This window comes from Streptomyces sp. NPDC046308, from assembly GCF_055588065.1.
This window is the reverse complement of the sequence record NZ_JBVJFB010000003.1, coordinates 1-57,671: the sequence shown is the minus strand read 5'-3', so window position 1 is coordinate 57,671 and position 57,671 is coordinate 1. Positions and strand designations below refer to the sequence as shown.

Annotated in this window: 44 protein-coding genes (1 of these 44 running past the window's edge); 30 read left to right on the top strand and 14 right to left on the bottom strand. The window is 72.2% G+C overall.

The genetic code is table 11. The features are described 5' to 3' along the window. The 3 genes from ACZ6JT_RS14095 to ACZ6JT_RS14085 form a co-directional block, all read right to left on the bottom strand. On the bottom strand, positions 1–2,204 hold the 5' portion of the coding sequence (locus ACZ6JT_RS14095; protein WP_469209747.1) for a Swt1 family HEPN domain-containing protein. It extends 1,207 nt beyond the left edge of the window; only the first 2,204 of its 3,411 coding nucleotides appear in the window; it begins with the start codon at positions 2,202–2,204; its stop codon lies beyond the left edge, outside the window. After that, positions 2,195–5,065 carry a DUF1156 domain-containing protein gene (locus ACZ6JT_RS14090; protein ID WP_469209745.1) on the bottom strand — a complete coding sequence of 957 codons (2,871 nt, stop codon included), beginning with the start codon at positions 5,063–5,065 and terminating at the stop codon, positions 2,195–2,197. The genes ACZ6JT_RS14095 and ACZ6JT_RS14090 overlap by 10 nt, the downstream gene beginning before the upstream one ends. A gap of 80 nt (positions 5,066–5,145) precedes the next feature. Continuing rightward, complete coding sequence (locus ACZ6JT_RS14085) at positions 5,146–5,301, bottom strand: hypothetical protein (protein ID WP_469209744.1); 156 nt, start codon at positions 5,299–5,301, stop codon at positions 5,146–5,148. Between the two features lie 527 nt (positions 5,302–5,828). On the opposite strand from ACZ6JT_RS14085, the gene ACZ6JT_RS14080 reads away from it, so the two are divergent. The 8 genes from ACZ6JT_RS14080 to ACZ6JT_RS14045 all read left to right on the top strand — a co-directional run bounded on the left by ACZ6JT_RS14080 (position 5,829) and on the right by ACZ6JT_RS14045 (position 16,567). Continuing rightward, positions 5,829–7,805 carry an acyl-CoA dehydrogenase family protein gene (locus ACZ6JT_RS14080; protein ID WP_469209742.1) on the top strand — a complete coding sequence of 659 codons (1,977 nt, stop codon included), beginning with the start codon at positions 5,829–5,831 and terminating at the stop codon, positions 7,803–7,805. A 91-nt stretch (positions 7,806–7,896) separates the two neighbouring features. Next, on the top strand, positions 7,897–9,219 hold the full coding sequence (locus ACZ6JT_RS14075; protein WP_469209740.1) for a serine/threonine-protein kinase: 1,323 nt from the start codon (positions 7,897–7,899) through the stop codon (positions 9,217–9,219). Between the two features lie 21 nt (positions 9,220–9,240). Beyond that, positions 9,241–10,494, top strand: coding sequence for a 1-deoxy-D-xylulose-5-phosphate reductoisomerase (gene dxr, locus ACZ6JT_RS14070; protein ID WP_469209738.1), 1,254 nt, complete (start codon positions 9,241–9,243; stop codon positions 10,492–10,494). Beyond that, complete coding sequence (locus tag ACZ6JT_RS14065; protein WP_365469547.1) at positions 10,491–11,792, top strand: M50 family metallopeptidase; 1,302 nt, start codon at positions 10,491–10,493, stop codon at positions 11,790–11,792. The genes dxr and ACZ6JT_RS14065 overlap by 4 nt, the downstream gene beginning before the upstream one ends. Before the next feature lie 177 nt (positions 11,793–11,969). Beyond that, entirely contained in the window at positions 11,970–13,127 is a 1,158-nt protein-coding gene (gene ispG / locus ACZ6JT_RS14060) for a flavodoxin-dependent (E)-4-hydroxy-3-methylbut-2-enyl-diphosphate synthase (protein WP_031144049.1), read from the top strand. Positions 13,128–13,326: 199 nt separating this feature from the next. Beyond that, on the top strand, positions 13,327–14,172 hold the full coding sequence (locus ACZ6JT_RS14055) for a GNAT family N-acetyltransferase (RefSeq protein WP_469209736.1): 846 nt from the start codon (positions 13,327–13,329) through the stop codon (positions 14,170–14,172). Positions 14,173–14,284: 112 nt separating this feature from the next. Next, positions 14,285–14,827, top strand: coding sequence for a GNAT family N-acetyltransferase (locus ACZ6JT_RS14050; protein WP_469209733.1), 543 nt, complete (start codon positions 14,285–14,287; stop codon positions 14,825–14,827). A 42-nt stretch (positions 14,828–14,869) separates the two neighbouring features. Continuing rightward, entirely contained in the window at positions 14,870–16,567 is a 1,698-nt protein-coding gene (locus ACZ6JT_RS14045) for a proline--tRNA ligase (RefSeq protein WP_469209731.1), read from the top strand. Positions 16,568–16,714: 147 nt separating this feature from the next. On the opposite strand, the gene ACZ6JT_RS14040 is transcribed toward ACZ6JT_RS14045, so the two are convergent. The 4 genes from ACZ6JT_RS14040 to ACZ6JT_RS14025 form a co-directional block, all read right to left on the bottom strand. Beyond that, on the bottom strand, positions 16,715–17,653 hold the full coding sequence (locus tag ACZ6JT_RS14040; RefSeq protein ID WP_469209729.1) for a slipin family protein: 939 nt from the start codon (positions 17,651–17,653) through the stop codon (positions 16,715–16,717). 104 nt (positions 17,654–17,757) lie between these two features. Continuing rightward, positions 17,758–18,660 (bottom strand): aminoglycoside phosphotransferase family protein, encoded by a 903-nt coding sequence (locus ACZ6JT_RS14035; RefSeq protein WP_469209727.1) that lies wholly within the window; start codon positions 18,658–18,660, stop codon positions 17,758–17,760. 16 nt (positions 18,661–18,676) lie between these two features. Then, positions 18,677–19,144, bottom strand: a complete 468-nt coding sequence (locus ACZ6JT_RS14030; protein WP_469209725.1) for a ferritin-like domain-containing protein — start codon at positions 19,142–19,144, stop codon at positions 18,677–18,679. Next, positions 19,141–19,683, bottom strand: a complete 543-nt coding sequence (locus tag ACZ6JT_RS14025; protein WP_469209724.1) for a hypothetical protein — start codon at positions 19,681–19,683, stop codon at positions 19,141–19,143. Before ACZ6JT_RS14025 ends, ACZ6JT_RS14030 begins: the two co-directional genes overlap by 4 nt. A 156-nt stretch (positions 19,684–19,839) precedes the next feature. Here ACZ6JT_RS14025 and rimP point away from each other — a divergent pair, with 156 nt between their 5' ends. The 9 genes from rimP to ACZ6JT_RS13980 all read left to right on the top strand — a co-directional run bounded on the left by rimP (position 19,840) and on the right by ACZ6JT_RS13980 (position 31,912). Continuing rightward, positions 19,840–20,352, top strand: coding sequence for a ribosome maturation factor RimP (gene rimP, locus ACZ6JT_RS14020; RefSeq protein ID WP_469209722.1), 513 nt, complete (start codon positions 19,840–19,842; stop codon positions 20,350–20,352). A 2-nt stretch (positions 20,353–20,354) separates the two neighbouring features. Continuing rightward, positions 20,355–21,365 (top strand): transcription termination factor NusA, encoded by a 1,011-nt coding sequence (nusA, locus tag ACZ6JT_RS14015; RefSeq protein WP_469209720.1) that lies wholly within the window; start codon positions 20,355–20,357, stop codon positions 21,363–21,365. A gap of 169 nt (positions 21,366–21,534) precedes the next feature. Then, entirely contained in the window at positions 21,535–21,828 is a 294-nt protein-coding gene (locus ACZ6JT_RS14010; protein WP_469209718.1) for a YlxR family protein, read from the top strand. A gap of 141 nt (positions 21,829–21,969) precedes the next feature. Further along, the gene (gene infB, locus ACZ6JT_RS14005; RefSeq protein WP_469209716.1) at positions 21,970–25,089 is read left to right on the top strand and encodes a translation initiation factor IF-2; all 3,120 of its coding nucleotides are present in this window, start codon (positions 21,970–21,972) and stop codon (positions 25,087–25,089) included. A 199-nt stretch (positions 25,090–25,288) separates the two neighbouring features. Further along, the gene (locus tag ACZ6JT_RS14000) at positions 25,289–25,582 is read left to right on the top strand and encodes a DUF503 domain-containing protein (RefSeq protein ID WP_030161467.1); all 294 of its coding nucleotides are present in this window, start codon (positions 25,289–25,291) and stop codon (positions 25,580–25,582) included. Positions 25,583–25,610: 28 nt separating this feature from the next. After that, positions 25,611–26,063 (top strand): 30S ribosome-binding factor RbfA, encoded by a 453-nt coding sequence (rbfA, locus tag ACZ6JT_RS13995; RefSeq protein WP_031148855.1) that lies wholly within the window; start codon positions 25,611–25,613, stop codon positions 26,061–26,063. Further along, on the top strand, positions 26,060–26,968 hold the full coding sequence (truB, locus tag ACZ6JT_RS13990) for a tRNA pseudouridine(55) synthase TruB (RefSeq protein WP_469209713.1): 909 nt from the start codon (positions 26,060–26,062) through the stop codon (positions 26,966–26,968). The genes rbfA and truB overlap by 4 nt, the downstream gene beginning before the upstream one ends. Before the next feature lie 226 nt (positions 26,969–27,194). Further along, complete coding sequence (locus tag ACZ6JT_RS13985; protein WP_469209711.1) at positions 27,195–30,827, top strand: serine protease; 3,633 nt, start codon at positions 27,195–27,197, stop codon at positions 30,825–30,827. A gap of 128 nt (positions 30,828–30,955) precedes the next feature. Next, on the top strand, positions 30,956–31,912 hold the full coding sequence (locus ACZ6JT_RS13980) for a bifunctional riboflavin kinase/FAD synthetase (protein WP_030708683.1): 957 nt from the start codon (positions 30,956–30,958) through the stop codon (positions 31,910–31,912). Positions 31,913–32,019: 107 nt separating this feature from the next. On the opposite strand, the gene ACZ6JT_RS13975 is transcribed toward ACZ6JT_RS13980, so the two are convergent. The 3 genes from ACZ6JT_RS13975 to eccE form a co-directional block, all read right to left on the bottom strand. Further along, the gene (locus ACZ6JT_RS13975) at positions 32,020–34,449 is read right to left on the bottom strand and encodes an SCO5717 family growth-regulating ATPase (protein WP_469209709.1); all 2,430 of its coding nucleotides are present in this window, start codon (positions 34,447–34,449) and stop codon (positions 32,020–32,022) included. 106 nt (positions 34,450–34,555) lie between these two features. Further along, positions 34,556–35,254 (bottom strand): hypothetical protein, encoded by a 699-nt coding sequence (locus ACZ6JT_RS13970; RefSeq protein ID WP_385816344.1) that lies wholly within the window; start codon positions 35,252–35,254, stop codon positions 34,556–34,558. Next, complete coding sequence (eccE, locus tag ACZ6JT_RS13965) at positions 35,251–36,525, bottom strand: type VII secretion protein EccE (RefSeq protein ID WP_469209707.1); 1,275 nt, start codon at positions 36,523–36,525, stop codon at positions 35,251–35,253. Before eccE ends, ACZ6JT_RS13970 begins: the two co-directional genes overlap by 4 nt. 287 nt (positions 36,526–36,812) lie before the next feature. Here eccE and eccB point away from each other — a divergent pair, with 287 nt between their 5' ends. From eccB to ACZ6JT_RS13945, 4 genes are all read left to right on the top strand, one after another. Continuing rightward, on the top strand, positions 36,813–38,399 hold the full coding sequence (gene eccB, locus ACZ6JT_RS13960) for a type VII secretion protein EccB (RefSeq protein ID WP_469209705.1): 1,587 nt from the start codon (positions 36,813–36,815) through the stop codon (positions 38,397–38,399). 11 nt (positions 38,400–38,410) lie between these two features. Further along, on the top strand, positions 38,411–39,667 hold the full coding sequence (gene mycP / locus ACZ6JT_RS13955) for a type VII secretion-associated serine protease mycosin (RefSeq protein ID WP_469209703.1): 1,257 nt from the start codon (positions 38,411–38,413) through the stop codon (positions 39,665–39,667). Between the two features lie 216 nt (positions 39,668–39,883). Next, positions 39,884–40,225, top strand: a complete 342-nt coding sequence (locus ACZ6JT_RS13950) for a hypothetical protein (protein WP_388825156.1) — start codon at positions 39,884–39,886, stop codon at positions 40,223–40,225. 49 nt (positions 40,226–40,274) lie between these two features. After that, positions 40,275–40,586, top strand: a complete 312-nt coding sequence (locus ACZ6JT_RS13945; RefSeq protein ID WP_469209701.1) for a WXG100 family type VII secretion target — start codon at positions 40,275–40,277, stop codon at positions 40,584–40,586. 114 nt (positions 40,587–40,700) lie between these two features. Here ACZ6JT_RS13945 and ACZ6JT_RS13940 read toward each other — a convergent pair whose 3' ends face one another. Together ACZ6JT_RS13940 and eccCa are read right to left on the bottom strand one after the other, a co-directional pair. Next, positions 40,701–40,946: a DUF397 domain-containing protein gene (locus ACZ6JT_RS13940; RefSeq protein WP_376659548.1), complete on the bottom strand. Its 246-nt coding sequence runs from the start codon at positions 40,944–40,946 to the stop codon at positions 40,701–40,703. Between the two features lie 148 nt (positions 40,947–41,094). Continuing rightward, positions 41,095–45,051, bottom strand: a complete 3,957-nt coding sequence (eccCa, locus tag ACZ6JT_RS13935) for a type VII secretion protein EccCa (RefSeq protein ID WP_469209699.1) — start codon at positions 45,049–45,051, stop codon at positions 41,095–41,097. Positions 45,052–45,246: 195 nt separating this feature from the next. On the opposite strand from eccCa, the gene eccD reads away from it, so the two are divergent. The 6 genes from eccD to ACZ6JT_RS13905 all read left to right on the top strand — a co-directional run bounded on the left by eccD (position 45,247) and on the right by ACZ6JT_RS13905 (position 52,385). Then, the gene (eccD, locus tag ACZ6JT_RS13930; protein WP_469209697.1) at positions 45,247–46,764 is read left to right on the top strand and encodes a type VII secretion integral membrane protein EccD; all 1,518 of its coding nucleotides are present in this window, start codon (positions 45,247–45,249) and stop codon (positions 46,762–46,764) included. A gap of 182 nt (positions 46,765–46,946) precedes the next feature. Next, positions 46,947–47,234, top strand: a complete 288-nt coding sequence (rpsO, locus tag ACZ6JT_RS13925) for a 30S ribosomal protein S15 (protein WP_030011220.1) — start codon at positions 46,947–46,949, stop codon at positions 47,232–47,234. A 305-nt stretch (positions 47,235–47,539) separates the two neighbouring features. Next, positions 47,540–49,771, top strand: a complete 2,232-nt coding sequence (locus ACZ6JT_RS13920; RefSeq protein ID WP_469210688.1) for a polyribonucleotide nucleotidyltransferase — start codon at positions 47,540–47,542, stop codon at positions 49,769–49,771. Further along, positions 49,768–51,147 (top strand): M16 family metallopeptidase, encoded by a 1,380-nt coding sequence (locus ACZ6JT_RS13915; protein ID WP_469209695.1) that lies wholly within the window; start codon positions 49,768–49,770, stop codon positions 51,145–51,147. The genes ACZ6JT_RS13920 and ACZ6JT_RS13915 overlap by 4 nt, the downstream gene beginning before the upstream one ends. A 25-nt stretch (positions 51,148–51,172) precedes the next feature. Then, entirely contained in the window at positions 51,173–51,925 is a 753-nt protein-coding gene (dapB, locus tag ACZ6JT_RS13910) for a 4-hydroxy-tetrahydrodipicolinate reductase (protein ID WP_361766140.1), read from the top strand. A 7-nt stretch (positions 51,926–51,932) separates the two neighbouring features. Continuing rightward, entirely contained in the window at positions 51,933–52,385 is a 453-nt protein-coding gene (locus tag ACZ6JT_RS13905; RefSeq protein WP_469209694.1) for a hypothetical protein, read from the top strand. Between the two features lie 37 nt (positions 52,386–52,422). Here the strand turns inward: ACZ6JT_RS13905 and ACZ6JT_RS13900 are convergent, their stop codons facing one another. Further along, positions 52,423–52,989 carry a hypothetical protein gene (locus tag ACZ6JT_RS13900; RefSeq protein WP_469209692.1) on the bottom strand — a complete coding sequence of 189 codons (567 nt, stop codon included), beginning with the start codon at positions 52,987–52,989 and terminating at the stop codon, positions 52,423–52,425. Between the two features lie 48 nt (positions 52,990–53,037). Continuing rightward, positions 53,038–53,277: a hypothetical protein gene (locus ACZ6JT_RS13895; RefSeq protein WP_365469469.1), complete on the bottom strand. Its 240-nt coding sequence runs from the start codon at positions 53,275–53,277 to the stop codon at positions 53,038–53,040. 214 nt (positions 53,278–53,491) lie between these two features. Here ACZ6JT_RS13895 and thyX point away from each other — a divergent pair, with 214 nt between their 5' ends. The 3 genes from thyX (at position 53,492) to ACZ6JT_RS13880 (ending at position 57,173) form a co-directional block, all read left to right on the top strand. Next, positions 53,492–54,232: an FAD-dependent thymidylate synthase gene (thyX, locus tag ACZ6JT_RS13890; protein ID WP_376620410.1), complete on the top strand. Its 741-nt coding sequence runs from the start codon at positions 53,492–53,494 to the stop codon at positions 54,230–54,232. Positions 54,233–54,461: 229 nt separating this feature from the next. Then, entirely contained in the window at positions 54,462–55,361 is a 900-nt protein-coding gene (gene dapA / locus ACZ6JT_RS13885) for a 4-hydroxy-tetrahydrodipicolinate synthase (RefSeq protein WP_469209690.1), read from the top strand. Between the two features lie 126 nt (positions 55,362–55,487). After that, on the top strand, positions 55,488–57,173 hold the full coding sequence (locus ACZ6JT_RS13880; RefSeq protein WP_469209688.1) for a ribonuclease J: 1,686 nt from the start codon (positions 55,488–55,490) through the stop codon (positions 57,171–57,173). The last annotated feature ends 498 nt before the right edge of the window (positions 57,174–57,671 follow it).

Genomic DNA, 57,671 nt, shown 5'->3' with positions numbered 1-57,671 from the left:
CCGAAGGACGCCCTGGGCGCCTTGCCCATGGCCTTCAGGCGTTCGACGATCGTGGCGTGCACGTCGGCCTCGCCGTAGCCGGCGGCCCGGTCGGCCGCCACCCGGGAGACCGAGGCCGCCAGGTCGTACCAGGAGCGGTCGCCGTCCTCGTAGAAGTACGTGGCCCGCTGGCCCAGCAGGGCGCGGGCGTCCCCGATGTGGTTGATGACGTCGCCGGGTACCGCGGTGCCGAGGCGCAGCTGCTGCATGTCGACGCCCTTGTGCGCCGAGCGCAGGGTCGGGACGGTGGCGATGAACACCGACCGGGCGACGCGCCGGGTCAGCGCCCGCTGTCCGAACGAGGGACGCTCGCGGTCGATCTGGACCGGGGTGGCCCCCTCGCCGTCGACGTCCTTGTCCACCACCGGCTTCCAGTTGTCGTCCAGGTACTTGGTGATCTCGCTGAAGACCTGGGTGTCGTGGACGGGCACCGCGCCGGGAGTGATGAGCGGCGTGGTGTCGTTGGCCGCCCACAGCGCGTTGATGACCACGCTCATCAGACGCAGCACACCGCGGGTGCGCTGGAACTTCGGCAGCGTCGACCAGTCCTCGTAGAGCCGGTCGAACAGCTCGGGGTGGATCGGGTACGCCGCACGGATGCGCTGCTCGTACTCGGCCGTGGTCGTCTCGCGCGGGAAGAACCCGGTGTTCTCCTGGTAGTACTTCACGTACTGCTTGGCCACGGCGGAGATGTCCGCGAGGGCCACCGCGTCGGGTTCCTCGAACAGGCGCCGGCGCACGATCTCGAACGACTCGATGTTGTTCGCCGGTCGCCAGTCGTCGGCGTTGCGGCCGATGGTGTGCTGCAGGGTCTCCAGGGCGACGTGCCCGTTGGGGCCGCCCACCTCCAGCGCCGAGCCGCCTCCGCCGTTGTCCAGGGAGTCGGAGGCGGGGATGGAGACCACGAGCATGACGCCCGGGACGGACTTGGCCATCTCCGTCAGGTGCTGGGCGAAGGTGTGCTGGGTGGCGAAGGATCCGCCGGGCAGGTCGTCGCGCCCCACGAGCTGACGGGCGTACGCGACCCACTCGTCGATGAGGATCAGCACGCCCCTGCCGTCGGCGACGATGTCGCGCACGACGGCGTCGAGGGCGTCACCCGGATCGGTGCCGGTGGCGTCGGCCATCGCGACGCGGTCGTACGCCGCGCGCCCGCCGAGCTGCCAGGCCAGCTCCCCCCAGAGCGTGCGGACCCGGGTGCCGTCGTCCTTGACGATCGGCTGGCTCGGGGAGAGCTTCGTGCCCACCAGCGTGACCCGCCGCACGTCCAACGACCCCAGCGGGTCGTCCCCGGCCGCGGGCAGGGCGGCGTGCACCACGTCCTGCACGCCCTGGGACAGCGCGCCGGTGGCCAGGCCCTCGGAGAACAGGTGGTACAGGGCCAGCATCGAGTGCGTCTTGCCGCCGCCGAACTGTGTCTGGAGGTTCACCACCGGGCTCGCGCCGGCGTCCCCGGACAGGCGCTTGAGCGCACGGGTCAGCAGGTCGGACAGCCCGCTGGTGAGGTAGGTCCGGGAGAAGAACTCGGCCGGATCCAGGTACTCCGGCGCCGCGGTGTGGCCGTGGGCCACCGCGTACAGGTCGGCGGCGAACTCGGCGGCGGAGAACTGCCCCCGGATCACGTCGGCGTGCGGCCGGACGACCTCGCGCCACGGCTTGATCGCCGTACCGGCCAGCATGCCGGCCACCCTGACCGCCTGCGCCTCGCGCATCAGCCGGTTGCGGGTCTGCTTCTCGAAGACCTCGCGCTGGTGTTCCATCCGCATCTTCGCCACCGCGTCGGCCTCGTCACCGGCGCCGATCACCGTCAGCAGGCGCTCGATGGTGTCCAGGGCACGGTACGTGTCGTCCGAGGAGAACTTCTGCCCGTGGTGCACCGCGTTCGCCGTCTCCCGCAGCTCGGAGGCGAGGGCGGACTGCGGGCGGGAGAGGTCCTTCTCGAAGACCTTCCGGCGCTCGGTCACGACGCGCAGCAGGAACCGCACGTCCTCCCGCGAGTACGTCCTGACCGCACCGAACCTCGCCGTGTCCTCGGCCGAGACCAGCTCGATCCAGTCCTTGCCGGCCGGAGCCTGGGCGGACATGCGCATGTCCACCCACGGACGCAGGCCCTCCAGCAGCTGGTCGAAGCTGCGCAGGACCTTCTCGTTGTTCGTCAGCGCCATCGGATCTCCTCCCCAAAGAGCATCTCGGCCACAGCGGCCGGGCGGATCGTGGCCGACGTCGCGCAGACGTCCGCCCACGCGCCGCCGAGCCCGTTGAACAGGCCGGCGGTCGAGGAGTCCTGGGACTCCGTCAGTTCGTACAGCCGGGTGGCCAGGCGGTTGACCTCGTCCAGGTCCACCCTGCCCGTCACCTCGGACATCAGCCTCGCGGCCTCCTCCCGCCCCGCGGTCGCGTACGCGCGCGCCAGGTGGCAGGTGACCTCCCACAGCGACAGCCGGTCGTCGTGGGCCGGCACCCACCGCGGGTCCAGGTCCTGCGGTTTGACCAGCGCGACCTTCCCCGCGCCGGAGGTGAGGGTGCCGCCGCGGGCGATCCCGTCCACCGACAGGCCCAGCGGGACGGCCAGCGACTCGGCGTCACCGTAGGGGCGCGTGTCCCAGCCGTACGAGCGGAACCAGTCCAGGCAGAAACGGGTGTCGGCGTCCAGCTCGGCGTCGTGCTCGTTCTGCAGCGAGTCGAAGGTCTGGTTGATCAGCGCCAGCGCGGTCTTCACCGACATCGTGGAGCCGTCGTCCTCCAGCACCCGGGAGAACCGGGAGAACACGGCCATGCCGGGGCCGAGGATCGTCTGGCGCAGGTCCGCGGGCGCGATGGCGCCCTCGCGGATCCGGGGCAGCGCCTCGTCCAGCTCGGTGTGCAGCGCCGCAAGGAACCCGGTGCGGTCCGTCGCGGGTGCGGTCGTCTCGCGGGGCCGCAGGGCCAGCACGATCGAGGAGGCCAGGGCGTTGGTGCCTACCGAGATCATCCGCCCGCCGCGCTCCGAACGGACGGGCCACGTCGCGGTGATGGTCCAGCCGCCCCGGACCATGCCCTCCAGGAAGGTGGACCACCCGGTCGAGGCGACGCCCTCCTTCTCCAGCTCGGCCTGCTTGAAGGCGTAGAAGACGGTGATGGGGTAGTCGGGCGAGGCCGTCTCCCGGGCGTGCGCGAAGACGTGCTGGAACCCGTTCGCGAAGAACTCCTCCGCGTTCTCCTTGCTCCCGTGCCGGTACGGGTTCGCGACGAGCTCCTCCGCCTTGGGAACGAGCATCGTCTGGAACAGGTCCGGGTGGATGCCGCGCAGGGACCGGCGCAGCCAGACGTAGAAGAAGTCCGACAGGTCGGAGTACCCGATGTTGTCGTAGTAGGGCGGGTCCGTCGACACGAGGAGGCCCGTGTAGTCGCGGCTCGACGCGTCCGCCTGGGTGACCGTGCCGTGCGTGGACGCGGGGAGCATGTCCAGGGCCCGGGACACCCAGGTCGCGCTCCACTCGATGTCGCACGGCCCCTTGCAGAACGTGTTCCCCTCGGCGAAGTCCCAGAGCATGGGGAGCGCGTGCCGGGAGAACGTGTCGGAGACGCTCTCCTTCGAGGGCGCGGAGTTCCAGCGGCACAGCGAGGAGTTGGTGGAGGACAGGCGGCTCACCGCCTGGCCGAGGTACGTGGCGACCGCGTCCGCGTACGCCTCGGCGCCCGTACCGTCCTGCGCCAGCCGGGCGCCCGCGGGCAGACCGGAGGCGAGGGCGTCGGCGAGGACCTGCTCGCGGGCCTCGCCGACGAGGTCGGTGAAGGTCATCAGCGTGGTGAGCTGACGGTCGGTGAACAGGTCGGAGAACTCCGTCAGGCCGTACTGGGGCGGCGAGAACCAGCGCGGGTTCGTCGCGATGGAACCCAGGGGCGCGTCGTCCGGCCGCGGGACCCCGGCCGCCTTCGCGTGTTCCTCGTCGGGAGCCAGGTAGACGCGGCGGCGGTTGCCCTCCGCGACCACGGCGAGCAGCTGGACGCCGATCCGGCCGGCGGCTCCCTCGGCCCGGATGGCCGTCAGCTCGACGAACCCCTCGCAGGCGACGCAGGTGGCACCCCTGCTGCTCGTCATGGTCCCGTCGTGCGTCTTCGTGGGGGCCCGCTTCGGGTCGTGACCGATGCCGAACTCCACGCGTCGTCCGCCGGGCGCCGACGCGTCGTCCACCACGGTCGGGACGACGTACGCCTCCTTGCCGTTCTTCTTGCCCAGCCACCAGGAGCGCACCAGCGGCATCACGATGCCGCAGGCCGGGTTCGGGCAGGCCACCGTCCGGGCCCAGATCCACGCGATGACGGTGGCCTCGGCGGTCTTCCCCGTGGGCTCGCCGTCGGGCCCCGGGACCGGTACCCGAGCGGTGGGGTACAGGTGCCCCAGGCGCTCCTGGGCGCGGTCCCGCATCCAGGCCCCGTAGCGGCGGACGTCCTCCGCCAGGCCCGTGGCGCGGGGCCAGGGGCCCATGCGGCCCTCCGCCACGCCCGGGAACACGGGGGGCCGTCCCGCGAACTTCGGCGGGGTCTCGATGAGGGTCTTGTTGATCAGTACCGGCACCGGGTTGAGGTCGCTGGCGTGCGCCGCCAGGCCCAGGCGCTGCGCCTCCAACGGGATCGTCCCGCCGCCCGCGAAGGGGTCCAGGACGGCCGGCGGGTTCCCTCCGGTGCTCTTGAGGATCTCCTCGCGGGCTGCCCGGTACAGGCCCTCGTCGCTGATGTTCTCCCAGACCACGAGGCGGCGGATGATGCCGTGCAGGCGCTCGCGCTCCTTCTTCTGCTCGTCTTCGGTGGCGAACAGCTCGGGATGCGAGGAGGGGTCGTCGACGAGCTGGGCGAAGAGCACCGCCCGTGCGGCCGCCAGGGGACGGCGGGCCCACCACAGGTGCAGCGTGGACGGGTGTCCGTGGCGGATCGACTTCTCTCGGGCCGACTCGGCGTTGATGTCCTCCAGCGGGAGGGAGACCTCGATGAGCTTGCGTCGGGGGACGGAGCCAGAGGGCGTTCCGGGCTGCACTGCGGTGTTCACCAACTCAATTTAGTTTCCGAGGGGCTCGAACCGTGCCTCGGGTGGCCTTCGAGCGGGGGGCCGGGTGTGGCCGCCGCGCGTCAGAGGGGTTCCACACCGCGTTCCCACTCCGCCCTCCACGTGCGGCGCAGGTCGTCGACGTACTGGTCGAGGACGAGGTCGGCGAAGGGGGTGAAGAGCAGGTGGCCGTCGGGCGTGCGGGAACGGATGTCGAAGCCCTTGTGGGAGTGCGGCATCTCCTCGGGCACCCGGCCCAGCCGGCGCTCGGCGGCCAGTACGGCGTCGACGGCCCGGCGCTCGGTGACCGCGGTGTCCGTGGCGAAGCCGTCGGGCGCCGGCGGTTCCCCGGCGGGGCCGGGGACGACCGGGGCGGGCAGGACGAGCGCGGCGCTGACGATCTGCGGCGGGTGCGCGTGGACCTGCGCCTCGAGGTCGAGGTCGGCTTCGCGGCGTTCGAGCCGGGCCTCCAGGGACCGGGCGCGCTCGCGGAACGTGGCCGGCGAGACACGGACCTTGAAAGTTCCCGGTCTGGCGGGCGTCGCACCCGGGGAGATTCGGACAGATGAGTGAAGATGTCGGCCCGGATCCCGCCGCGCTTCCGCGAGTCGGCGAGAAATCGCAGGTCAGAGGCGCTGTCGAGACGCCGGTGCGCGGGGGCCCGGCCGTTGCCCTTTTCCGCCCCGCCGACATGGGGTACGACTCACAGGTAGCACCGGCTGGTAATCCGATGAACCCCGACTCCGGCGGCGAGGTGAGTCCCCGCATGTCCGCAACACAGCCCGCTCAGCCAGCACAGCCCGTACAGCCCGGCGGCACGCAGCCCAAGGTGACCGAGCGCGAGGCACGGCAGGTCGCGGAAGCGGCCCGGGAACAGGACTGGCGCAAACCCAGTTTCGCCAAGGAACTCTTCCTCGGACGGTTCCGGCTCGACCTGATCCACCCCCACCCGCTGCCCGCCGACGAGGACGTCCGGCGCGGCGAGGCCTTCCTGGCCCGGCTGCGGGTCTTCTGCGAGACCGAGATCGACGGAGCCCGCATCGAGCGCGAGGCGAGGATCCCCGACGAGACCGTGCGCGGGCTCAAGGAGCTCGGCGCCCTCGGCATGAAGATCGACCCCAAGTACGGCGGTCTCGGCCTCACCCAGGTCTACTACAACAAGGCCCTCGCACTCGTCGGCTCGGTCAGCCCGGCCATCGGTGCCCTGCTCTCCGCCCACCAGTCGATCGGCGTACCGCAGCCGCTGAAGATGTTCGGCACGCAGGAGCAGAAGGACACCTACCTGCCGCGCTGCGCCACCACCGCGATCAGCGCCTTCCTGCTCACCGAGCCGGACGTCGGCTCCGACCCGGCGCGGCTGGCCACCACCGCCGTCCCGGACGGGGAGGACGCGTACGTCCTCGACGGCGTGAAGCTGTGGACCACCAACGGGGTCGTCGCGGACCTCCTCGTCGTGATGGCCCGCGTCCCCAAGTCGGAGAACCACCGCGGCGGGATCACCGCCTTCGTCGTCGAGGCCGACTCCCCGGGCATCACCGTCGAACACCGCAACGCCTTCATGGGGCTGCGCGGCCTGGAGAACGGCGTCACCCGCTTCCACGGCGTACGGGTCCCGGCCGCCCAGCGCATCGGCGCCGAGGGCGCCGGCCTCAAGATCGCCCTGACCACCCTCAACACCGGCCGGCTCTCGCTCCCCGCCATGTGCGTCGGCGCGGGGAAGTGGTGCCTGAAGATCGCCCGCGAATGGTCCTCGGTACGCGAGCAGTGGGGCCGCCCAGTCGCCAGGCACGAGGCGGTCGGCGCCAAGATCTCCTTCATCGCCGCCACCACCTTCGCCCTCGAAGCGGTCGTGGACCTCGCCTCCCAGATGGCCGACGAGGACCGCAACGACATCCGCATCGAGGCCGCCCTCGCCAAGCTCTACGGATCCGAGATGGCCTGCCTGATGGCCGACGAGCTGGTCCAGATCCGCGGCGGACGCGGCTTCGAAACCGCCGAGTCGCTGGCCGCCCGCGGCGAGCGCGCCGTCCCCGCCGAGCAGCTGCTCCGGGACCTGCGCATCAACCGGATCTTCGAGGGCTCCACCGAGATCATGCACCTGCTGATCGCCCGCGAGGCCGTCGACGCCCACCTCTCGGTGGCCGGCGACCTCATCGACCCCGACAAGGCACTCGGCGACAAGGCGAAGGCGGGCGCCCGCGCGGCCGGTTTCTACGCCCGCTGGCTGCCCAAACTGGCCACCGGCCCCGGCCAGGTCCCCGGCACCTACCGGGCCTTCCACCCCGGCGGCCACCCCGACCTCGCCACCCACCTGCGCTACGTGGAACGCAGCGCCCGCAAACTCGCCCGGTCCACCTTCTACGCCATGTCCCGCTGGCAGGGCCGGATGGAGACCAAACAGGGCTTCCTCGGCCGGATCGTCGACATCGGCGCCGAACTCTTCGCGATGAGCGCGGCCTGCGTCCGCGCCGAGCACCTGCGCGCCACCGGCGAGCACGGCCGCGAGGCGTACCAGCTGGCCGACGCCTTCTGCGAGCAGTCCCGGCTGCGCGTCGAGGAACTCTTCGGCCGGCTCTGGGCCAACACCGACGACCTCGACCGCAAGGTCGTCGCCGGAGTCCTCACCGGCACCTACGCCTGGCTGGAGGAAGGCGTCCTCGACCCCTCCGGCGACGGCCCCTGGATCGCGGACGCGACACCCGGACCCTCCGCTCGGAAAAACGTGCACCGCCCCATCCGCTGACCTGCGATCATCGCCGGACGTCGGACAGACGTACGAGGATGAGTACGAGTACTGGTACGCGTACGAGCACAGCGCGAGGCGGACGAGAACGATGCCGACGGCCGAGGAAGACCGCACCAGCCGACGGCTGGCCTGGTGCGTGGCGCACCTGCTGCGCCACGCACCGGACCACGTCGTCACCGACATGACCCGCCGGCTCGACGGGCCCGCCCTCAAGTACCTGTGCCGGGACGAATGGCTGGCGGCCTCGACCGTCACGCTGCTGCTGCGCCACGGCGGCGCGACCGACCGGACCTACATCGCCCGCAACCCCCGCGTCGTCGGCCGGCCGCTGCCCGGCCTGCCCGGACCCGCCCGCTACGCCCGCCGCCGGACCCCGCCGGAACTCCTGCCGGTGCTCCGCGCCGAGCTCGGCCGGGACCCCGCCGAGGAGCCGCTGACCGCGGCCGAACTGATCGGCCTGCTGCGCCGCCACGGCCGGCGCGGCCCCAGGGTTCCGCTGGACATCCTGGCCCTGCGCCACCGCCCCGATCCCGAACTGCTGCTCGCCGAGCACCTCCGCCGGCCACTGCCCGCCGGCTCCGTCGAGGCCCTGCTGCTCGTCGAGGACCTGCCCCCGCAGACCGTGCGCGGGCTGCTCGCCACCACAGCGGCGGACGAACGCTCCTGGCACCGGCCCGCCGTCCGCGCCGTGCGGATGGGCCGCGTCACGCACGAGGAACTCGTCGCCCACGTGGCCCCAGCACGCCACACCCTGCTCCTCGGCCACCTCCCCGCCCTCCGCTCCCTGCGCTGGACCCTGCCCGAACAGGCCGGCATGCAGAGCGCCGTGATGCGGGCCCTGCGCCCGCTGGGGGACGACCCGCGCCTGTGGGCGGAGCTGCTCAGGCACGCCCCCGGTCATGCGGGCCCGCTGCCCGCGCTCGTCGCCGCCGTGACCGACGGGACCCTGCCCGAGCCGGCCGACGCGCGGGAGCCGGGCCCCGAGCTCACCCGGGCGGTGCGCCACCTGGCCCCGACGGCCGCCGAGCCGCCCGGCGAGGTGGAGCGCGAGCTGGCCCTGGCCAGCCTCGCCGTCCCGATGGACAGCGTCGAGGAGGACATCCGCTGGGTGCGCGACTGCCTCGACCGCGGCCTGCTCACCGGCATCGACGTGATCCGGCACAAGCTGCCGGCCTGCTGGGCCCTCGACGAGGACCACTGGCTCGGCGAGGTGGACCACCCCGACCGGCACGACCACCCCGAGGCCGTCCTGGCCGCCCACGCCGAGGCCGGCCGGCTGTTCGCCGCGGCCCTCGGCGAGGACCCGGACGCCTGGTGGCGCGTGGCCCGCACCCTCCCCGACTTCGCCGGAACGCTCCCGCACCTGCTGCTCCGCGTCACGGAAGGGGGCTCCGTGTCCGGCCGCTCCTGACATGCGGCAACAATGGGGGGCATGAGCGACCGCCCAGCCCCCCTCGCCGATCCGCACCTCCTCTTCGACCCCGCGGCCGGCCTCCGGGACATCGTCATCCTCGGGTCCACCGGATCCATCGGCACCCAGGCCATCGACCTCGCCCTGCGCAACCCGGACCGGTTCCGGGTCACCGCACTGTCCGCCGCGGGCGGACGGGTCGGGCTGCTGGCCGAGCAGGCCCGGCTGCTGCGGGTCAAGACGGTGGCCGTCGCCCGCGAGGACGTCGTACCGGCCCTGAAAGAGGCGCTGAGCGCCCAGTACGGTCCGTCCGAGCCGCTGCCCGAGATCCTGGCCGGACCGGACGCCGCGACCGAGCTCGCCGCTTCCGAGTGCCACACCGTCCTCAACGGCATCACCGGTTCCATCGGCCTCGCGCCGACCCTCGCCGCCCTGCGCGCGGGCCGCACCCTGGCCCTGGCCAACAAGGAGTCGCTGATCGTCGGCGGCCCCCTGGTCAAGGCCCTCGCCAAGCCCGGCCAGATCATCCCGGTGGACTCCGAGCACGCGGCGCTGTTCCAGGCGCTCGCCGCCGGCACCCGGGCCGACGTGCGCAAGCTCGTGGTCACCGCCTCCGGCGGGCCCTTCCGCGGCCGCACCCGGGCCGAGCTCGGGCAGGTCACCGTCAAGGACGCCCTCGCGCACCCCACCTGGGCCATGGGCCCCGTGATCACCGTCAACTCGGCGACCCTGGTCAACAAGGGGCTGGAGGTCATCGAGGCGCACCTGCTCTACGACATCCCCTTCGACCGCATCGAGGTCGTGGTCCATCCGCAGTCCTACGTGCACTCGATGGTGGAGTTCACCGACGGCTCCACGCTCGCCCAGGCGACCCCGCCGGACATGCGCGGCCCCATCGCGATCGGCCTCGGCTGGCCCCAGCGGATCCCGGACGCGGCCCCCGCCTTCGACTGGACGAAGGCCTCCACCTGGGAGTTCTTCCCCCTGGACACCGAGGCCTTCCCCGCGGTCGGCCTGGCCCGGCACGTGGGCGCCCTCGGCGGCACCGCCCCGGCCGTGTTCAACGCGGCCAACGAGGAGTGCGTGGAGGCGTTCCTGGCCGGGCGGCTGCCGTTCACGGCAATCATGGATACCGTCTCTGCCGTGGTCGATGAGCACGGGACACCGGAGTCGGGAACTTCCCTGACCGTCCAGGACGTCCTTGAAGCTGAGGCCTGGGCCAGGGCCCGGGCGCGGGAGATGGCGGCACGGGCCGCCGTGGAGGCGCGCGCATGACACTACTGATGACGGTGCTCGGGGTCGTGGTCTTCGCGGTCGGCCTGCTGGTCTCCATCGCGTGGCACGAGCTGGGGCACCTGTCCACGGCCAAGCTCTTCGGCATCCGCGTGCCGCAGTACATGGTGGGCTTCGGCCCGACCGTCTGGTCGCGGCGCAAGGGCGAGACCGAGTACGGGATCAAGGCCATCCCCATGGGCGGCTACATCCGCATGATCGGGATGTTCCCGCCCGGCGAGGACGGCAAGGTCACCGCCCGCTCCACGTCGCCGTTCCGGTCCATGATCGAGGACGCGCGCTCGGCCGCGTACGAGGAGCTCCAGCCCGGCGACGAGAGCCGGCTCTTCTACACGCGCAAGCCGTGGAAGCGCGTGATCGTGATGTTCGCCGGCCCCTTCATGAACCTGGTCCTGGCCGTGGCCATTTTCCTCACCACGCTGATGACCTTCGGGCTGAACACCCAGACCACCTCGGTCGCCACCGTCTCGGACTGCGTCATCCAGCAGAGCGAGAAGCGCGACAAGTGCGCCCCCGGCGACCCGGCCGCTCCCGCCAAGGCGGCGGGCCTGAAGGCGGGCGACAAGATCGTCGCCTTCAACGGCCGCGCGGTCCGGGACTGGTCCGCCCTGCAGAAGGACATCCGCGCCACCGTCGGCCCCGCCAGGATCACGGTGGAGCGGGCCGGGGAGCGCGTCGACCTCACGGCGAACCTGATCGAGAACAAGGTCGCCAAGACCGACGGCAGCGGCCGGTACGTCAAGGACGAGTACGTCACCGCCGGCTTCCTCGGCTTCGCCCCCGCCTCCGGCTACGTCCCGCAGTCCTTCGGCCAGTCCGTCGACCGCATGGGCGAGATGATGGAGGCCGGCGTGCAGTCGTTGGTCCAGCTGCCGTCCAAGGTCCCCGACCTGTGGAACGCGGCCTTCAACGGCGCCGAGCGCAAGCAGGACAGCCCGATGGGCGTCGTCGGCGCGGCGCGGGTCAGCGGTGAGATCTTCACCCTCGACATCCCCGCCCAGCACCAGCTGGTGTTCTTCCTCAACCTGCTGGCCGGCTTCAACCTCTCGCTGTTCCTCTTCAACATGCTGCCGCTGCTTCCGCTCGACGGCGGGCACATCGCCGGCGCCCTGTGGGAGTCGGTCCGGCGCAATGTCGCGCGGGTCTTCCGGCGCCCCGACCCCGGCCCCTTCGACGTGGCGAAGCTGATGCCCGTCGCGTACGTGGTCGCCGGTCTGTTCATCTGCTTCACCCTGCTGGTGATGGTCGCGGACGTGGTGAACCCCATCAAGATCACCTAGTCGGGCACGGGGCCCTGCCCCGTGCCCGCGGGAGCCGGGTGCACGTCGTGCCCGGCTCCCCGCGTTCGGGTGGCTCACCCCCTCGGATGCACGGTGCGCCCCGGGGTTGGCGTAATCTCGAAGCCTGGAGCCCGCCGATCTCGGGACCTTGATCCACACCTTGGGGTTGCACAGCAGATGACTGCCATCTCTCTCGGAATGCCGGCCGTGCCGACGAAGCTTGCCGACCGCAGGGTCAGCCGCAAGATCCAGGTCGGCTCGGTCGCCGTCGGCGGCGACTCACAGATCTCGGTGCAGTCGATGACGACCACCAGGACCTCCGACATCGGCGCCACGCTCCAGCAGATCGCCGAGCTGACCGCCTCCGGCTGCGACATCGTGCGCGTGGCCTGCCCGACGCAGGACGACGCCGACGCGCTCGCGGTGATCGCGAAGAAGTCGCAGATCCCGGTGATCGCCGACATCCACTTCCAGCCCAAGTACGTGTTCGCCGCGATCGACGCCGGCTGCGCCGCCGTCCGCGTGAACCCGGGCAACATCAAGCAGTTCGACGACAAGGTCAAGGAGATCGCGCGGGCCGCCAAGGACGCGGGCACCCCGATCCGGATCGGTGTCAACGCGGGCTCGCTCGACGCGCGACTGCTGAAGAAGTACGGCAAGGCCACCCCCGAGGCGCTGGTCGAGTCCGCGCTCTGGGAGGCCTCCCTCTTCGAGGAGCACGGCTTCAGCGACATCAAGATCTCGGTCAAGCACAACGACCCGGTCGTCATGGTCAACGCCTACCGGCAGCTGGCCGCCGCCTGTGACTACCCGCTCCACCTGGGCGTCACCGAGGCCGGCCCCGCCTTCCAGGGCACCATCAAGTCCGCCGTCGCCTTCGGCGCGCTGCTCTCCGAGGGCATCGGCGACACCATCCGGGTCTCCCTCTCGGCCCCGCCCGTCGAGGAGATCAAGGTCGGCATCCAGATCCTGGAGTCGCTCAACCTCAAGCCGCGCCGCCTGGAGATCGTCTCCTGCCCGTCCTGCGGGCGCGCGCAGGTGGACGTCTACAAGCTGGCCGAGGAGGTCACGGCGGGCCTGGAGGGCATGGAGGTCCCGCTGCGCGTCGCGGTCATGGGCTGCGTCGTCAACGGCCCCGGCGAGGCCCGTGAGGCCGACCTCGGCGTCGCCTCCGGCAACGGCAAGGGCCAGATCTTCGTCAAGGGCGAGGTCATCAAGACCGTCCCCGAGTCGAAGATCGTGGAGACCCTCATCGAAGAGGCGATGAAGATCGCCGAGCAGATGGAGAAGGACGGCGTCATGAGCGGCGAGCCCACCGTCGCCATCGGAGTCTGATCCGCAGGGCTCGGCTCGCCTCCGGGGCGCCTGTTGCCGGCCCTTCGGGTCGCCCGCCCCTCGAGGCCCGATCAGTGGCCCCGGCCCCGTTCCCGCAGTCCGCGGGCGGGCCGGGGCCTTTTCGTGACCTGCGACGCGGCATCGAAAGGCATCGCCGGGTACAGTGCGGAGATCAGCAGACTTGCATGGTGAGGCCCCAGTGTTGACGCAGACCACCACCCGGGTCCTTGAGCCCAGTGATCTCGACGCCGCGCTCGACATCCTCGGACGCGAGCCGGTCGAGAACGCCTTCGTCACCTCCCGGGTCCAGGTCGCCGGACTCGACCCCTGGCGCCTGGGCGGCGAGATGTGGGGCTGGTACGCCGACGGCGAGCTCCGCTCGCTCTGCTACGCCGGCGCCAACCTGGTCCCGGTCTGCGCCGGGCCCGACGCCGTACGCGCCTTCGCCGACCGCGCCCGCCGCACCGGCCGCCGCTGCTCCTCCATCGTCGGCCCCGCCGAGGCCACCCGGCTGCTGTGGCAGCTCCTGGAGCCCAGCTGGGGACCGGCCCGCGAGGTCCGCTCCCACCAGCCGCTCATGGTCATCGAGCACCCGTCCACCACGGTCGAGGCCGACCCGCGGGTCCGCCGGATCCGCAAGGACGAGATGGACCTGATCATGCCCGCCTGCGTGGCCATGTTCACCGAGGAGGTCGGCATCTCGCCGATGGCCGGGGACGGCGGGCTGCTCTACCAGGCCCGCGTCGCCGAGCTCGTCGCCGGCGGCCGCTCCTTCGCGCACATCGACGACGGCAAGGTCGTCTTCAAGGCGGAGATCGGCGCCGCCACCGCGCGCGCCTGCCAGATCCAGGGCGTGTGGGTGGCCCCCGAGTTCCGCGGCCGCGGGCACTCGGAGAGCGGGATGGCCGCCGTCGTCGCCTACGCGCTGCGGGACGTCGCTCCCGTGGTCAGCCTCTACGTGAACGACTTCAACACCGCCGCGCGCGCCGCCTACCGCCGGGTCGGCTTCCGCGAGGTCGGCGCCTTCATGAGCGTGCTGTTCTGAGCGTGCCCTTCCGGGCGGGCCACCGGTTCCCGGCCGCCCTGATCGAAAAGGCGGCCCCCGGACCCCGCCGATGGCATTCCGGCGTGCCCCTACCGCGAAGTAAGGTCGCCGCATGCTGCCTTCCGGACTCCGCATCGGCCCCCTCGACCTCGCCGCCCGCGTGGACGAGGCCCTGCGCGTGCAGGCCGTCGCCTTCGGCCTCAGCGAGGAGGAGGTGGGCATCCGGCGCTACATCGTCCAGCGCCACATGACCTGCCGCGGAGCCCGCGCCCTCGGGGCCTTCGCCGAGGACGGGGCCCTCACCGGGTTCGTCTACGGGATGCCGAACGACCGGACCCACTGGTGGTCCACGATCGTCGAGCCCTACCTGCGGGCCGGCGGACACGAGGGCTGGCTCGACGACTCCTTCGTGATCACCGAACTGCACGTCCACCCCGGCTTCCAGGGCCACGGGGTGGGCCGCGAGCTGATCACCCGGATCACCGACGACGCCGCCGAGCCCCGCTCGATCCTCTCCGCCATCGACACCGAGAGCCCCGCCCGCGGGCTCTACCGGGCCCTCGGCTACACCGACCTCGCCCGCCAGGTCCACTTCCCGAGCGCGAGCCTCCCGTACGCCGTCATGGGCGCCACACTGCCGCTGACCAGGCACTGAATTGACTACCGGGGCCCGCGCGGGCCCCGGTAACCTCCCGGCATGTCTACGCAACACGTGCAGCGCATGTCCCGTCTCATGGCCAAGACCCTCCGCGAGGACCCGGCCGACGCCGAAACCCTCAGCCACCGGCTCCTGGTCCGCGCCGGCTACGTCCGGCGCAGCTCGGCCGGGGTGTGGACGTGGCTGCCGCTCGGCAAGCGGGTCCTCGACAACGTCTCGCGCGTCGTCCGCGAGGAGATGGACGCCATCGGCGCCCAGGAGGTGCTGCTGCCGGCGCTGCTGCCGAAGGAGCCGTACGAGGTCAGCGGGCGCTGGTCGGAGTACGGCGACCTGCTCTTCCGGCTCAGGGACCGCAAGGGCGCCGATTACCTGCTCGGCCCCACCCACGAGGAGATCTTCACCCTCGTCGTGAAGGACCAGTGCACCTCGTACAAGGACCTGCCGGTCATGCTGTACCAGATCCAGACCAAGTACCGGGACGAGGCGCGGCCCCGGTCCGGCGTGCTGCGCGGGCGCGAGTTCCAGATGAAGGACTCGTACTCCTTCGACGTGTCCGACGAGGGGCTGGAGGAGTCCTACCGGCTCCACCGCGAGGCGTACGTCCGCATCTTCGAGCGGCTCGGTCTCGACCACCGGATCGTGTCGGCGGTGTCGGGGGCGATGGGCGGCTCGGCGTCGGAGGAGTTCCTGGCGCCGGCCGGGGCCGGCGAGGACACCTTCGTGGACTGCCCGTCCTGTGACTACGCGGCGAACACCGAGGCCGTGACCTTCGCCCTGACCCCGGTGGCCGGGGAGCACCCGCCGCTGGAGGAGGTGGACACCCCGGACACCCCGACCATCGAGACCCTCGCGGCGCACCTGGGCGTCCCCGCCTCCGCGACCCTGAAGAACCTCCTCGTGAAGGTGGACGGCGAGATCGTGGCCGTCGGCGTGCCGGGGGACCGCGAGGTGGACCTCGGCAAGCTGGGCGAGCACCTGGCCCCGGCGGTGGTCGAGCTGGTCACGGCCGAGGACTTCACGGACCGGCCCGACCTCGTACGCGGCTACGTGGGCCCGCAGGGCCTGGACAAGGTCCGCTACCTGGCCGACCCGCGGGTCGCGCCCGGCACGGCCTGGGTGACCGGGGCCAACCGCGCGGACACGCACGCGCGCAACGTCGTCTGCGGCCGCGACTTCGAGGTGGACCAGTACCTCGACGTGGTGGTCGTCGAACCCGGCGACCCCTGCCCGAACTGCGGCGCCGGACTGCGCCTGGACCGGGCCATCGAGATCGGCCACATCTTCCAGCTGGGCCGCAAGTACGCCGACGCCTTCGGCCTCGACGTCCTCGGCAAGGAGGGCAAGCCCGTCCGCGTCACCATGGGCTCCTACGGCATCGGCGTCTCGCGGGCGGTGGCCGCGCTCGCCGAGCAGACGGCGGACGAGCGGGGACTGTGCTGGCCGGCGGCGGTGGCCCCGGCCGACGTCCACGTGGTGGCCGCGGGCAAGGCCGTGCCGCTGGCGCTGGCGGAGGAGGCGGCGACCGCCCTGGCCGGCTCCGGCCTGCGGGTCCTGCTGGACGACCGGCCCGGGCTGTCGCCGGGCGTCAAGCTCACGGACGCGGAGCTGATCGGCGTGCCGTGGATCCTCGTGGCGGGCCGACGCTCCGCGGAGTCGGTGGTCGAACTCCAGGACCGCGCGTCCGGCACCCGCGAGGAACTGCCCCTGGCCGAAGCCCTGGCCCGCCTGACGTCGTAAGGCGGGGCGCGGCCGGGCTCCCGGGGCTCCGATCCGGACCCCGCGCCGCAAACGCCGGCGGGGCTGGGTGGGGCCGGGGCCGAGCCATTCCAGCCAGTCCGGCGCTTGAGGACCCGGTCCGGGCGGAGCCCGGCTCCGCGCAGCGGACTACGCGCGCGGCTCCTCCGTGTCGGGCGGCGGCGGCGCGTCCAGCATCAGGCCGGGCTCCGGGGTGTCGAGCTCGGCCGGGGCGTCGGTCGCCGCGTCGGCGACCTCGGCCGGCCCGGGGCCTTCGGAAGCCGGGCCGGCCGGGGCCGGTTCTTCGGGCGCGGCCGTCGCCGGAGGCGGAGGGGCCGCGCGTTCCAGGAACCGCAGCAGTTCCACCGGGAACGGCAGTACCAGCGTCGAGTTCTTCTCGGCGGCGACCGCCACGACCGTCTGCAGCAGCCGCAGTTGCAGCGCCGCCGGCTGCTCCGACATGACCTCCGCCGCCTCGGCCAGCTTGTGCGAGGCCTGCAGCTCCGCGTCCGCGTTGATCACGCGCGCCCGCCGCTCACGGTCCGCCTCCGCCTGCCGGGCCATCGACCGCTTCATCGTCTCCGGCAGCGAGACGTCCTTGATCTCCACCCGGTCGATCTGCACGCCCCAGCCCACCGCCGGGCTGTCGATCATCAGCTCCAGCCCCTGGTTCAGCATCTCCCGGTTGGACAGCAGATCGTCCAGGTCGGACTTTCCGATGATCGACCTGAGCGAGGTCTGCGCCATCTGCGAGACCGCGAACCGGTAGTCCTCCACCGCCACGATCGCGCTCGCCGGGTCGACGACCTTGAAGTACACGACCGCGTCCACCCGCACGGTGACGTTGTCCCGGGTGATGCCCTCCTGCGCGGGCACCGGGAGCGTGACGATCTGCATGTTCACCTTGTGGAGCCGGTCGATGACCGGAACGACCATCGCGAAGCCGGGCGGGCGTATCTCCTCGCGCAGCCTGCCGAAGCGGAAGACCAGACCCCGCTCGTACTGCTTCACCACCCGGGCCGCGGCGCCCACGTACACAGCGACACCCACACCGGCGGCGATCGCCGCTGTCAGCAGTTCTTCGACCATGACGGCCCCCTGCCGGACATACCTTCCTCTCTACGGTATGCCCCGGGCGGGGCCTGGTCGATCAGGCCGGGCTCGCGGGCTCCGGCCCGGTCGACCAGAACGCCCTACAGCCAGGCCGCGAACTCCAGCAGGAGCTCGGCGTCGCGGCGCCGTCCGGCGGCCAGGGCCCGGTTGCCCGACTCCACGGCCCGGAACAGCGTCCAGCCCCGCAGCCGGTCCCGGTCCACCTCCAGGGCGTCGGCCAGCTTGTTCACCCGGCGCCGGGCGCCCGCCGCCCCCGCCGAGGAGGCCACCTGGTCCTCCAGCCGGTCCCGGACCAGCCGCGCCAGGTCGTACGCCCGCTCGCCGACCAGCGGGTCGGGGCCCACCGTCAGCCACGGCGCCCGCTCGCCCGCGAGGACCTTGCCCTGCCGGAAGTTGCCGTGCAGCAGCAGCTCCTCCGGCAGGGCCGCGAGCAGCTCCTCACGCACCGCCAGAGCCGCGTCGGCCAGGGCCCGCACCTCGGCCGGGGCCGCCCGCAGCACCACCGCCTGCTGCCCGGTGCGCTCCGCGACCGTCTCCCAGACGTGCCCGGCCGGCGGGGCCACCCACAGCCTGCGCAGGGTGCCGCTGGCCTCCAGCAGCGCCTTCGCCTCCGGCAGCGACCGCAGCGACACCTCCGGGTGCAGCCGCTCCAGCAGCAGGGCCCCGTCGTCCTCGTGATGCCGGGTGTCGAGGATCCGTACGGCGCCGAAACCGCCCCAGTGGGCCAGCGCGGCCAGTTCCCGGTCGGGCCGGGCGTGCGGCGGCGCCAGCTTCAGCGCGGCCGGGGTCCCGTCCGCGTACGTGACGAGGACCACCAGGCTGCTGCGGCCGCCGGGCGCCTGGACCCGCTGGGCGCGTACCCCGCGCCGGGAGAGCGCGGCCTCGGTGAGTCGGGGCAACTGCCCCAGCCAGTCCTCGTCCTGCGCCGTTTCCGGCATCTCGCCGAGCGCCCGTACAAGCCGCTGCGGCGGTTCGAAAGCCATGCGTGCGTGGTCCCTTTCAGCTGTGCTGGGCCCGTTGCGCCTCGTCAGCGCGTTCCGCGAGCCCAGGGAAGGCTACGCCGACACCACGCCAGCGTGCCGCGCGCACGGCCGCGGCGCTCAGCGCGTCGGCCGCCTCGCGGCGCAGCGGACCCTCCGCCGCGCGCACCAGATCGGAGTACGCGCCCGCCACCCGGTCCTCGACCACCGCGGCCAGCCGCTCGGCGTCGGCTTGGCCACGCACCTCGAACGGCAGCGCGTACGCCGCCTCCGCGGGCCGGGGCGCACCGCCCAGTTCCCGTACGGTCCGGGTGAGCGCGTCACGGCGTGCGAGGTGGGCGCCGTACGCCTCCCGCGCCTCGGTCGCGCGGGCGCCGGCGGTGCGGGCGCCGATCACGCCGTAGCCGTAGGCGGCCGCGTGCTCGGCGGCGAGCGCGGCCTGGGCGGCCTCCAGGGCCCGGCCGGCGGCAGGGGGTTCGGGCTTCACGACGTGGCTCCGGGGGTCGAGGTCAGCAGGTACGCGTGGACGGCACCGCAGGCGGCGATCGAGGCCAGCATCCGGGCCAGCTCGCCCGGGGCCCCGGCCAGATCGATGGTGCGGGCCTCCGACAGGCTCCGCTCGGCGTCCGCGAGGGCGGTCAGGGCCTCCGCGGGCTTCGGGGACACCGGCTCACCGCCCGGCGCGGGCGCGGCGGCCCCCGTACCCCCCGGGCGGGACGCGGAGGGCGACGGCGAGCCCGCCGGGGCCGGGGCCAGGGCCGCGGAATGTGCGGCGACGGCGGCGCGCAGCGGCGCCAGCCGGGCGGCCAGGGCCGGATGGGCGGCGGCCGTGGCGTCGTAACGTTCCAGCAGGCGCGCACTGTCACGAACGGCCGCCTCCCGCATCCGCCGTTCGAGTGGAATCCCGCTCTTTCCGGCGGCCGGGCGGTCGTCGGAACACCCCGTCAGCAGCGCGGCTCCGGCCGCGCCGGCGGCTCCGGCGAGCAGGCTCCGGCGCGAGGGGCTCGAAGGCAGAGTCCAGGGCACGGCGACGTCCTCGGGGGTGATGGCGGGGCAGGGTGTGATCACGGTACCCGGGGCCCCGTCCACAGGGCGGACGGCAACACCCTCCGACACCGGATACCCTTTGACCTGACACACGACGGAAATCACAACAGCACACGCGGCCGAGGAGTCACCCGGATGAGCACCACCCAGAGCGACAGGCTGCGCGGACTGCTGGAGCCGCTCGTCGCCGCCAAGGGCCTGGACCTCGAAGAGATCGAGATGTCGCGGGCGGGCAAGCGCCGGATGTTGCGGATCATCGTGGACTCCGACGAGGGCGTGGAGCTGGACGCGTGTGCGGAGCTGAGTCGCGAGGTCTCCGACAAGCTCGACGAAACCGATGTGATGGGTGAGGACGAGTACGTCCTCGAAGTGAGCTCGCCGGGCGCCGACCGCCCGCTGACCGAGCACCGTCACTACGTACGGGCCATCGGCCGTCTCGTGAAGTTCCAGCTGTCCGCCGAGGGGGACAAGACCGCCGGGGAACTGGTCGCCCGCATCCTCGACGTCGACGACGAGGGACTGGACCTCGAAGTCCCGGGCATGAAGGGCCGCAAGGCGACCGCCCGTCGTATCACTTTCACCGACATCGCCAAGGCGCGTGTCGAGATCGAGTTCAACCGCAAGGACAAGAAGGAAGAGGAGGCGTAGCCGTGGACATCGACATGAGTGCCCTGCGGGGTCTGGTCCGGGAGAAGGAGATCTCCTTCGACCTGCTCGTCGAGGCGATCGAGTCGGCCCTCCTCATCGCGTACCACCGGACCGAGGGGAGCTTCCGCCGCGCACGCGTCGTGCTGGACCGCACCAACGGTCACGTGGTCGTGTGGGCGACGGAAGACCCGAGGGATCTCGAGGAGGGCCAGGAGCCCAAGGAGTTCGACGACACCCCGTCGGACTTCGGCCGGATCGCCGCGACGACCGCCAAGCAGGTGATCCTGCAGCGTCTGCGTGACGCCGAGGACGACCTGACCTTCGGCGAGTTCGCCGGCCGTGAGGGCGACGTCATCACCGGCGTGGTGCAGCAGGGCAAGGACCCGAAGAACGTCCTCGTCGACATCGGCAAGCTGGAGGCCATCCTGCCGGTGCAGGAGCAGGTCCCCGGTGAGGAGTACACGCACGGTCTGCGCCTGAAGGCGTACGTCGTCCGGGTGGCGAAGGGTGTGCGCGGTCCGTCCGTGACCCTCTCCCGCACCCACCCCAACCTGGTGAAGAAGCTCTTCTCGCTGGAGGTCCCGGAGATCGCCGACGGCAGCGTCGAGATCTCGGCGATCGCACGTGAGGCCGGTCACCGCACCAAGATCGCCGTACGGTCCACCCGCTCGGGCCTGAACCCGAAGGGCGCCTGCATCGGCCCGATGGGCAGCCGCGTGCGCAACGTCATGGCCGAGCTGCACGGCGAGAAGATCGACATCGTCGACTGGTCGGACGACCCGGCGGAGATGGTCGCGAACGCGTTGTCACCCGCTCGGGTGAGCAAGGTCGAGGTCGTCGACTGGGACTCCCGGTCCGCCCGGGTGACCGTGCCCGACTACCAGCTGTCGCTGGCCATCGGCAAGGAGGGCCAGAACGCCCGCCTCGCCGCGCGGCTCACCGGCTGGCGCATCGACATCCGCCCCGACACCGAGACGTCCCCGGACGCGGACCGGGACCAGGGCGGGGAATAAACCGGTACCGGCCGGGGCTGCCCGGACGGTAGACAGGGCGTACGGCCGCCGCCGAGGCGGTGCCGTACGGCCGCCGCGAAGGTGGCGGATCAAGACAACACAACAGCCGTTCGATTTTTCGCCCGCCACTTGTCGGGGGAGAGGTCGGTGCGGGGAGGTAGACTTAGGCGTGTCTGGCCGGACGCAAGCCCGCGCACGCCCCGAACGCACCTGTGTGGGGTGTCGGGAGCGAGCGGCCAAGAGCGATCTGCTGCGCATCGTGGCGATCGAGGACGAATGCGTCCCCGATCCTCGCGGTACGCTGCCCGGCCGGGGTGCCTACGTGCACCCCGCCGTGGTCTGCCTCGACCAGGCGGTCCGCCGCCGAGCGTTCCCCCGGGCCCTCCGGTCCGCCGGAGCACTCGACACGGCGGAACTGCGCAAAGCCCTGGTCGACGAGGCCGGGCCACACCGTAAGACGTAGAACGGCACGGATACCCCGTGCGGTCAGGTACCTCGCGAGTTGGAAGTAGGTCGAGATTGCGATGAGCACTCGATGAGTACGCGATGAGTACGCCCATGAAGTAGCAACGGTCCGGCGTAACCCGGACCTAAAAGGAGCGAAGTGGCTAAGGTCCGGGTATACGAACTCGCCAAGGAGTTCGGAGTTGAGAGCAAGGTTGTCATGGCCAAGCTCCAGGAACTCGGTGAGTTCGTCCGTTCGGCGTCCTCGACGATCGAGGCGCCGGTTGTGCGCAAGTTGACCGATGCACTGCAGGGGCCCGGCGGCAACGCCGGCAAGTCCGCTGCCAAGCCTGGTGCGCCCCGCAAGGCGGCGCCCGCCAAGCCCGGGGCTCCGACCCCGGGTGCCGTTGCACGTCCCGCTGCGCCGAAGCCCGGCGCACCGGCCCCCAAGCCGGTCGTCGCGGAGGCTCCGGCCGCCGCAGCGCCCGCCCCGGTGACTCCGGCCGCCTCCGGCCCGCGTCCCGGCCCGAAGGCTCCGGCCGCCCCGAAGCCCGCTCCGGCGGCGCCCGTGGCGACCGAGTTCTCCGCGCCTCCGGCGGCTCCCGCCGCCCCGGCGCGCACCGAGCGTCCCGCCGCGGCCCCCGGTCCCCGTCCGGCGCAGCAGCGTCCGGCTCAGGGCGGCCAGGCCGGCGCCCGTCCCGGCGCCCCGCGTCCGGCCGGTGCCACCCCCGGTGGCCAGGCCCCGCGCCCCCAGGGTGCGCAGGCCCCGCGTCCCCAGGGCGCCCGTCCGGCCGGTCCCCGTCCGGGCAACAACCCCTTCACCTCTGGTGGCTCCACCGGCATGGCGCGCCCGCAGGCGCCCCGTCCGGCCGGCGCTCCCCGTCCCGGTGCCCCCGGCGCCGGCGGCGGCCAGGGTGCTCCCCGCCCGCAGGGCGGCCCCGGCGGCGCCCCGCGTCCGCAGGGTCCCGGCGGCGCCCGTCCGACCCCGGGCGGCATGCCGCGTCCGCAGGCCGGCGCCCCGCGTCCGGGTGGTGCCCCCGGTGGCAACCGTCCGAACCCGGGCATGATGCCGCAGCGTCCCGCTGCCGGTGGTCCCGGTCCCCGTCCCGGTGGCGGCCCCGGTGGCCGTGGTCCCGGTGCGGGCGGCGCCCGTCCCGGTGGCGGCGCTGGTCGTCCCGCGGGCGGCGGCTTCGCCGGCCGTCCGGCCGGTCCGGGCTCGCGTCCCGGTGGCGGTGGCGGCTTCGGCGGTCCCCGTCCCGGTGGTGGCGGCTTCGGTGGCGGTCCGGCCGGTGCCGGTGGCGGCGGTCGTCCCGGCTTCGGTGGTCGTCCCGGCGGTCCCGGTGCCCGTGGTGGCACGCAGGGTGCCTTCGGCCGTCCCGGCGGTCCGGCCCGTCGTGGTCGCAAGTCCAAGCGTCAGAGGCGCCAGGAGTACGAGGCCATGCAGGCCCCGTCCGTCGGCGGCGTGATGCTGCCCCGCGGTGGCGGCGAGACCGTTCGCCTGTCGCGCGGTGCGTCCCTCACCGACTTCGCGGAGAAGATCAACGCCAACCCGGCGTCGCTCGTCGCCGTGATGATGAACCTCGGCGAGATGGTCACTGCCACGCAGTCCGTCTCCGACGAGACGCTCGAGATGCTGGCCGGCGAGATGAACTACGTCGTCCAGATCGTCAGCCCGGAGGAAGAGGACCGCGAGCTCCTCGAGGGCTTCGACATCGAGTTCGGCGAGGACGAGGGCGGCGAGGAATACCTCATGCCGCGTCCGCCCGTCGTGACCGTCATGGGTCACGTCGACCACGGTAAGACCCGACTGCTCGACGCCATCCGCAAGACGAACGTCGTTGCGGGCGAGGCCGGCGGCATCACGCAGCACATCGGTGCGTACCAGGTCACCACCCAGGTCAACGACGAAGACCGCAAGATCACCTTCATCGACACCCCGGGTCACGAGGCGTTCACCGCCATGCGTGCCCGTGGTGCGAAGTCGACCGACATCGCGATCCTCGTGGTCGCGGCCAACGACGGCGTCATGCCGCAGACGATCGAGGCGCTCAACCACGCCAAGGCCGCCGGCGTCCCGATCGTCGTCGCGGTCAACAAGATCGACGTCGAGGGTGCCGACCCGGTCAAGGTGCGCGGTCAGCTCACCGAGTTCGGTCTGGTCGCCGAGGAGTACGGCGGCGACACGATGTTCGTCGACATCTCCGCCAAGCAGGGTCTGCACATCGACTCCCTGCTCGAGGCCGTCGTCCTCACCGCCGACGCCTCGCTCGACCTCCGCGCCAACCCGGAGCAGGACGCTCAGGGTATTGCGATCGAGTCCCACCTCGACCGCGGCCGCGGTGCCGTCGCCACCGTCCTCGTCCAGCGCGGTACCCTCCGCGTCGGCGACACGATGGTCGTGGGCGACGCCTACGGCCGCGTGCGCGCCATGCTCGACGACAAGGGCAACAACGTCGAGGAAGCGGGTCCGTCGACCCCCGTCCTGGTCCTGGGTCTCACCAACGTCCCCGGCGCCGGCGACAACTTCCTCGTCGTCGACGAGGACCGTACGGCCCGTCAGATCGCCGAGAAGCGTGCTGCGCGCGAGCGCAACGCCAACTTCGCCAAGCGCGTCCGTCGCGTGTCCCTCGAGGACCTCGACTCCGTGCTCAAGGCCGGTCTGGTCCAGGAACTCAACCTCATCATCAAGGGCGACGCGTCCGGTGCGGTCGAGGCTCTCGAGTCCTCGCTGCTCCAGCTCGACGTCGGTGAAGAGGTCGACATCCGGGTCCTGCACCGCGGTGTGGGTGCGGTCACCGAGTCCGACATCTCGCTGGCGATGGGCTCCGACGCCATCGTCATCGGTTACAACGTCCGTGCGGCCGGCCGTGCCGCGCAGATGGCGGACCGCGAGGGCGTCGACGTTCGCTACTACTCGGTGATCTACCAGGCCATCGAGGAGATCGAGGCGGCCCTGAAGGGTCTCCTCAAGCCGGAGTACGAAGAGGTCGAGCTCGGTACGGCGGAGGTCCGCGAGATCTTCCGCTCGTCCAAGCTGGGCAACATCGCCGGTGTCCTCATCCGGTCCGGCGAGGTCAAGCGCAACACCAAGGCGCGGCTCCTGCGCGATGGCAAGGTCATCGCCGAGAACCTCACCATCTCCGGTCTGCGCCGCTTCAAGGACGACGTCACCGAGATCCGTGAAGGCTTCGAGGGCGGTATCAACCTCGGCAGCTACAACGACATCAAGATCGACGACGTCATCGCGACGTACGAGATGCGCGAGAAGCCCCGCGCGTAAGCGCGAGGCGGTTCGCACCGTGTCGTAACTCGGCGGCGACGCTGCAGGGGGCCGGGGCCGGTCGGCGGAATATCCGTCGATCGGCCCCGGCCGTTGCGTGTACGGTTCTGGTGACCCGGCCGCGCGAGCGCCGGGCGATCCTGCCGGGCGACGGTCCGGCAGGCCACCGAACCCGCACCGGCGGGATATCCGGAACTGCATGTACGTGGGGACTCTGTCCTTCGACCTGCTCCTCGGCGACGTCCACTCGCTGAAGGAGAAACGCTCCGTCGTCCGGCCCATCGTGGCCGAGCTCCAACGCAAGTTCTCCGTGAGCGCGGCTGAAGTGGGCGACCAGGACCTGCACCGCAGGGCCCGTATAGGGGTCGCCCTGGTGAGCGGGGACACGGGGTTCCTCTCGGACGTACTGGACCGCTGCGAGCGGCTGGTCGCGGCACGTCCGGAAGTGGAGCTGCTGTCCGTGCGACGGCGCCTCCACGGTGATGAAGACTGACAGCAAGACATAAGAAGGAGACGGACCAGTGGCCGACAATGCGCGGGCGAAGAAGCTGGCGGACCTCATCCGGGAGGTGGTGGCCGAGAAGCTGCAGCGTGGTGTCAAGGACCCCCGCCTCGGTACGCACGTGACCATCACGGACACCAGGGTCACCGGCGACCTGCGGGAGGCCACGGTCTTCTACACGGTCTACGGAGACGACGAGGACCGCGCCAGCGCGGCAGCGGGCCTGGAGAGCGCCAAGGGCGTCCTGCGCTCCGCGGTCGGCCGGGCGGCGGGCACCAAGTTCACGCCCACCCTGACCTTCGTCGCGGACGCCCTCCCGGAGAACGCCAAGACCATCGAGGACCTCCTCGAGAAGGCGCGGACCTCCGACGCCCAGGTGCGCGAGGTGTCCTCCGGGGCGCAGTACGCCGGTGACGCCGACCCGTACAAGAAGCCCGGCGAGGACGACGACGAGGACGCAGCCGCGGAATGAGCACCAACGCAGGGAAGACTCCGGACGGACTGGTCATCGTCGACAAGCCGTCCGGTTTCACTTCGCACGACGTGGTCGCCAAGATGCGCGGGATCGCCAAGACCCGCCGCGTCGGCCACGCCGGCACGCTCGACCCGATGGCGACGGGCGTGCTGGTCCTGGGCGTCGAGAAGGCCACCAAGCTCCTCGGCCACCTCGCGCTCACGGAGAAGGAGTACCTCGGCACGATCCGGCTGGGCCAGAACACCCTGACGGACGACGCCGAAGGCGAGATCACCTCCTCCACGGACGCCACCGGGGTCACCCGGGACGCCGTGGAGGCGGGCATCGCCAAGCTGTCCGGCGAGATCATGCAGGTCCCGTCCAAGGTCAGCGCCATCAAGATCAAGGGCGTGCGCTCCTACAAGCGCGCGCGGGACGGCGAGGACTTCGAGATCCCGGCCCGTCCGGTGACCGTCTCCTCCTTCCAGGTGTACGACATGCGGGAGGCGGAGGCCGAGGACGGCACCAAGGTCGTCGACCTCGTCGTCTCCGTCGTCTGCTCCAGCGGTACGTACATCCGCGCCCTCGCCCGCGACCTGGGCGCCGACCTCGGCGTCGGCGGGCACCTGACCGCGCTGCGGCGCACCCGGGTGGGCCCGTACAAGCTCGACCGGGCGCGGACCCTGGACCAGCTCCAGGAGGAGCTGACCGTCATGCCCATCGGCGAGGCGGCCGCCGCGGCCTTCCCGCGCTGGGACCTGGACGCCCGGCGGGCCTCGCTGCTCGCCAACGGCGTCCGGATCGACATGCCGGAGGAGTACGAGGCCGGCCGCACCGTCGCGGTCTTCGGACCGCAGGGGCAGCTGCTCGGCCTCGTCGAGAGCAAGAACGGGAAGGCGAAGTCCCTCGCGGTCTTCGTCTGATCCTTTGACGTGGAGCGGTGAGCGCAGATGTACTGCTGCTCACCGCTCCACGACCCCCCTCGGGTAGGTCTCTATCCACCCGGACCCCCGTATTCACCCGTCCGAGCAGGCGCTCGGAGTGAATGGAGGGAGCGTAAGGGGGCGCGTTCGCCTCGCGTGCTTTTCGTGCTGATCTTCACCTGCCTACCGTCGTGACCACGGGGCGTTGCGGGGGAGTGGTGCGGCCATGGCGGAGCTCGTCAAGATCAGCGATGCCGCCGGGCGGGTGCGCGGCAGTGGGTTCGTCGCCGACGACCGCGGCACGGTGCTCACCAGCCACGAGGCCGTCGCCGGACTGACCCGGGTGCTCCTGCACGGCCCCGGACGGACCTGGCTGGCCGAGGCGGCCGACGTGACCGCGCTGCCGGGGCTGGCGCTGGCGCTCGTACGGACCGACGGACTCGGCATGCGGCCGCTGCCGGTGGCGATGCGCGAGGCGATCGATCCCGGGACCTACGTACGGCTGCCCGCGCGGGGCTGGCGCCAGGCGCGGGTGCTGGGAGGCGGGCAGGCCGCGTACCCGGCGGTGGAGCTGGCGATCGGCACGGACGGCCGGGACGCGCTGCTGCTCGGCGGGGAGGCCAGCGGGGGCCCGGTCCTCGACGCCGCGACCGGAGCGGTGCTCGCGGTCCTGGGCACCGCTCTCCCCGCGGAACACCGCTCGGCCCCCTGCGCGGTGGCCCTGCGCCCGGCCGCCGCCGCCGACCCCCGCGGCCCCCTGGCCGCCCTGCTGGAACGCAACGCCGCCACCGTGCCGGGCCACGGCCCCGACCTGAACCTCGCCGGGGCGCTGGAACTCACCGCCACCACCCTGCGACCGCCCTCCCCGAACCCGGTGGAGCGACCGAGAATCACCTCCGCACTGACGGAGTTCACGGAGGGCGACAAGCCGGTCCTGGCCCTGGTCGGAGACCCCGGGACAGGCCGCACCACCGCACTCGCCGCCCTGGCCGCCCACCGAGCCCACGGCCCCCGCCCCGCCCCCACCCTCTGGCTCCGTGGCGCGGACCTCCACCCCGACGACACCGACCTGTCCACCGCCCTGACCCGCACCCTGACCAGAGCCGCCCACATCACCGACGCCGGAACCGCACCGCAGCCCTCCCCCCAGGGCGGCTCCGGCGGGCTGTGGGGACTTCGGCTCTCCGACCCCCAGGGTGGTTCCGGCGGGGTCGGGTGTGTGTCGGGGCGATCCCCGCAGGGCGCCGAACGCAACGAGGCTCCGCACTCCGACCCCCCGCCACGTTCGGCGTCCGAGGAGACGTCCCGGCGCGCGCCCGGCCCCGCCGGAACCGCCCCCACCCCGCCGGGCAGCGCAACCGCCGGCCCCGGCCCGTCGGCCCCGCTCCCCGGTGCAACCGACCTGGCCGCGCTCCCCGGTGGAACCGACTCCGCGCTCCCCGGTGGAACCGACTCCGCACGCCCCGCCCCGACCGACCCGGCCGCCCACCTGGCCCGCGTGGCCGCCCGCGCCGGACGCCCCCTGCTCGTGGTGCTCGACGCCCCCGAGGAGATGCCGCCGGAGCTCGCCCACCGCCTCGGCCCCTGGACCGAGGCCACCACCGCCTGGCTGCGCGGGACCGGCGCCCGCCTCGTGATCGCCGCCCGGCCCGAGTACTGGGAGCGGGCCGGCGCCCTCTTCCCGCCCGACGCCCTGCACACCCCGGCCCGCCCGGCCGGTCCGGCCCGCCGGTTGCCGCCCGCGCTCCCGATCGGCGACCTCACCGCCGCCGAGGCCGAGACCGTCCGGGACCGGCTCGCCATCCCCGCCGACGCCGTCCGCGCGGCCGACGTCCGCCACCCGCTCACCCTGAGCCTGCTGGCCGGCATCCGCGCCGCCGGGGTCACCGACGGCCGCCCCGACCGGGACGAGGTCTTCTCCGCCCACCTGGACCTGCTGTGCCTGCGCAGCGCCCTCCTTACCGCCGCGGCCTGCGCCGACGCCGGCGGATCCCGGGTGCACGGCCCCGGGATCCGCCGGCTCGCCGCGCGCATCGCCGGCAGCGTCCACGAGGCCGCGCGCCGCTGCCTGGGGCCCGGGCAGGGGCGGCTGGACCGGGCCTCCTTCGAGGAGCTGTTCCCGTGGCGCACGGGCTGGGCCTCCGCCGTGCTGACCGAGGGCCTGCTGGTGCCCGCCGGAGCCGGCTACCGCTTCGCCCACGAGGAGCTGTCCGACTGGATCCAGGCCGGCCACCTGGACGTCCCGACCGCCCTCGGCCACTTCGTGCACGGCCCCGCCGGGCCGGGCCTGCCCGTGCCCCGGCACCGCATCGGCCCCGTCCTGGAGGCGCTGCGCGGACTCGCCCCCGACCAGCTGCGCCACGAGCTCACCCGGCTGGTCAACGCCCTGAACCGCTTCGCCGAGGACCCGGCGCAAGCCGACCCGGACCGCTCCTGGTGGGCGACCCGGCTGCTGCGCGAGAGCCTGCTCCGGGCTCCCGACGCGCACCCCCACCTGCCCGTCCTGCACGCCCTCGCCGAGCACGTGGCCCGTGCCGGCCCGGGGGAGTTCGGCGGCTGGTTCTGGAACCGGCTCCGGCTGCCCGAGCCCGACCGGCTCGACCTGCTGCGCCGTCTGCTGCCCGCCGACCCGGCCGAGGCGGTCCCCGGCGACCGCTACCTCGACGCCGCGGCCCGCCGCCTCGCCCGGGACCCGCAGCGCGTGCAGCCGCTGCTCTGCGCGTGGTTCGCCGACGGCCGCCGGCTGCGCGGCCGCCCCGGGGCCACCGTCGCCACCGCCGCGCAGGCCCTGCTGCACACCCACCGGCGGCTCGCCGTGGACGACCTCACCGAGGCGCTCGTCACCGCCGCGCACCCCCGCGCCGACGAGCTGCTGGCCGTACTCGCCGAGGAGGAGCCCTCAGCGATGTCCCGGGCCGTGGACCGGTGGGCGCACGACGAACGGCCCGGGCGGCGGGTCGCGGCCGCCGCCTACGGGCTCGCCACCGCCCCGCACGTGCGCACCTCCGCCGACCGCGACCTGCTGCGCTACGCCGCCCAGGCGCTGCTCGCCCGGCCCGCGGACGCCACCCTGCACGGCAGCGCCCTCGCCGTGCTGCTGCGCGACCCGCAGGTGCGCGGCCGCTACCTGCCCGAGGCCCTGGCCTGCTTCCGCGATCCCGAGTCCGGCTCCCGGCTGCCCGCGGAGGCGCTGGTCGCGGCCCTGCCCGTGCTGCCCGACCCGGACGAGGTGTTCGCCGCCCTGCGGGCCCGGGCCGACGGGGAGGTGGTGCGCGCCCTGGCCGCGCTGACCACGCCGGGGCTGGCCCGCCGCGCGGGTGAGCTCGTACGGGAACACCTCGCGCGGCGGCCCGGCGACGCGCCGCACGCCGCCGTCTTCGTGGACCGGCGGCTCGAACAGGGCCCGGCCGCGGAACCCGTGCTGCGTCCGCTGGTCCTGGACCTGCTGCGGAACGCCCCTGTGGGGGTCAGGGCGGAGCTCGCCGCGGTGCTGGCCGCGCCGGGCGGGGAGTGCTCGTACCCGCTGCGCGGCGAGCTGGCAGGCGTACTGCTGCGCGAGGAGGCCGATCCGCAGGTGCTCGGCGCGTTCCTCGCGGGGCTCGCGGCCGGGACCTCCGGGCGCCCGGAGGCCCGTACGCGGGAGCTGCTGCGGCGCACCGGGCGGCAGCTGCTGCGGGCCCCCGGCGGGCCGGCGCTCTTCGAGCGGCGGACGGTGGAGCTGGCCCGGGCCGAACCGGCCTTCGGGGCGCTGGTCGCCCGCTGGCTGGCGCAGGCGCGCGCGGAGGCCGCCGCCCTGCTGGGGCCGAGCGCACGGCGGACGGTGGAGACCCTCGGCAGGACGGCGCCGGACGTGACGTGACGATATGCCGCGGCGGTGCACCCCAGCCCGACGCCGATGCGGGGCACCGGCCACCGGCATGGCAGTCTTAGACCTGCAATCGGCAATCAGTTCAAGGACCAACCGGGTTCGGGCGAGGAGCGGTCACAGTGCAGCGCTGGCGTGGCTTGGAGGACATCCCCCAGGACTGGGGACGCAGCGTCGTCACCATCGGCTCCTACGACGGCGTGCACCGGGGACATCAGCTGATCATCGGACGGGCCGTGTCCACGGCTCGGGCGCTCGGCGTCCCGTCCGTCGTGGTCACCTTCGACCCCCACCCGAGCGAGGTCGTCCGCCCCGGCAGCCACCCGCCGATCCTGGCCCCCTACGACCGGCGCGCCGAGCTGATGGCCGGGCTGGGCGTGGACGCGCTGCTGATCCTGCCGTTCACGGCGGAGTTCTCGCAGCTGTCCCCGGCCGACTTCATCGTGAAGGTGCTCGTCGACAAGCTGCACGCGCGGTCCGTCATCGAGGGCCCGAACTTCCGCTTCGGTCACCGGGCCGCCGGGAACGTCGACTTCCTGCGCGAGCTGGGCGCCACGTACGACTACGAGGTCGACGTCGTGGACCTGGTCGAGCGGGGCGCGGCGGGCGGCGGCGTGCCGTTCTCCTCGACGCTGGCGCGCCGGCTGGTGGCCGAGGGCGACATGGACGGCGCGGCCGAGATCCTGGGCCGCCCGCACCGGGTCGAGGGCGTGGTGGTGCGCGGTGCGCAGCGCGGGCGCGAGCTCGGCTACCCGACGGCGAACGTCGAGACGGCGCCGCACACCGCGATCCCGGCGGACGGGGTCTACGCGGGCTGGCTGACGGCGGACGGCGAGCGGATGCCGGCGGCGATCTCGGTGGGGACGAACGTGCAGTTCGACGCCACGGAGCGGACCGTCGAGGCGTACGCGATCGACCGGGTCGGGCTGGACCTGTACGGGAAGCACGTGGCCGTCGACTTCCTCGCGTACGTGCGGGGGATGGCGAGGTTCGAGTCGCTCGACGGGCTGCTGGAGGCGATCGCGGACGACGTGAAGCGGGCGCGGGTGCTGACGGACACGTACGACCTGCGCCGCTGACGGACGAACGGGCGAGGGCCCGTACTGCCCCGGGAGGGATCCTTCTCGATCCTGTCCGGGGCGGTACGGGCCCTTCCTGTTGTGCGGTCGCGCTGCGCCGGCTGCGCTCAGCCGAGGCGCGGGTCGCGCGGGGGCTGCTGGGGCTGCGGCGGCTGCTGCTGCGGGGCCGGGGGCTGCTGCCAGGGCTGGCCGGGCTGCGGGTAGGGCTGACCGTAGGGCTGCGGCTGCGGCTGCGGTTGCTGCGGCGGCTGCTGGTACGGGGGCTGGCCCTGGGGCTGACTGTACGGTTGCGGCTGCTGCTGCGGCTGCTGGTGGGGATGGGGCTGTTGGGGCTGCTGCGGTGCCCCCCAGTGCCCCTGCGGGGCCTGCTGCTGGGCCCGCAGGAAGTCCTCGGCCACGAGCGCGGAGAGGTTGAAGTACGCCTCACGCGTCTTGGGCCGCATCATGTCGAGATCGACTTCGGCGCCGGCCGCGAGGTGTTCGTCGAACGGCACCACGACGACACCGCGGCAGCGGGTCTCGAAGTGCTGCACGATGTCCTCGATCTTGATCATCTTCGCCGTCTCGCGGACCCCCGAGATGACGGTGAGGGAGCGGGAGACGAGGTCCGCGTACCCGTGCGCGGAGAGCCAGTCGAGGGTGGTGCTCGCGCTGCTGGCACCGTCCACGGACGGGGTCGAGATGATGATCAGCTGATCGGCCAGATCCAGGACCCCGCGCATGGCGGAGTAGAGGAGACCGGTGCCCGAGTCGGTGAGGATGATCGGGTACTGGCGGCCCAGCGTCTCTATGACGCGGCGGTAGTCCTCGTCGTTGAAGGTCGTGGAGACGGCCGGGTCCACGTCGTTGGCGATGATCTCCAGACCGGAGGGCGCCTGCGAGGTGAACCGGCGGATGTCCATGTACGAGTTCAGGTACGGGATCGCCTGGACCAGGTCGCGGATCGTCGCGCCGGTCTCGCGGCGCACGCGGCGGCCGAGGGTACCGGCGTCGGGGTTCGCGTCGATGGCCAGGATCTTGTCCTGGCGCTCGGTGGCGAGGGTGGCGCCGAGCGCGGTGGTCGTCGTGGTCTTGCCGACGCCGCCCTTGAGGCTGATGACGGCGATGCGGTAGCAGGACATGACCGGGGTGCGGATCAGCTCCAGCTTGCGCTGGCGCTCCGCCTCGGCCGCCTTGCCGCCGAAGCGGAAGCGGCCGCCGGCGCCGCCGTTGTTCTTGGGCTTCTGCTTGTTGCGCAGCAGGCGGTCCGAGGACAGCTCGACGGCGGCGGTGTAGCCCAGCGGCGCCCCGCCGCCGGTCGGACCGGCCGAGTAGCGCGGGTCGTGCGGCTGCGGCTGGGGCTGCAGCTGCGGCGGCTGTTGCTGCTGCTGCCCGGGCCCCACGGGCCACTGCCCGGCGGAGCGGGGGTCGTACGGCTGGGGCTGAGGTTGCTGCTGGGGCTGCTGCTGCTGCGGGGCAGGGGCCGGTGCCGGCGGCTGGAACGGATAGGCGTCCTGCGTCGCGAACGCGGGCGGCAGCGGCGGCAGTTCACCACCGGGTCCGCCGAACGGGTTCTCTCCGCCGGTCTGCGCCGGTGCCGGGGCCGGCGTCTGCCCGGCGAGAGGCAGCACGGGCACCCCGTCGGCGGGGGTGTCCCCCGGACCGGACCCGCCTCCGGCCGGAGCCTGCGCCGCCGGGGTCGGGAACGGCGCCGGAGCGTCGAGTGCCGGCCGGACGTCCTCGGCCGGAGCCGGAGCCCGAAGCTCGATCGGTGCCGGGTCCCGGGCGGGGGCCGCGGCGGGCGCCGGGGCGTCGGGCGCGGGCCGGGCGTCCTCGATCGGGGTCGGAGCCTCGATGGGTGCCGCGTCCGGGGCGGGAGCCGGGTACGACGCAGCCGCGTCGGCGGGAGGGCCGAACGGCGCGACGGGGGCCGGGGCGTCGGGAGCGGGCAGCGCGCTCTCGGCCGGAGCCTCGACAGGGGCCGGGGCCGGGTCCGTGGAGGAGGGGAACGGAGCCGGGTACGCCGGGAGCGCGTCGGCCGGAGCCGGAGCCTCGATCGGCTCCGGGGCGGCAGCCTCGGCAGGCGCCGGAGCCGCCGCCTCGAGGGGAGGCAGTGCCGGAAGGGGCGCCTCGACCGGAGCCGGAGCCGGAGCAGGGGTCTGGGCCGGGGCCGGGTACGCCGGGACGGCGTCGAGCGGCGCCGGGGCGGACGCCTCGAACGGGATCCGGGGCGGGGCCGGGGCCGGAAGAGGGGTCTCGGCCGGCGTGGGCGGCGGGAACGGGACGGGCAGCCCCGCGCCGTCGGACGGGGTCCGCGGCGCCGGCGGAGCGATCCGCATCGTCGAGGGGGACTCCACGTCCGCAGGGCGGTGCGGCTCGAAGCCGCTGCCCTCGGGGAGCCCCGGCACCTGCGCGGCGGGGGCCGCGCCCTGCGTGTACCAGGCCGGCGGGGTGTAGTCGATGGTGAACTCGCCCGTCAGCTCGGGCTCCGCATCGGACTGATCGTCCGTCGGGACGTCCCACGTCCCGCCGCGCCTCTCGTTCCGATCGCCGCTCACTGGTCCTCCTGGTCTGTCGAACACCGGTCCGGCGTCCACCTCGCCGCGCCCGCACCCAGCCTAATCGCGCCCCGACACCACTGTCCGCCCCCCTCAGGGGCCCTGGTCAGTCGATGCGCCGTGCTCCGCCGAGCAGGCCCGTCTCCGCTTCCGTCCCCTGGGTCATCACGAACTGCCGGTCCCGCGGCGTGCACCACAGCGTCACCCCGTCGCCCAGCGTCGGCAGCGAGGCCACCGCCTGCCGCGGCAGCTGCATCAGGCGGCCGATCTGCTCCGCCTCGTCCGGGGACACCCGCTGGACGCCCACCAGCGAGGACTGCTGGAGCAACCGCGGCGCCGTCGGGCTCAGATACGGCAGCAGGGTCAGCACCGACTGCCACGGCCCTGCCACCACGCGCCCGCGCGGCGGCCGCATCCCGCAGTCGCGGACCACCAGCACCGGGCTGCCGGCCGAGGCGCCCTGCGGCGGCACCCGGCCCACCTCGTGCAGGGTCACGCACTGCTGCCCGCCGCCGGCCGCCTGGGCCAGCCCGGACCACACCTGGCCGCGTCCGGTCTCCACCGCCACCCGTGCGCCCGTGGCCGCCGCGCGCAGCGCCAGCACCTGGGCCGTCCACAGGCCGCCGATCAGCGTCACCTCGTAGGGCGTCGGCCGGTTGATGCCGAGCACCGCCGGCCGGCCCTCGGCGTCCACGCCGATGACGACCCCGTCGTCCCCGACGGGCAGCGCCAGCGCGTCCAGGTCCGCCGCCTGGACCACGTGCCGTTCCCGTCGCGGGCCGACCAGCCCGAATCCGCCCCTCATCGGGCCCCTCCCAGCGGCAGCGAGGCGAGCAGCCCCGGTACCTGTTCACGGTCGAGCCGGACCAGCCCGGCCTTCACGCCCCGCGCCGTCCTCTCCAACTCCCTTCGCGCGACGACGAGTTCCTCGTCGCTGCGGCCGGTCACCCGTACGTGTCCGGTCAGGGTCACGCCCTGTCGCTCGGCCGGGGCCATCGTCAGGCTGAAGTTCGTGGCGAGCGCGGGCAGCGAGGTCAGCAGCGCCACGAACTGCGGCAGCGCCGCGGCTCCGGCACCGCCGAGCTGCGGCCAGCGGCCTATCCAGTACGTCGTGTGCCGCCGGTCGTCGCAGCGCCAGGTCCGCGGGGTCTCCTCGGTCCGCCGTCCGGTGCTGGCCGACCGTCCGGCCTGGGTGATCGCCATCGGGTTCGCGCACGAGGACGTGGCCAGCGCCGCCGTCAGCTCCTGCTCGGTCAGTACGGTGGCCGTGAACCCGGCCCCGGTCAGCCGGCTCGCCAACTGGTCGGCCGCGCGCACCACGCACCGCTGCGCCCCCGCCAGCCCGCCGCCGCGCGCGGCGACGGCCTCGGGGCACAGCTCCGGGTCGAGCTTGAGGGCGATCCAGGTCAGCCGCACCGCCGGGGTCCCGGTCCGGGCCTGCAGGGGCGCGTAGTTGCGGGTGGCCATCGACTGGGCCGGCAGGTGCGGGGCCGGCGCCGGCTGGGTGTGCTGCACCAGCTGGGCGGACTCCAGCCGGATGCCGTCGACTTCGAGGATGTCCCGTACGAGGCCGAGCGGCAGCGGCCGCGCCGCCCGGTCGGGCCGCAGCGCGGTGGCGTCCGTGTCCACCTGGACGACCGCGGTCAGGAAGGTCCCGTCGCCGATCATCCCGACCGGACGCCGCTCGCGGTCGCTGAACGTCAGCGTGCGCAGCGCCGGATCGGCCTCGACGAGCGGGGCCAGCCCCGGCTCGGTGCCCGCCGGCACGACGTGGGAGGCGGCACGGCCGCGGCGCGCGCGCAGGGCGAGCGCGCTGCCGATCCACTCCGGCAGGGAGCGCTGGTGGCGGCGTACGACCGCGAGCACCACCAGGACGAGCGCGAAGGCGCCGACGGGCACCAGCAGCATCGGTTCGACGACCCAGGCCACGAGCAGCGCGGCCGCCGCGACCTGGAGCAGTACGAGTTGTTGCAGTCGAAACGGACCGAAGCGGCCGGGGCTCGACTTCGGATGCGGCGTCACCCCGCCACGGGCGGGTGCGGGCGCGCCGGTCTGCGGCTCCGTCGCGGTGGCCATCACGTGCGCACTTCCCCTTTCTCCCCCGGCTACCGCCGGGGGGTGCCCCCAGGGCGAAACCCCCTGAGTCCGGGCGTTGCGCGACACCTGCCGCACGGCCCCGGAATCTCCCCAATCCACCTCAACAAGCCCTGAATACCCCGGTGCGGGAGGCGCTGAGCGGCTGCCTCACCCTACCCGGCCCGTGCATACCGTCGGTCAAGAGGCATAGTAGGTGCCCGGTCCGACAAACGAGGCCCGGGGACCGTACTCACCGGCCGGGCCCTGCGGGGGAGAAACAGGCGGTCATGGCATCACGACGTGATGAGCTCAACGCGTACACCTTTGCGAAGCGGCGCACGGTGGCCGCGTTCCTCCAGCCGTCCGCCACGGGCACCGAGGAGGGCGCGCCGCGCCCGCTGCGCGCGGTCCTGCCGGGCCTGGTCGTCGGGGCGCTCGTGCTCGCCACGTTCGGCGCCTGGGGCATGTTCAAGCCGACGGCGCCCAAGGGCTGGGCGGAGCCCGGGACGAAGGTCATCGTCGGCAAGGACTCGACGACCCGGTACGTGGTCCTGACCACGAAGGTGGGCGGCAAGGACCAGACCCGACTGCACCCGGTGCTGAACCTCGCCTCCGCCCGACTCCTGCTGGACCCGCAGAAGTTCAAGGTGATCCAGGTCGAGGACAAGGTGCTCGACGCGGGCAAGCCGCCGCGCGGCCCCATCATCGGCATCCAGTACGCCCCGGACCGGCTCCCCTCCAAGGAGGACGCGGGCAAGGCCAAGCGCTGGGCCGTCTGCCAGCAGCCGGGCGGCAACGGCCGCGGCGTGCAGACCGCCACCTTCGTCCTCGCCGACCGCGAGGCGGCCAAGACGGACGACGCGCGCAGGCTCACCGAGACCCAGTCGCTGTACGTGCAGAGCACCGGCCCGGGCAAGGAGCGCTACCTGGTCGACTGGACCGGGACGAAGTACAAGTTCCCGGAGGGCACGCCCGCCGCCGGGACGATGACCAACGCGCTGGTCGGCACCGGCGCCACCCCGCAGCAGGTCACCCCGGAATGGCTGGGGACCCTCAACTCCGGCGACGACCTGACCTTCCCGGCGCTCCCCGGCAAGGCCGGCGCCAACGCCGACGTCAAGGGCCTGGTCACCGCCGACAACAAGGTCGGCATGGTGCTCAAGGCGCAGACCGGCGCCGGCGCGCAGCACTACGTGGTGCTCCCCGGGAAGGTGGCACCGGTCTCCGACTTCGTCGCCTGGCTGCTGATCTCGGCGCCCGCGACCGACGGCCTCAACATGCACGGCAAGCCCCGCGAGGTCGACCTCCAGTCGCTCAGCCCGGACGCCGCCCCCTTCGCCGGGGAGGTCAAGTGGCCGCAGGAGAAGTCCGACCGCGTCAACCAGACGGCGCCGGCCGCCGGCGCCCAGACGGGCGGCGGCTCCCACAACCGGGACACCGTCTGCAACGTCCTGCGCTCCGTCGACGGCCAGGGCAACCAGACCCTGAGCACCTGGGCGGGCTCGGGCTTCCCGATCGACATCACCGCCAGCGGCACCAGCGCGTACGTCACCCCGGGCTCCGGACTGCTCTACACGCAGGTCCAGGGCAAGCAGACCACGGCGGGCGGCTCGCTCTTCCTGGTCACCGACACCGGTCTGCGGTACGCCGTCCAGGCCAACGGCGACAGCGACGCCGAGAAGTCGAAGATCGGCGCGCCCGACCCGCAGGCGAAGGGGGGCACCACCGACGGCCGCCCCGAGGCCAGCCAGGCACAGGTCCGGCTCGGCTACGGAAGCATCACTCCGGCCATGGTGCCCATCGCCTGGTCGGAGTTCCTCTCCAAGGGCCCGCGCCTGGACACCAACTCCGCCCGTCAGCCGCAGGGTTCGTGAGGAAGCCGCCGATGTCCCAGCCCCAGGCGCCCCGGAGCGCGCTCCTCGCCACCGCCTTCGCCCTCGCCCTGGTCTGCGGCGGCGCGGGCGCGGCCGCCGCGGCCGAGCCGCCCGCGCCACGGCCCCCGTACGCCCTGCGCCCGGACGGGGCGGGGGAGTGCACCTTCCCCATGAAGAAGCAGATCGCGGACCGCCCCTGGGCCCTGCAGCGGCTGCTGCTCGACGAGCTCTGGGCGCAGACCAAGGGCAAGGCCAAGAACGGCGCCAGTGTCCGCGTCGCCGTCATCGACACCGGCGTGGACCGGGCGAACCCGCAGCTCAGCGGCGCCCTCGACACCGGCGCCGGCAAGGACTTCGTCGACCCCAAGGGCGGCGACGGCACGACCGACACGGTCGGCCACGGCACGAAGGTCGCCGGGCTGATCGCGGCTCGCCCACAGGAGGGCACCGGCTTCGTCGGCCTGGCCCCGGACGCCACGATCATCCCGATCCGGCAGAACGACGGGCAGGGCAAGGGCAACGCCCTGTCGCTGAGCCAGGCCATCGACCACGCGGTCGCCAAGGGCGCCCAAGTGATCAACATCTCCCAGGACACCGACGCACAGCTGTCCCCGGACTCCGAGCTCGGCAAGTCGGTCCAGAGGGCCATCGCCGCGAACGTCGTGGTGGTGGCCTCGGCCGGCAACGACGGCATGACCGGCGAGAAGCGCAAGACCTATCCGGCGGCCTTCCCCGGAGTGCTCGCCGTCGCCGCCTCGGACCGCAACAACGAGCGCGCCCCGTTCTCCCAGCCCGGCGACTTCATCGGGGTGGCGGCGCCCGGCGTCGACATGGTGTCCACCGTCCCGGGCTTCGGCCAGTGCATCGACAACGGCACCAGCTTCTCCGCCCCCTACGTCGCCGGGGTTGCCGCCCTGCTGCGCGCCGAGCACGCGGACTGGACCGCGGAGCAGATCGTCTGGCAGATCCAGAACACCGCCGAGCGCTCGGTCAACGGCCATGACGACTACGTCGGTTGGGGCGTCGTCGACCCCGTGCGCGCGCTCAGCCAGGACCAGGAGGTCCCCAAGGCGCCCGTCCCGGACCCCGGACCGCCCCCGGCGGCGGCCCCCGAGGCGGCGGCGCTCCAGCTCACCGAGACGGCCCAGGAGCGTGCGGAGCGGTTGGGCACGTACGCTCTCGGCATCGGCGCCGTCCTCATCGCCGTCATCGCGGGTACCGCGACGGTCATCCGGGACGCACGCGCCCGCCGACGCCGTTTGCAGTGAACGGTCACAGTTCATCAACGGAAGCGGCCTACCGGTGTTGGGGCTGGGCGCCGAACTGGCTAGAGTGACACCAGGCTTCACGAGTGTGATCGGGGGATCGCGTGGAGCGGAGGGGGAAGGCCCGAGGCGCGTGGCTCAAGGACCGCGCCGGGTCCGGATCCGCTCCGCCGCGCAATCCGCCGGTTCTGCCGGCGAATTGAGAAGTGAGGAGCTTCGATGAGCACGAACACCTTCGGACTTGCGGACGATCCGGTCGTCAAGGCGAAGAACAAGATCGAGGAGACGGCCAACGCCGTCACCAGGCAGGCCCGCGAGCTCGCCGACATCCTCGCGACCGTGAGCGCCGGCTGGACGGGTGTGGGTGCCTCCGGGTTCATCTCCGCGCAGACCACGGTCAACGACGACCACGACGAGATCCGCCGTCTGCTCGGCGTTCTGCACAACGCGGTGGCGCAGACCAAGAACCTCAGCAACGCACAGGACGACGAGGTGCGCGCCGCGTTCAAGGCTGTCCAGTCGAGCGGCGGAGGCAACAACTCCGGCCTCAACAGCATCTGACAACAGCGTCGTTCACGAGTTACCGCAGCGCAGCGAGAAGGAGAAGAACATGTCGGGCGGCAATGACGGACACACCAAGGTCCGGTATGAGACGGTCCAGCAGATGGCGGACCGCATCCGGGTCGTTTCGACCAACATCGTCACGGACCTGAAGGAGATGGAGACGGCCCTCAAGGTCGTCACCGACACCTGGGACGGTGACGCGCACCAGGAGTACGTCAACCTCCAGGCGAAGTACAAGGCCAAGGCCGACCACATGCAGAAGACGCTGGAGCAGGTCGCCCGCCTCATCGAGCAGGGCAAGGGCGACTACCGCGCCACCGACGTGAAGGCCTCGCGCCTGTTCACCGAGGCCTACTGAGCCCGGTAGCCACGTCCGGCACGGCCGGCACGTCGTCTCCGTACGCGCCGAAGGGGCGCGCCCGCACCGGGCGCGCCCCTTCGGCGCATCGTCGTGGCGGCGGTGCCGTCCCCCTCAGGGGTGGTGCCGGTCGAGGTCGAACTCGCCGTCCCTGGCCCCGAGTACGAACGCCTCCCACTCGGCGGCGGTGTAGCGCAGCACCGTGTCCCGGTCCAGCGAGGACCGCATCGCGACCGCGCCCTCGGGAAGCCGGGCGATCTCGACCCGCTCCTCGTCCGGGCTGGTCCCGGGCGGCCCCTCCCACTCCACACCGCTGATGTCCAGCGCGTACAGCTCGTCCTTCTCCTGCTGGGTGCCCATAGGAGGCCTTTCCCTCGGTGGCGCGGTCTTCACCGCCGATTATCGGGGGTGCGCCGCCGGCCGGGACGGGTTTCCGGCGGATGCCCCGTGCCCGTGCCCGGGCCCGGCGACCGGCGCCTCGGCCGGCCGGCCACCGGGGCCCGGAGACTCACACGCCGCCCGGCATCCGGCCGAGCTGGACCAGCGAGGTCCCCCGCCTGCGCGAGGAGAAGTACGCCCGGCCCGGCGGCATCGGACGCGGCCGCACGTTGCCGACCAGGTCGCCCTCGGACGGGTCCCCGGACAGTACGAGGCCCTGCGCGCCCAGCTCCTTGATCCGCTGCATGAACGGCTCGTACAGCGAGCGCGACGCCCCCGCCGAGTTGCGCGCGATGATGAAGCGGACACCCGTGTCCCGGGCGAAGGGCAGGAACTCCACCAGCGGCGCCAGCGGATTGCCCTGGCTGGTGGAGACCAGGTCGTAGTCGTCGATGACGATGAACACGTCCGGGCCCGTCCACCAGCTGCGGTCGCGCAGCTGCTGCGGGGTGACGTCGGTCGGCGGCTGCCGCCGCGAGAACACCCCGCCCAGCGCCTCCATGTGCATCTGCAGGGAGCTCGCCATCGGCGCGTACTCCAGCAGGTGCTCCTCCGGCAGCGCCCCGAGCAGGCTGCGCCGGTAGTCGCCCACGACCAGGCGCGCCTGGTCCGGCGTGTACCGCTCGGAGATCTGCTTGGCGATGAGCCGCAGCAGGTTCGTCTTGCCCGACTCGCTCTCGCCGAACACGAGGAGGAAGGGGTCGGCCTCGAAGTCGACGAAGACCGGCTCCAGGTCGTTCTCGTCGATGCCGATCGCGATCCCGCGGCCGGGGAACTCCCCGCCCTTGGGCAGCTGGTCCGAGTGGAGCAGCCGCGGCAGCAGCCGCACGCCCGGAGCCGCCTGGCCCGACCAGTTCTGCTTCACCGCCTCCACGAAGGCCGCCGTGGCCTCCGAGAGGTCCCCGGCCTCGTGCGAGCCGTCGATCCGCGGCAGCGCGCCCAGGAAGTGCAGCTTCTCCGCCACCTGGCCGCGGCCCGGCATCCCCGCGGGGACGTTCGCCGCCACCTTCCGGTCGAACTCGGAGTCCATCGTGTCGCCGAGGCGCAGCTCCAGCCGACTGAGCATCTGGTCCTTGAGCGCGGCCCGCACCTCCATGTACCGGGCCGCGGTGATCACGACGTGGATGCCGTAGCCCAGACCGCGGGACGCGATGTCCGTGACGACCTGCTCCAGGCCGTCGTACTCGCCCCGGAAGTTGCCCCAGCCGTCGACGACCAGGAACACGTCGCCCCACGGCTCGTGGGGCAGCTCACCGGCCGCCCGGCGCCGCCGGTAGGTGCCGATCGAGTCGATGTTGTTCGCGCGGAAGAACTCCTCGCGGCGGTTGAGGATGCCCCCGACCTCCGCGACCGTGCGCCGTACCCGCTCCGGGTCCAGACGCGAGGCGATCCCGCCCACGTGCGGCAGCTCGGCCACCGCCGACAGGCTGCCACCACCGAAGTCCAGCCCGTAGAACTGCACTTCGCGCGGAGTGTGGGTGAGCGCGAAGGACGAGATCAGCGTCCGCATCAGCGTCGACTTGCCCGACTGCGGACCGCCGACCACCATCATGTGGCCCGCCGCACCCGAGAAGTCCCGGTACAGCACCTCGCGCCGCTGCTCGAAGGGCTTGTCGATGAGACCGAGCGGCACCACGAGCCCGCCGGGCCGCGTGTACCCGTCCGCGTGCAGCCCGCGCTCCGCGCTTGGCGCCAGCGCCGGCAGCAGCTGGTCCAGCGGCGGGGCCTGGTCGAGCGGCGGCAGCCACACCTGGTGCGCCGGCACCCCCTGGCCCTCCAGCCGGCTCACGATCACGTCGAGCACCGTGTCGGCGAGCGCGTCGTCCTCCCGCGGCGTCTGCGCCGCCAGGTACGCCGGGTCCGGGGCCGCGTACACCACCGGCACCGGAGCCGCCGTGAACAGCGCGGGCCGCCGCTCCACCGGGAACAGCCCCACCGACAGGTCGGGCCCGCCCGAGCGGTAGGTGCCCGACACGTACGCCGCCTTGAAGCGGGTCATCTCGTCCGTACCGAACTTCAGGTAGCCCGAACCGGGCACCGACGGCAGGTGGTAGGCATCCGGCACGCCGATCGCTGTCCGCGACTCCGCCGCCGAGAAGGTCCGCAGACCGATCCGGTACGACAGGTAGGTGTCGAGGCCGCGCAGCTTGCCCTCCTCCAGACGCTGCGAGGCCAGCAGCAGGTGCACACCCAGCGACCGACCGATGCGGCCGATCTGGATGAACATGTCGATGAAGTCCGGCTTCGCCGTCAGCAGCTCGCTGAACTCGTCGATGACCAGCACCAGCGAGGCCAGCGGCTCCAGCGGGGCGCCGGCCGCGCGGGCCTTCTCGTAGTCGTGGATGTTGGCGTAGTTGCCCGCCGAACGCAGCAGCTCCTGACGGCGCTGCAGCTCACCGCGGATCGAGTCGCCCATGCGGTCCACGAGCGTGAGGTCGTCCGCCAGGTTGGTGATGACGGCCGCGACGTGCGGCATCTGGCCCATGCCCGTGAAGGTCGCACCGCCCTTGAAGTCGGCGAGCACGAAGTTCAGCGTCTCCGAGGTGTGCGTGACCGCCAGGCCCAGCACGAGCGTGCGCAGCAGCTCCGACTTGCCGGAACCGGTCGCGCCCACGCACAGACCGTGCGGACCCATGCCCTCCTGCGCGGCCTCCTTCAGGTCCAGCATGACCGGGGAGCCGTCCTCGCCGACACCGATCGGCACGCGCAGCCGCTCACCGGCCGACCTCGGCCGCCACGTCCGCGCCACGTCCACCGCCGCCGCGTCGCCCAGGTTCAGCAGGTCCGTGAAGTCCAGGTTGGCCAGCAGCGGCTCGTCGTCGTCCCCGCCGCCCGTGCGCAGCGGCGCCAACTGCCTCGCCAGGGCCTCCGCCGCGGGCAGCGACAGGGTGTCCGGGACGCCTTCGTACGCGACCCCCGCGCCCGACTCCAGGCGCAGCCGGCCCGGCCGCACCACGACCGACAGCCCGCCGCGCGGCTCGTCCAGCTCGCCCGCCACCACCTCGACGATGGTCACGCCCTGCAGCCCCTCGGCCGCCGCGAAGACCGAGTCCGGCGGCACCAGGCCCCCGTCCAGCACGACCACCAGGTGCGGTTGGTCCAGGACCGGCGACACGTCGCGGCTGAACCGCGGACGGCCCTCCAGCCGGGACCCCAGCAGCCCCTCCAGCTCGGCGAGGTCGTCGCCGAACAGCCGCTTCGTACCGGCCCCGTCGACCTGCCCCGGCAGCTGCGTGTGCGGCAGCCACTTCGTCCAGTCCCACGAGGGCACCGCACCCGGTGCGGCCACCACGGCCACCATCAGGTCCTCGGGGGAGTGCAGCGTCGCCAGCTGCGCGACCATCGCCCGCGCCGTACTGCGCGCGGAGTCCGGCTCCCCCGACACCGTCACGTGGTAGAACGCCCGGATCGACAGCGCCACCGGCAGGCCGTCCAGCGTGGAGTGCACCTTCAGGAAGCGCTGCATCGCACCCGCGGTCAGCGGCTCCAGCTCGTCCACGGGCGCCGTCTCCGGCGCCACCAGCGTGGTCGCCAGCCGCTGCGCGCCCAGCCCGAGCCGGGCCTGCCCGAAGTCCGGGTCGCCGACGCGCCGCTCCCACAGCCGCGAACCCTCCGCGACGACCGACCACAACTGCTCGGGGGCCGGGTGCAGATACAGCTGCGCGTCGCGCTGCGCCCGCGCGGTACGCCGTACCTGACGACGCGTCTGCGCAAGATATTTGAGGTAGTCCCGGCGCACATCGGCCATTTGCCCCTGCGTACCGCGCCGGTGGCGCACCAGCTGGGCGATGACCATGCCGACGGTCGACACGAGCATCAGCACACCCATGATGCGCATGAACGGTGCCGCGCCCGGCATGAAGAAGAAGACGACGGAAGAGCCCATGCCGAGCATCGGCAGGAGCTGCATCAGCATGCCCTCCTGCTGCCCCCGCGGAAGTTCGGGCGGAGCTTCCAGCCTCAGCTCGTCCGAGGGAACCTCGGGCGGCAGGGACCGCGGCGGGCGTTTGACGACGATCTGGCTCACCGGAGCATCAATCCCTCGAAAACGGACGGGACGTCATAACCGGCGCCCCCAAGTCCCGGGCGCGAAGGGGGTTCCCCCACGCGTCGGTGATCCTACTTGCCGACAGTAGGCCAGGCGCCCGGTAGGGTGGCGCGCGCAGTATGCGCATCCGCGAATCGTCCGCCGGTGCGGGCACCAACAAGGGGGGTCACACAGGTGAGTACGGCCGCAACGACGGGCTTCTGCAGGGTCACCGTCGTGGCACCTGACAGCCGGATCGACGTCGCCCTCCCCGAGGACATCGCCGTCGCCGACGTCTATCCCGAGCTGCTGCGCCTCACCGGCCAGACCCAGCCCGTGGGCGCCCCGACGGGGTTCCACCTCGTACGCCGCTCCGGCACCGTCCTCGACGGCGCCCGCACCCTCGCCGCCCAGCAGATCCTCGACGGCGAGGTGCTGAGCCTGCGCCCCTTCGCCGAGTCCCTGCCGCCCGCGGTGTTCGACGACGTCTCCGACGCCGTCGCCTCCGCCGTCGTCCGCGACCGGCACCGCTGGAGCGACGACATGCTGCGCGGCGCGGGCCTGGCCGGCGCCGCCGTGCTGCTCGTCATGCTCGGCTTCGTCCTCTGGTACGCCGACCCGGTCCGCCACGACATGCACGGCCTGCCGGGCATCATCGCCGGCGCCGTCGGCGTCCTGCTCACCGGCGTGGCCGGGGTCCGGGCCCGCGTCTACCGCGACCGCCTCTCCGCCGTGGCCCTCGGCCTCGGCGCCCTCCCGCACCTGCTGATCGCCGGCTCCGGGATCATCGCCCCGGCCGTCGGCGACGGCCCCGGCCGGCTGCAGTTCCTGCTCGGCTGCGTCTGCGTCCTGGTCGCCTCCGTCGCCCTGGTCGCGCTCACCCCCAGTGGCGACGCCCCCTTCGTCGCGGCCACCTTCGTCGCCGCCACCGGAACCCTCGCCACCTTCGTCGCCATCGCCACCGAGGCCTCCGCGACCCACACCGCCGCCGCCTGCGCCCCCGTCGCCATCGGCCTCGTCGCCTTCCTCCCCGGCCTCTCCGCCCGCTTCGCCCGGCTGCCCATCGGCTACGCCGCCCCGCAGAGCGCAGCCGACGAGTACGTCGACCACGCGGTGACCCCGGACCGCTACGAGACCGAGCCGTACGGCGACCAGCCCGGCTCCGACCAGCACGAGCAGGGCGCCCCGCTCGACGCCGAGGCCATCGCCGCCCAGGCCCGCCGCGGCCACGAGATGCTCCTCGGCCTGGTCGGCGGCTGCGCCGCCGTCGCCGTCGGCGCCGCCGCCGTCCTCGGCTTCTCCGAGAACACCTGGGGCCGGCTGCTGGCCCTGGCCACCGGCCTCGCCATGCTGCTGCGCGCCCGCCTCTTCCGTTACACCTCGCAGGTCGTGTGCGCCCTCGTCGCCGGCCTGGCCGCCATCGCCCTGCTGATCCTGGGCATGGCCCTGCACCCGCCGACCGACCTGATCGAGGCCCTGGTCGTCGAGCAGGACAGCAGCGGCCTGGACCTCCGTACGATCTGGCTGACCGCCGCCGTCGCCGCCGGCGCGGCCCTCCTCGCCGGAATCGCGCTTGTCATCCCGCGCAAGGGTCTGTCACCCTTCTGGGGAAGGCTGCTCGACCTCACCGAGGCGGCGGTCCTGCTCAGCCTGGTCCCCCTGACCCTGGCCGTGCTGGACGTTTACTCCCGGGCCCGCGCTCTCACCAGCTGAGACGCCGCGTCCCGGCAGCCTGGTACGCTGTGTGACGGCCGTTTGTGTACGCGTCCCCCGGATACCTCCCAAGGGTCTGTGGACTGCGCTCAGCGGACCCCGCCTCCCGAGTTACGGAAGCTCCCCAGAGATTCAGACCTGGGGCACTCGGTGGCAACGAAGACCTAAAACGAGGAGTACGCGTGCCGCTCGACGCCGCTACGAAGAAGCAGATCATCACCGAGTTCGGTGCCAAGGAGGGCGACACCGGCTCCCCCGAGGTCCAGGTCGCGATGCTCTCCCGCCGCATCTCGGACCTGACCGAGCACCTCAAGACGCACAAGCACGACCACCACTCCCGTCGTGGTCTGCTGATCCTGGTCGGCCAGCGTCGCCGCCTGCTGCAGTACCTGGCCAAGAAGGACATCCAGCGCTTCCGTACGCTGGTCGAGCGCCTCGGCATCCGCCGCGGTGCGGCCGGCGCCAAGTAACGCGCGGTGAAGGGAGCGGTTCCCACATCAGGGGGCCGCTCCCTTTGCTGTACGTGCGCACCGGACCGGACCCTTTGTAGTCTGGGAACGACGCACGTGCGCGTCTGAGGAAGACGCGCACAACTGAAGAGGAGGAGCGCCCTCCCCCGCCGCCGGTCCTCGGTAGTGGCACCCGGAATGCCCCCAGGGGGCAACGAACCGGATGCTTCGATCGAAGACCGGCCCGCACGCCAGGAGCGCTTCTCCGCAACCGTCCACCGCCACACGGGCGGCGGACGGAGACGACGAAAATGGAGAAAACGCTAGTGGAGAACGAGACCCACTACGCCGAGGCCGTCATTGACAACGGTTCCTTCGGCACCCGCACCATCCGCTTCGAGACGGGCCGTCTGGCCCGCCAGGCCGCCGGCTCCGCCGTTGCCTACCTGGACGACGACACGATGGTGCTGTCCGCCACCACCGCGTCGAAGAAGCCCAAGGACCAGCTCGACTTCTTCCCCCTGACGGTGGACGTCGAGGAGCGGCAGTACGCGGCCGGCAAGATCCCCGGCTCCTTCTTCCGCCGTGAGGGCCGCCCCTCCGAGGACGCGATCCTCACCTGCCGCCTGATCGACCGCCCGCTGCGCCCGTCCTTCAAGAAGGGCCTGCGCAACGAGATCCAGGTCGTCGCCACGATCATGGCGCTCAACCCCGACCACCTGTACGACGTCGTCGCGATCAACGCCGCGTCCGCGTCCACGCAGCTGGCCGGCCTGCCCTTCTCCGGCCCGATCGGCGGCGTCCGCGTCGCGCTGATCCGCGGCCAGTGGGTGGCCTTCCCGACGCACACCGAGCTCGAGGACGCCGTCTTCGACATGGTCGTCGCGGGCCGCGTCCTGGAGGACGGCGACGTCGCGATCATGATGGTCGAGGCCGAGGCCACCGAGAAGACCATCGCCCTCGTCAAGGGCGGCGCCCAGGCGCCCACCGAGGAGATCGTCGCCGCGGGTCTCGACGCCGCGAAGCCGTTCATCAAGGTCCTCTGCAAGGCCCAGGCCGACCTGGCCGCCAAGGCCGCGAAGCCCGAGGGCGAGTTCCCGGTCTTCCTGGACTACCAGGACGACGTGTACGAGGCCCTCGCGGCCGCCGTCAAGGGCGAGCTCTCCCAGGCGCTGACCATCGCGGGCAAGCAGGACCGCGAGGCCGAGCTGGACCGCGTCAAGGAGCTCGCCGCCGACAAGCTCCTCCCGGCCTTCGAGGGCCGCGAGAAGGAGATCTCCGCCGCCTACCGCAGCCTGACCAAGGCCCTGGTGCGCGAGCGCGTCATCAAGGACAAGGTCCGCATCGACGGCCGCGGGATCACGGACATCCGTACCCTCGCCGCCGAGGTCGAGGCCATCCCGCGCGTGCACGGCTCGGCGCTGTTCGAGCGTGGCGAGACCCAGATTCTGGGCGTCACCACCCTCAACATGCTCCGCATGGAGCAGCAGCTGGACACCCTCTCCCCGGTGACCCGCAAGCGCTACATGCACAACTACAACTTCCCGCCGTACTCCGTCGGTGAGACCGGCCGTGTCGGTTCGCCGAAGCGCCGCGAGATCGGCCACGGCGCGCTCGCCGAGCGCGCGATCGTGCCGGTCCTCCCGACCCGCGAGGAGTTCCCGTACGCGATCCGTCAGGTGTCCGAGGCCCTCGGCTCCAACGGTTCGACGTCCATGGGCTCGGTCTGCGCCTCCACCATGTCGCTGCTGAACGCCGGTGTGCCCCTCAAGGCCCCCGTCGCCGGTATCGCCATGGGCCTGATCTCCCAGGAGATCGACGGCAAGACCCACTACGTCGCCCTCACCGACATCCTCGGTGCGGAGGACGCCTTCGGCGACATGGACTTCAAGGTCGCCGGCACCAAGGAGTTCGTCACCGCGCTCCAGCTGGACACCAAGCTCGACGGCATCCCGGCCTCGGTCCTGGCCGCCGCCCTCAAGCAGGCCCGCGACGCCCGCCTCCACATCCTCGACGTGATGATGGAAGCGATCGACACGCCGGACGCCATGTCCCCGTTCGCGCCGCGGATCATCACCGTCAAGATCCCGGTGGACAAGATCGGTGAGGTCATCGGCCCCAAGGGCAAGATGATCAACCAGATCCAGGAGGACACCGGCGCCGAGATCACGATCGAGGACGACGGCACCATCTACATCGGTGCCTCCGACGGCCCGGCCGCCGAGGCCGCCCGCGCCACGATCAACTCGATCGCCAACCCGACCATGCCGGAGGTCGGCGAGCGCTACCTGGGTACGGTCGTCAAGACCACCACCTTCGGTGCCTTCGTCTCCCTGCTCCCGGGCAAGGACGGCCTGCTGCACATCTCGCAGATCCGCAAGCTCGCCGGTGGCAAGCGCGTGGAGAACGTCGAGGACGTGCTCGCGGTCGGCTCCAAGGTCCAGGTGGAGATCGCCGAGATCGACCAGCGCGGCAAGCTCTCCCTGATCCCCGTGATCGACGGCGAATCCGCAGGTGACGCCGACAATGACGCTGACAAGGACGACTCCGACAAGTGACGTCGCGTAGTTCCCGTGTGACGGCCCGCCCCTCTTCGGAGGGGCGGGCCGTCGCCCGTACCCAAACCCTCCTCAAGGGCCAGAACGGCATCGGCACCGTCCGGCGCACGGTCCTGCCCGGCGGACTGCGCGTCGTCACCGAGACGCTGCCCTCCGTCCGGTCCGCCACCTTCGGCATCTGGGCGCACGTCGGCTCCCGTGACGAGACGCCCACGCTGAACGGCGCCACGCACTACCTGGAGCACCTCCTCTTCAAGGGCACCGCCAAGCGCACCGCCCTCGACATCTCCTCCGCGATCGACGCGGTCGGCGGCGAGATGAACGCCTTCACGGCGAAGGAGTACACCTGCTACTACGCCCGGGTGCTCGACACCGACCTGCCGCTCGCCATCGACGTGGTGTGCGACATGCTCACCGGCTCGCTGATCCGCGAGGAGGACGTCGACGCCGAGCGCGGCGTCATCCTCGAAGAGATCGCGATGACCGAGGACGACCCGGGCGACGTGGTCCACGACCTGTTCGCGCAGACCATGTACGGGGACACCCCCCTGGGCCGCCCCGTCCTCGGCACCGTCGACACGATCAACGCCCTGGGCGCCGACCGGATCCGCCGCTTCTACAAGAAGCACTACGACCCGACCCACCTCGTCGTGGCCGCCGCCGGCAACGTCGACCACAACAAGGTCGTACGCCAGGTCCGCGCGGCCTTCGAGAAGGCCGGCGCCCTCGGCCGCACCGACGCCCAGCCGATCGGCCCGCGCAGCGGCGCCAAGCGCCTGCGCACCGCCGGCCGCGTCGAGCTGGTGAACCGCAAGACCGAGCAGGCCCACGTGGTCCTCGGCATGCCGGGCATCGCCCGCACCGACGAGCGCCGCTGGGCGCTCGGCGTGCTGAACACCGCCCTCGGCGGCGGCATGTCCTCCCGGCTCTTCCAGGAGGTCCGGGAGAAGCGCGGCCTCGCCTACAGCGTGTACTCGTACACCTCGGCCTTCGCCGACACCGGACTCTTCGGCGTGTACGCGGGCTGCCGGCCCAACCAGGTCCACGACGTGCTCCGCATCTGCCGCGACGAGCTCGACAAGGTCGCGACCGACGGGCTCGGCGACGACGAGATCAGGCGGGCCATCGGCCAGCTGTCCGGCTCCACCGTCCTCGGCCTGGAGGACACCGGCGCCATGATGAACCGGATCGGCAAGAGCGAGCTGTGCTGGGGCGACCAGATGTCGGTCGACGACATGCTGGCCCGGATCGCCGCGGTGACCCCGGACGACGTCCGCTCGGTCGCACAGGATGTACTGGCCCAGCGCCCCTCGCTCGCGGTGATCGGTCCGCTGAAGGAGAAGCAGGCCGCCCGTCTCGACGAAGCGGTCGCCTAGTTCCGTACGTGAGTAAGGAAGCAACATGAGCAAGCTGCGCGTGGCAGTCCTCGGCGCCAAGGGCCGCATCGGCGCCGAGGCGGTCAAGGCGGTCGAGGCCGCCGACGACATGGAGCTGGTGGCCGCCCTCGGCCGCGGCGACAAGCTGGAGACGCTGGCCGAGGCCGGCGCCCAGGTCGCGGTCGAGCTGACCACCCCGGCGTCGGTGATGGGGAACCTGGACTTCCTCATCCGCCACGGCATCCACGGAGTGGTCGGCACCACCGGCTGGACCGAGGACCGCCTCGCCCAGCTGAACACCTGGCTCGCCGGCTCCCCGGAGACCGGTGTGCTCATCGCCCCGAACTTCTCCATCGGCGCCGTCCTCACCATGAAGTTCGCCGCCCAGGCCGCCCGCTACTTCGAGTCCGTCGAGGTCGTCGAGCTGCACCACCCCAACAAGGTCGACGCCCCCTCCGGTACGGCGACCCGCACGGCGCAGCTCATCGCGGCGGCCCGCGCCGAGGCCGGCCTCGGCGCGCAGCCCGACGCCACCGCCACGGCCCTCGACGGGGCCCGCGGCGCGGACGTCGACGGCGTCCCGGTGCACGCCGTCCGCCTGCGCGGACTGCTGGCCCACCAGGAGGTGCTCCTCGGCGGTGAGGGCGAGACCCTGACCATCCGTCACGACTCCCTGCACCACAGCAGCTTCATGCCGGGCATCCTGCTCGGCGCGCGCCGCGTGACGCAGACCCCGGGCCTCACCTTCGGCCTGGAACACTTCCTCGACCTGGGCTGAGTTCACGATGCGCGCGAAGATCACGTACTTCCTCACGGCCGCCGTCCTGGTCGTCTACTTCGTCCTGGTCGGCAGCCGGGGCCTGATGCTGATCGGGCACGGCACCTGGCTCACCGTCACCTTCGGTGTGGCCGTGCTGATCCTGCCCGTCATCGGTGTCTGGTTCCTCTGGAAGAACACGCAGTTCGTCACCCGGGCCAACCAGCTCGCCGGCGAGCTGGAGGCCGAGGGCGGACTGCCCGTCGACGAGCTGGAGCGGGACACGTACGGGCGGATCCTGCGGGATTCCGCCGACGAGGTCTTCGCGCGCCGCAAGGCCGAGACCGAGGACGCGCCGGGGGACTGGCGCAGCTGGTTCCGGCTCGCCGTCGCCTACCACGACGCCCGGGACACCCCGCGGGCGCGCAAGGCCATGCAGCGGGCGATCGCCCTGCACGACAAGAAGCCCGTACAGGTCTGACACCTGTACGGGCTTCCCGGGCGCGCGCCGCGGCGGATCAGGCGGCCACGGGCCGGTACTCGTCGGCCCAGGCACCCACCGTGTCGACCGCCCGGTCGAAGGCCTCGGCCCGCGACAGGAAGTCGGCGTTGTGGTCGGTGAGCAGCACCGGCACCGCGAACTGCGCTCCGCCGTGCCCGGACATCGTCAGCGCCTGCCCCTGCACGGTCCTCGGCAGTCCGAGCCAGCGAACCGGCTGCTGCACCGTACGGAGCTCGGCGATCTCGCTCCACTTGACCGTGCGGGTCACGAGGAACCCCACCCGGCGCAGCCCCGCACGGCTCACCCACACGCCCACGCGCAGCGTCTGCACCGCCGATGCGACGACCACGAGGGCGGCCGCCAGGCACACACCGGCTCCGCCCCACGCACCCGCGAACGCGATGATCATCGTGGCGAGCAGCATGAAGGCGGACAGCAGGAGCAGCAGCGCGGAGATGGCCACGCGCCAGGGGCCTGGCCGGTAGGGCCGGCGCCAGCGGTCGTGGTCGGCATGGGCCAGGACCTCGTCGCCGTCGTCATCCGCATCGGATACGCCGTCGGCCGTCAGGAAGGGCAGGGGCACGGCTGGACCTCACTCACATGCACGTTCGGTTGGGCTGTGCCCGTGAGGCTACCGCCCCTGGGACGCCTCCGACTGCTGCGACTTCTCCGGTGCCTTGCTCGGCTGCAGTGCGGGCATACCGAAGAGCAGTGAGCCGGCGAGCCCCGCAACCACGGTCAGTCCGACCAGACTACGGGCGGCCATCTGGGTCCGGCTCAGACGCTCGCGCGGCGGCGGAGTGACGTTGCTTCGGAAACGGTCGGCCTCGGAGACGAAAGCGAACGGGACGGCTTCACGCCGGAGGAACATCAGAGCGAATCTCCTCGGGATGGAAGGGGTGTGCGGTCTCCTGGTAGGACGAACGAGCCGGCCAATCGGTGCCGGATTTCGGGACATTCACCAGATTTCATGGCTGTGCGTCAGCTGTGGGGGGTCCCCCGTGCGCGTGCGTGTGCGCGAGGACCCGCGGGGGGCGCCGTAGAGTGGGCGCGCCCCAGGAACGCACGTTTGGAAGGACCCCCCGGTGAGCGAGACCGCCGCTTCAGATCTGAAACCCAGCTTCCGCAGTGACGTGACGGTGGAGCTGGTGAAGCACTCCGCCGCCGACTCGGACGTGCTGTGGGCCGCGCGCGTCTCCACCGCCGGCGAGCAGTCCCTGGAGGAGCTGCAGAAGGACCCGGAGCGCTCCAAGGGCCTGATCAACTACCTGATGCGGGACCGCCACGGCAGCCCCTTCGAGCACAACTCGATGACCTTCTTCATCAGCGCCCCGATCTTCGTCTTCCGCGAGTTCATGCGCCACCGCGTGGGCTGGTCGTACAACGAGGAATCGGGCCGCTACCGGGAGCTCGAGCCGGTCTTCTACGTCCCGGACGCGGAGCGCAAGCTGGTCCAGGAGGGCCGCCCGGGCAAGTACGTCTTCGTCGAGGGCACCCGGGCGCAGCAGGAGCTGACCGGCCGCGTCATGGAGGACTCCTACGTGCGGGCCTACGAGGCCTACCAGGAGATGCTCGCCGCGGGCGTGGCCCGGGAGGTTGCCCGTTCGGTCCTGCCGGTGGGTCTTTTCTCCTCGATGTACGCCACCTGCAACGCGCGCTCGCTCATGCACTTCCTCGGCCTGCGCACGCAGCACGAGCTCGCGACCGTGCCGTCCTTCCCGCAGCGGGAGATCGAGATGGTCGGCGAGAAGATGGAGCAGCACTGGGCGAAGCTCATGCCCCTCACGTACGCGGCCTACAACGGCAACGGGCGCGTTGCCCCGTAAGGCCTGTTGCTCCTGCGGCGTACAGATGTGCTGCGTCAAGTCCTAAGTGTCCGTATTGCGACGTTTCGTAAACTTCATCTAGGCTGATCAAACGGACCCGGCACTGCTTGAACCCCCGAGCAGGCAGTGCCGGCGTCCAACACCTCCGCCCGGCCGCCGCCGGGCGGCACACCCCGTTGACGTCCCCCGAGGGGACACCGCGAGCATGGCAGCGAGTAGCGTGTTACCCATGGCTCCGATCTCGACTCCGCAGACCCCCTTCGGGCGGGTCCTCACCGCCATGATCACGCCGTTCACGGCGGATGGCGCACTCGACCTCGACGGCGCGCAGCAGCTCGCCGTCCACCTGGTGGACGCAGGCAACGACGGCCTGATCATCAACGGCACCACCGGTGAGTCGCCGACCACCACCGACGCGGAGAAAAACGACCTCGTACGAGCCGTCCTCGAAGCCGTCGGAGACCGCGCCCACGTGGTCGCCGGCATCGGTACCAACGACACCCGCCACACCCTGGAACTGGCCCGTCAGGCCGAGCGCACCGGCGCCCACGGCCTGCTCGCCGTCACCCCGTACTACAGCAAGCCGCCGCAGGAGGGCCTCTACCGGCACTTCACGGCCATCGCCGACGCCACCGAGCTGCCGGTCATGCTCTACGACATCCCCGGCCGCAGTGGTGTCCCGATCGAGACGGAAACTCTCGTACGGCTGGCCGAGCACCCCCGTATCGTTGCCAACAAGGACGCCAAGGGCGACCTCGGCCGCGCCGGCTGGGCCATCGCCCGGAGCGGCCTGGCCTGGTACTCGGGCGACGACATGCTGAACCTGCCGCTCCTGTCGGTCGGCGCGGTCGGCTTCGTCTCGGTGGTCGGCCACGTGGTCACCCCCGAGCTGCGCGCCATGCTGGAGGCCCACCTGGGCGGAGACGTCCAGAAGGCCGCCGAGATCCACCAGAAGCTGCTCCCCGTCTTCACCGGCATGTTCCGCACCCAGGGCGTGATGACGACCAAGGGCGCGCTGAACCTGCAGGGCCTGCCCGCGGGCCCGCTCCGGCTCCCGCTGATCGAACTGACCGCCGAAGAGACTGCGCAGCTCAAGATCGATCTTGCCGCCGGCGGGGTACAGCTCTGACAACAGACTTCACAACTGAACAAGCAAGACGAACAAATCAGAACAGAACAGACAACAGCAAGTGCACGAATGACATGCGCGCCACGTGCCTTCCGGGTACGTGGCGTGCGTGGTGAGGAGACACTTTTGAGCCATCCGCATCCGGAACTCGGTCCGCCGCCGAAGCTGCCCAAGGGCGGCCTGAGAGTCACCCCCCTGGGTGGTCTCGGCGAGATCGGCCGCAACATGACCGTCTTCGAGTTCGACGGTCGCCTGCTGATCGTCGACTGCGGCGTCCTCTTCCCCGAAGAGGAGCAGCCGGGCATCGACCTGATCCTGCCGGACTTCTCGTCCATCAGGGACCGCCTCGACGACATCGAGGGCATCGTCCTCACGCACGGTCACGAGGACCACATCGGCGCCGTCCCCTACCTCCTCCGGGAGAAGCCGGACATCCCGCTGATCGGCTCCAAGCTGACGCTGGCCCTCATCGAGGCGAAGCTCCAGGAGCACCGCATCCGCCCCTACACCCTCGAGGTGAAGGAAGGCGAGCGCGAGGCCCTCGGCCCCTTCGACTGCGAGTTCATCGCGGTCAACCACTCCATCCCCGACGCCCTGGCCGTCGCGATCCGGACCCCCGCGGGCCTGGTCGTCGCCACCGGCGACTTCAAGATGGACCAGCTCCCGCTGGACAAGCGCCTCACCGACCTGCACGCCTTCGCGCGCCTGAGCGAAGAGGGCATCGACCTCCTCCTCTCGGACTCGACGAACGCCGAGGTCCCGGGCTTCGTCCCGCCCGAGCGCGAGATCTCCAACGTCCTGCGCACGGTCTTCGCGAACGCCCACAACCGGATCATCGTGGCCAGCTTCGCCAGCCACGTGCACCGCATCCAGCAGATCCTCGACGCCGCCCACGAGTACGGCCGCCGGGTCGCCTTCGTCGGCCGCTCGATGGTCCGCAACATGGGCATCGCCCGCGACCTCGGCTACCTGAGGGTCCCGGCCGGTCTCGTCGTGGACGTCAAGACCCTCGACGACCTGCCGGCCCACGAGGTCGTCCTGGTCTGCACGGGTTCCCAGGGCGAACCGATGGCGGCCCTGTCCCGCATGGCCAACCGCGACCACCAGATCCGGATCGTCCCCGGCGACACCGTGATCCTGGCGTCGTCCCTGATCCCGGGCAACGAGAACGCGGTCTACCGCGTGATCAACGGCCTGACCCGCTGGGGCGCCAACGTCGTGCACAAGGGCAACGCCAAGGTGCACGTCTCGGGCCACGCCTCGGCCGGCGAGCTGCTGTACTTCTACAACATCTGCAAGCCGCGGAACCTGATGCCGGTCCACGGCGAATGGCGCCACCTGCGCGCCAACGCCGAGCTCGGTGCCATGACGGGCGTCCCGAAGGACCGCATCGTCATCGCCGAGGACGGCGTGGTCGTCGACCTGATCGACGGCAAGGCCCGGATCTCCGGCAAGGTCCAGGCCGGCTACGTCTACGTGGACGGCCTCTCGGTCGGCGACGTCACGGAAGTCCACCTCAAGGACCGCAAGATCCTCGGTGACGAGGGCATCATCTCGGTCTACGTCGTGGTCGACAGCAGCACCGGCAAGGTCGTCAGCGGCCCGAACATCCAGGCCCGCGGCTCCGGCATCGACGACTCGGCCTTCGGGACGGTCATCCCGAAGATCGAGGAGGCCATCGCCCGCGCCGCGGCCGACGGCGTCGCCGAGCCGCACCAGATCCAGCAGCTGATCCGCCGGACGACGGGCAAGTGGGTCTCGGACGGCTACCGCCGCCGCCCGATGATCCTCCCGGTCGTCGTCGAGGTCTGAGCCTCGCCGTAACGCCGGATGGGGAGCGGGGCAACCGGATTTGCATCCGGGGGCCCCGCTCCAGTACGTTTACGTCTCCACCTCGCGCTACCCCCGGGCACACACGTGTGTCCGGACGGTTCGCGCGAGCGGGTGTGAATCCGGACCAGGGAGACCTGATAAAGTCCGATCCGCCCGAAAGGGAAAGCCTCTCCGAAGGCCATCGGAATTCGAATCCAGCCGGAAACGGCCCGGAAAGAATCTGATAGAGTCGGAATCGCCGGAAAGGGAAAGCGCGAAAGCAGCTGGAACTGGAAAGCACCGAGGAAGTCGGGCCCGAAAGAGTCTGATAGAGTCGGAAACGCAAGAACACAGCAAGAACACAGAACGAAAGCCCGGAGGAAAGCCCGCGAGGGTGAGTACAAAGGAAGCGTCCGTTCCTTGAGAACTCAACAGCGTGCCAAAAATCAACGCCAGAAGTTGATACCCCGTCCACTTCGGTGGATGAGGTTCCTTTGA

Coding starts and splice junctions, on each gene's coding strand:
- ACZ6JT_RS14085 (WP_469209744.1), bottom strand. CDS start 5,301: ATGCCGCACTCCCACAAGGGCTTCGACATCCGTTCCCGCACGCCCGAC.
- ACZ6JT_RS14080 (WP_469209742.1), top strand. CDS start 5,829: ATGTCCGCAACACAGCCCGCTCAGCCAGCACAGCCCGTACAGCCCGGC.
- ACZ6JT_RS14075 (WP_469209740.1), top strand. CDS start 7,897: ATGCCGACGGCCGAGGAAGACCGCACCAGCCGACGGCTGGCCTGGTGC.
- dxr (WP_469209738.1), top strand. CDS start 9,241: ATGAGCGACCGCCCAGCCCCCCTCGCCGATCCGCACCTCCTCTTCGAC.
- ACZ6JT_RS14065 (WP_365469547.1), top strand. CDS start 10,491: ATGACACTACTGATGACGGTGCTCGGGGTCGTGGTCTTCGCGGTCGGC.
- ispG (WP_031144049.1), top strand. CDS start 11,970: ATGACTGCCATCTCTCTCGGAATGCCGGCCGTGCCGACGAAGCTTGCC.
- ACZ6JT_RS14050 (WP_469209733.1), top strand. CDS start 14,285: ATGCTGCCTTCCGGACTCCGCATCGGCCCCCTCGACCTCGCCGCCCGC.
- ACZ6JT_RS14045 (WP_469209731.1), top strand. CDS start 14,870: ATGTCTACGCAACACGTGCAGCGCATGTCCCGTCTCATGGCCAAGACC.
- ACZ6JT_RS14040 (WP_469209729.1), bottom strand. CDS start 17,653: ATGGTCGAAGAACTGCTGACAGCGGCGATCGCCGCCGGTGTGGGTGTC.
- ACZ6JT_RS14035 (WP_469209727.1), bottom strand. CDS start 18,660: ATGGCTTTCGAACCGCCGCAGCGGCTTGTACGGGCGCTCGGCGAGATG.
- rimP (WP_469209722.1), top strand. CDS start 19,840: ATGAGCACCACCCAGAGCGACAGGCTGCGCGGACTGCTGGAGCCGCTC.
- ACZ6JT_RS14000 (WP_030161467.1), top strand. CDS start 25,289: ATGTACGTGGGGACTCTGTCCTTCGACCTGCTCCTCGGCGACGTCCAC.
- truB (WP_469209713.1), top strand. CDS start 26,060: ATGAGCACCAACGCAGGGAAGACTCCGGACGGACTGGTCATCGTCGAC.
- ACZ6JT_RS13985 (WP_469209711.1), top strand. CDS start 27,195: ATGGCGGAGCTCGTCAAGATCAGCGATGCCGCCGGGCGGGTGCGCGGC.
- ACZ6JT_RS13970 (WP_385816344.1), bottom strand. CDS start 35,254: ATGAGGGGCGGATTCGGGCTGGTCGGCCCGCGACGGGAACGGCACGTG.
- eccE (WP_469209707.1), bottom strand. CDS start 36,525: ATGGCCACCGCGACGGAGCCGCAGACCGGCGCGCCCGCACCCGCCCGT.
- eccB (WP_469209705.1), top strand. CDS start 36,813: ATGGCATCACGACGTGATGAGCTCAACGCGTACACCTTTGCGAAGCGG.
- mycP (WP_469209703.1), top strand. CDS start 38,411: ATGTCCCAGCCCCAGGCGCCCCGGAGCGCGCTCCTCGCCACCGCCTTC.
- ACZ6JT_RS13950 (WP_388825156.1), top strand. CDS start 39,884: ATGAGCACGAACACCTTCGGACTTGCGGACGATCCGGTCGTCAAGGCG.
- ACZ6JT_RS13945 (WP_469209701.1), top strand. CDS start 40,275: ATGTCGGGCGGCAATGACGGACACACCAAGGTCCGGTATGAGACGGTC.
- ACZ6JT_RS13940 (WP_376659548.1), bottom strand. CDS start 40,946: ATGGGCACCCAGCAGGAGAAGGACGAGCTGTACGCGCTGGACATCAGC.
- dapB (WP_361766140.1), top strand. CDS start 51,173: ATGAGCAAGCTGCGCGTGGCAGTCCTCGGCGCCAAGGGCCGCATCGGC.
- ACZ6JT_RS13905 (WP_469209694.1), top strand. CDS start 51,933: ATGCGCGCGAAGATCACGTACTTCCTCACGGCCGCCGTCCTGGTCGTC.
- ACZ6JT_RS13895 (WP_365469469.1), bottom strand. CDS start 53,277: ATGTTCCTCCGGCGTGAAGCCGTCCCGTTCGCTTTCGTCTCCGAGGCC.
- dapA (WP_469209690.1), top strand. CDS start 54,462: ATGGCTCCGATCTCGACTCCGCAGACCCCCTTCGGGCGGGTCCTCACC.